Origin of the sequence: Photorhabdus aballayi (assembly GCF_026153155.1) — a bacterium.
Lineage (GTDB): Bacteria > Pseudomonadota > Gammaproteobacteria > Enterobacterales > Enterobacteriaceae > Photorhabdus > Photorhabdus luminescens.
The window spans coordinates 1-57,671 of sequence record NZ_JAPFCD010000026.1; the positions used below are offsets into that span (position 1 = coordinate 1).

A 57,671-nucleotide genomic window follows, 5' to 3' on the forward strand; every position below is an offset into this window, starting at 1 on the left:
CGTTCCATCAGGGCTTGTCCGGTGGTGAGCGTAGTGCGGTGCGCGTTAATAAACCCGCAGCCGTTACAAGTAATACCGGCCGGGTTGGCAATAATCACCTCGGCTTTATGCCCGGCTACTTCAATCCAGCCGTTGAGGTGACTGCGGTCGTGGCTGTTGACTTCATTGAGGATAACGCTGGCGTCCCCTTTGGCTAACCACGGATTGCCCGCCACCATACCGCCGAGTTGCGTCTGCGTGGCCTGATGGCTGTTATTGAGGATAACTCCTTGTTTATCCACATCAAACTGACGGTAGCTGTTGTGGGAAACGCCATCGGCGCCGGGCGTCTGAATATTAACCTGCGGGGTGCCGTTGGCGCTGCGAATGACGGTCGGTTGCTGACGCCCCGGCGCCTGTCCATCGGCCACAATCGCCGCCTGTGCGGTGAGTGAAACTCCGCCAAGCGCTAACAACAGACTGAATCGTAACGCGGTGAACCGGCAACGACACGACCGTAGAGATGGCCGACGAGCGCGGCGTCCCGTTCGTCCGCGCCCGGCACACACTATCTCGGCCACCACCATCCACATCTGGCGGGCCTGATTAAAGATAATACGATACAGCTGCTTATTCATGCTTAACTCCACTCACACGCTACCCACTGGCAGCCGGGTTATTTAAATTAATACTGCCAATACAGGTTGAATCCGGCCGTGACCGGGGAGGTTTGGAAACCGGCAGGTTTGGGTACAGACAGGTGAACCTCCACAAGGGATGGGGCTAATTGAGCCTCCAAGTCTTGCTGGCGTGCCTGTTGATGAATGCGTTGTTGTTCTGAGAGGTTTGCGGCCTGACTGCCTGAAATCACGATATAAAAAACCACAAACACTAAAATACTGCTTTTCATTGACTTTCCATTCCACAATGCCGAAGCGGTATTAACCATGAATTTAGCTTAGCGATCAATATCTAGGATTGATGATCAACTGGGCATCTAAAAATAGGGGATTGGTTAAGATAGCATCAAAAACAAGGGGTTATATTTAAAAGCAAAAAACAGGCCAATGTGATTATTTTGTGACAATATTGTATAAAAAATAGATTAATATTAATCATTTAATAACCAATATTAATAATTTCAAATTAATTTCATTTTTTTCGTTAATTATGTGATGAATATCACATTTGTGATATTTAATTTCAGGATGAAATCACTTGCAAAGTGATGCTTGTCGTAAATTGGTGATGAAATGTTATCTTTCCTGATTAGGTTAGATGATGACTTTTAGCTCAATTAGCAGAACTGGCGCTATGCTATTACAGCCTGAGAATTAGCGTTTTCAAACGGTAAATTCGTTTCTCTTTTAAAAATGGGTATCACTAACAATAGCCAATAGTGATGAGGAGGAAATTTCACATACATGATTAAATTACTATCTGAACTTTAATAACTTCGTCAAAAGGGGAGATGGATAAGAATAAACTCTTTGATTTGTAGTAATAAAATGGCTAACGAAGAAATCATAAAAGTGACCGTTCCGTCGGTCACGAAACTCAGTCATCAACTGGTTTATAGATCCCCCTATTGGAGCCGAGATCAGTTAACATCCAAATTTACCCAATGTAGCCTCCGCAATAGGGATATATTGGTCTGTTAATTTATTGATGCTGTTATTGGTTACAGGATAACAACAATCAAGGAAAAACCAATTTATCGGCGTCTCCAATATTGAAGCGATCTGCACCAGATGGGATAAATTAATTCGGTTTATCCCTCTCTCATAACGTGAGAGTTGTTGCTGACTAATACCTATTTTTTCCGCCAATTTTACGGCGGTCATACCCAACTCTTTCCTTCTTTTTTGAATACGCTTCCCTACTAATAGATGATCTTGTTTCATTTTCATCCCAGCCTTTAAATTAAAAAAACACCTTTTTATGGCATTGCCAAAATTATCGCCCCTGATCCCGAGAAAGGTCCTGCCTCTACTCTGCCATTTTTTTGTAAAATTGATTTCACTGTAATTGGTACACTTCCTCCAGCCGGTACAAACACAGCAACGCCATCTTCACCATTTTTCTCATTTAATAGCAATTTAGCTTTCAAACTACCATCACTTCTTAAAGGTACTAATCCCCTATCAGGTCCCGTCGCTGTCACGATAATCTCTATGTCTACATTGCAAGTCACATTGATATTTTCCGCTCTGGTTGCGCCTTCCAAGTTTGCCTCATCAATACTACCGTAATTAAGTTCAACGGAGCCTTCACTGACTTGACAAAATCCTATCGGCGGTGGTGCAACGCCACATAAAGATCCAGGTAATAATCTTCCATGAAAACCACTTCGATCGGTTTCATAAAATAGCCCGACACATTCCTGATGAGACCGAATAGCAGGACCAAAATGTTTTGCCACTCCAGTGATCGGAAAACTGGTATATTTCAATATCTCCGCTTGCACTTGTTTCATTGTCCTAAACCTTTCCACGCGAGTATTGAATAGCCTATAAGGCTGCCCTGAATAACCATCAGCAAAATGGCGATGGTTAACCGATATCCAACACGCAGAATAACCATAACAAGGATTTGGCGTAAAATCGTTTTCTGGGTCCCAGCGTTCAATTACAAAAGTATAATAGGCATTGGTAGGAATTCCCTCGGATTTAGTGATATATGAAAATATTGATGCAACCGCATTTGATGAAAACAGCGATAAAAGTACCAGGCAAACAGAGAATAACTTTTTCATTGAGTTACCTAATAAAACTGTGCAAGTTAGTCATAATTCAGATTAAATGTCGCAATCGCATGAAATGCGCCTCGCTTAATCGTCTGGTTAGCTAGCGCAGTAGGTTCTGCCTGCACATATGCTTGCAGTACAATCAAGTTTTCCCCCTCTTTTAATGGATATGCTTCCCCCTCTCTATTCAACAGCAACCGTTTGCCTTCAACAGTTTCGATACCAATGGCAATCCCTGCGGCTTGGCTTCCCGCACTTAACGCTAATAAGCCCGGCAACTGCGGATTTTCCATGCCGCTGAATGTCAGTTTAATCGATTTCCCCACACTCATATCGCAACCCGATAATCTGAGCAGAAAAGATTCGCTATTGGTCCTACCATGCAGATACAAATATTTCTCAGAAATTGCTGCAAAATCGAGCTGGATATCTTCATCACCCGACTTAATCGTGCAAGGTTCTTTAACCAATGCACCGTGAAAACGCATATTATCCGCAGCCTGTACCACTTGATGGTCATAAACCGTGGTAGCAATAACCATAAAACCAACACGCAACACGAATAATTTTAAATATTTCATTAGCTTTCCTTTCACTGGTATTCCGCCAGCAATGTCGCCGTCACTTCAAATACCCCTTCCGGCAACGTACTTCCCGGCTTTTTTACCGGCACCGCTTGTATCACCGGCTGTTTCTGTGATGTCACCGGAATACGCTTATTAAGGATGAATGCTTTACCATCCAACGTCAGACGAATGCCTAAATCAGTAATATTGGTTTTCAATGCTGCATCATCAAATGAAGTTGGCGGGCCAATCACTGTCAATCCTAAATTCCAACCTGAGATATTAGGCGCACACACCAACTGGTAATTCACGGGCTTGGTATAATTCACCCCGTCCACCTGATGGATGCCAACATTGTGACCAAAATCAACATCAATCATATTACCGTCATTAATAACGCAAGGGGGCGCTTCAAGCAGCGTGCCATGAAACCACATATTATCTGCCGCCTGTCCCGGCATCACACTGATTAACCCCAAGCACGCACCCCAGAAAACACGATAGATCAAAGGGTTCATTGAATGCCTCCCGTTCACTGGTATTCAACCATCATGGTCGCACCCGCGCCAAAGTCGCCGCCTTTCAATACCGTAGCCATCTCTTTTACCGGCACCGCATGTAACTCAGGAAAATTAGGATAGCTAAATTTCATCCAGTCATTGACGGGCAATTTTCGTCCGTTATGAATAACGGCGATGCCAAGCCCAGAGCGATTGGTTTGTAATACCGTTCGATCAAAACTGGCAGTGTTACCCGATATCATCATTTTCATTGCATTAGCCGGCATTTTTTCACATTTCACGGTGTATTTGACGGGTTGCATATAATTAACTCCATCAATGCGGTTAATCATCACGTCGCCAAAATCTACATCAATAGTATTGCCATTATTAATCACGCAAGGTGGAGGAGCGATAACCACACCGTAAATATTGACCGGCGTTTTACCCGAAAAATTACTGACAGGTCCTGCTGCTAAATTTACCCTTTTTGTCAGTAAATCAGCCTGAGCATTAACACTCAATAAACAGCCAAACAGCAATACGCTCCATTTTTTCTGCCTGCGATACTGTTTTTTTATTCCCGGAAAACACAGCGAGTTAGTCATAATTCACCCTGAAATCCACTACCGCGCGATATTGCCCAATCCCTAGCGCTCTCGGCGTCCGCACCGGCGTCACGTAATATTCCAAGCTGTCCTGCCCCGCTGCCGCAAAACGCGGGCGTCCTCGCTCTCCCAACCGAATATCATTATTCGCGGTATCTGTTATCTGTAACCCCAACCCGGTGATACCAGTCACCCGCACCAGATGTGGATAATCGCGATCCGCCGGCGCCACAAAACTAACCGTCACCACTGGCTGTAACCGATTCCACGTCAGATTGCCGTTCCGCCTGTCACCTATTGCCCCTTTGGTTCTTAAACAGTCACGAAACTTCAATATGAACGGGATCGGCGTCCCTTTATCACCTGGCCGGCGTAAGTCACTGTTTGGCGTGTTCCCCAGATTCACCTCCTGCCATGCAGAAGTCATGTCCAGCCGACAAGCCGCCTCAGTTAGCCCGCCAAACACATGCAGTTCGCCGTGCAAGCCCTCGATATCTGCTGACCGCGTTTCCCTCGCTTGACTCGCCATTGCTGGCATCAGCCAGATCGCCAGTGTCAGTACACAACTTATCCGCTTGATGTTCATCGTCGTTCCTCCCGGCTTCGCCCGTCACGACGAACTTTTAGTCACCTGACAATGGTTGCCTGCGCAACTAAAAGTCAGTTGCGGTCGGCCGCCATAATCATTGACATACGTCAGTACTGGCGCACTTCCCAATGCCCCTACACTACCACTCAGCACCGCGCTACTTTTAGGCGCTATCATAAATGGCTTAAAGTCCGCCGCCGTTTTACCCTTAAGCTGGCTTGATGCATCCACTACGGTGATGTAATAGGGTGTCGGATTGTTCACCTGATATTGGTCCCCCTGACGCGTCAAAGTCATTTTCTCTTGCCACGGATTGTCCAAATCGGTGCGGCTGGCAAAAATGGCTTTCGGGCGATAGAACAGCTTAATTCGAGTTTGTAGCGCAATCTGTAAGGTATTCGGCTTCTTGCTGCGCGGCGGAATTTCACGCAAATTAAAATAGAACAAGCTTTCCCGATCTTGGGGTAGCTGTGCAGTTGTCGGCAGTGACTGTATTTTCACCTGACTCTTAGCGCCGGGCTCCACCCGCTGTACCGGTGGCGTCACCACTAACGGACCATTGATTTTGTTACCCTGTTCATCTTCTATCCATCCCTGCGCCAGATATGGCAACTCTTTGTTCTGGTTGCTGATATCCATGCTGGTGGATTTGTCCTCACCGTTAAACACGATGCGGGTACGATCCAGCGCAATAGCCGCCATTGACTCACTGATCACTGACAGACTTAAGACAGCTATCGCGACTACATTGATTGTATTCTTCAATTTCATCCTCAATTACTCATTCTTAGCATAATCATTACAAGTCACCGCGATAAGTTTCGGTGACAGCAACAAGGTTTTCACACTGCCAGTCAATTAACGTTATGGCCGTTTATTACCGTCAGCCAGTTGGCAGAGCAGTAATAACGAAGCCATCTCTTCTACTTTGGGTAATTTCTGTGGCAGCTCAATCACACATTGCAATTCTCCATCCCAACGCACATCCAGTCTCTCTCCTGGATTTATCCCACTCAGGTAGGTGTTCCCACTATCACTAACGATACCGATCTCCCGTTGATCCTTATTCAGTACCGTTGCCCCAAATGGCGGCGCGCTACCGTCCGGCAAGCGGATAAGGGCCATCGCTTTTTCACCGGATATCACCTGAAATTTACGATAACCAATCGCGCCTTCCGTCAGTGTTGCTTGTTGTACCGACCGTATTGCCTCCACATTGTCCGGCAGTTTGTTCAAATCAATACTCGCACTATTACGGTAATAGTTGTTCACATCAGAGATCACCGCTTTACCGAACATATTGGTACGGGTAATCGCGCCGAAACCTTTCACGGGTACGCCGCCGACACCATCGGTATCTACCATCAAACGGGTAGTACCCGGCATATTAATGCGATGCAACGCTGCGCCTTTTGGCGTCATGGTCATGCCCCCCTGAATAGAAAACGCCGCCGTGGTATAACGCCCATCCTGATAACTCGCACTGGTCGTCAATTGAGCACGATCGCCGTAATGGGTTAAATAACCGTTAGCCGCGGCCTTGCCGTCAATACTGGTGCCAACCGCTAAACGATAATTACTGTTTTCATTAATCCGATCGTAATAACCTACCGTGTGGGAGTTACCTTCCCGGTTGGCCATTGCGTTATAACTGATAGTTCCTGAATTACCCCACGGCAGGGATAATGTCATATACATCCCGTCGTCATTTTTACCTTCATATTTATTACGGTAAGCAGACAGATTCAGGTTAATGTTCTTATAACTTCCAATATCAAAATAGCGTGATATTGATACGTTATAGCGATCGTTATTCGAACGATTCCAGTAAGTCTGATGGCTGTAATTCAAGTAGATACTGGCGCCAATATGCGTGAACTGCTTGTTCAACATAATGGTGTAAAGTTCTTTATTGCTCTCAGCATCGCCATCGTGATAACGACGATCCAGATACTGGCTCATGCTCATAAAGTCACGTTCCGAGAAACGGTAACCGGCAAAAGTCACCTGGCTGTCATACTCCTCAAAACGTTTGGAATAACTGAGACGATAAGATCCTCCCATCAATGTTTGGCCCTCATCCGGTAAATGAGCGCGGGATTCAGTCACATCAAAGGAAAGGGCGCCAAAGGCCATCAGATCACGCCCAACCCCCAATGACAACGCGTTATAATCCCCAGCTCCCAATATCCCGCCATACAACGACCAACCGTTGTTTATTCCCCAGGAAAATTCGCCGATACCAAAACCGGAGCCCTCACTGTGATGCTTCCAGTTAGTCGGCTTACCCGCCGCCAGTTTGTACTGCACCCGGCCCGGACGGGTTAAATAGGGAATATTCGCAGTATCGACCTGAAATTCTTGTAAACCGCCATCCTGCTCCTCTACCCGCACATCCAGTTTGCCGCTCACTGCGTCATTGATGTCCTGAATACGAAATGGACCTGGCGCAACTTGGGTCTCATATAGCACCCGCCCCTGCTGACGAATAGTCACTCTGGCATTGGTTTTCGCTACTCCGGTTACCTCCGGCGCATAGCCTCGCAGGTTCGGAGGTAACATATTGTCATCCGTCACCAGACTGACCCCGGTAAAACGGAAGCTATCAAAGATATTTGAATTAAGGTAATCCTCACCCAACGTTAGCTTAGCCTGCCAACGCGGTATTGCCCGATACAAGTAATAACGGCTCCAATCCCAATTCTTCTCAGTGCTCCCCGACCGCCCCGTGGTGTGGTTGTACTGTGATTGCCAGTCTGCCCGCAGACGCCACGCGCCCAAATTTATCCCGGTCGTACCATTAGCACTAATATTCTGATTTTCATTTCCCTTCGTCGGCTTAGAGACCTGGGCATTGACGTTATAATCAAACATCATGCCGAAAATCCCGTCATCCCAACGTGACGGCGGGTCCCAGTCCGGCGAGCTATATTCGAGATAGGCTTGAGGCACACTCAGGTATAACGTGTCACTGCTCAGATCACCGCGCACCGTCATGCCAGGCAGCGTTTTAGTCTCCAGACACCGATTATTGTTCCACCAAGTAATCTTTGATTCCCATTCCGCCCGTAGCCCCAACTGCTTCACCAGCTCAGGCGGCAGACACGCTACACTCCCCTTCGGATCACCCGGCTGCGCCATAAAGGTAACCGGCATCTCCGGCAGTTCGCTTTTATTCAGCCTTATCGCCATCTGATAATCCCCCGGCATGATATAACCCGCACGGGAAAATTCTTTTAAATTAATCCGAGAACGATCCTGAACATCTAACACATCCGTATTAAATTCAATTTCCTGTTCCGCATACACAGCATGAGTACCTGTTAAAGCAAGCAGTAACGAAACAATAAGAGGTTTCAGGACACACCTAACCGAGACCACCTTGTCATATTCAGTGGTCAAACCTAAAAATAAAGCCATAACATTCCCAGATCGATGATTAGTGATAATCCAGCCTGAACCGAACAGTGGTTCGATACTGCCCTGCTTGCAATAACTGGCGATTACCCACCAATCGCATCGCGTAATTAAGCGTCATCTGCCCTGCCTGTAAGTCCCTCAGCGGCAATGGAGTTCCCGGATACGCCTGATTGCCGTATATGTCTGTAATTTGTAATGCCACCCCTTGAGCCACACCGGATAACCGGAAATTGTTCCCATCAGGCACACCGTCAAACGTCACCTGAAAATGGCGCCAATCGGGTTTACCCAAGGCGGCAGAAGTCAGTACACAGTTAATCAAACGGATGGAAAAAGGACGCGCGGGTCCCTGTCCATCATGTATCATCCGGCTTACCGGGATCGTGGCTAACTCAATCGTCTGGTCACGGCTACCTGCGTCAATCGCACAGGCCGTATCAATGATGGCGCCTTGCATGCTAACGCGGCCATATCCTTGCGTTCCTTGTGGAGCAGCCGTTTCAGCTTCAATAACACAGGAAAACATTAACAGGCAGGGCACTACAACAACGGCAGCATATCGACTCATGGCTTCTCTCCAGCTAAACTTATTCAAAACTTTTAATTAGGAAACGCCCGCTTCCCTGTCAGCGTTTCCGTGCATGAAAAGACTTATTGATAAGTCAACTGGAAGTTGGCAATGCCGGTGAAATTACCCGGAACAACGGCATCAGGTGAAGTATCACCTTGAAGATAGGCAGCAAAATGCAGATCATTATCACCATCATGCAGAGCTACAGCCGGTGAGGGGGTACCTAATTTGATTTTGTTACCGCCCGCATCCGTGATCGCAATACCAGCACCTTTCGCAACGCCTTCGATACCTAGCAAACCATCACCGCCGGCGATGCTGGATTTGGCGCCAATAAACGTCGTGGTGACTGTGCTTATCGTTTCCGTCGTACAGTTATCTAAAGAAATTTTGAATGGCGTGGAAGAAGAACGGCCGCCGTTTTTTAAAGATGCGCTAGAAATAGAGCCCATTGGAACTACCTGATCAACCGTTTCTGGAGTGATAGAACAAGGTGCATCAGTAATAGACCCGGTAAAAGTCACCGTTCCGTGACCTTGGCTAGGATTGGCTGCATTGACAGAACCCGCAGCCAAAGCTACACCTAGCCCCAGGGCCATAACCAATTTATTCAATCTCATGTGAATTAATTCCTTGAATTTAAGGATAAAATACCCAATACCATAAAAAAATAACCGTGCAGGATTCCAGCTCCATGCACCCAATATTCAGCGCAAAAATAGTTTAAAAATCTCGGATTAATATTTTCTAAACCAAACAAAATGCACCAAACTGTTTTTTTTAGTCAAAAACACTAAGAGCACATAATATTTCGGAGTTAACACTCGAAAAAAGACATTAATTTGAACTTATAATCTAATTAATCAATTAATATTTGATTGAATTCAGATGAACCAACTGATTCTTTACAATAAAGAAATGAAAGAATGTGAAAAATAGTAAAAAACAATGAAAAAAAACCATATATTATAAACAGTTAAATATTGGCAATTTCGCATTACACAAAATTTGACTTAATCGGTCGTTTTATAGGAACATATTTACAGTTTGGTGCATTCTGTTTAGTTTCTTTTTATTGTTAAATAATTTCCAGATATATAATTACTAAGCTTACAAGCTGATATTTTCTATTAAAAAATGGCTATTTATAACTATCTAAAAACGATAATTATAGATTTTGGTCAAAATAAATAGAGTTACCAGCTAATAATTTTATAAAAGTTCTATTAATTGATATATTCCGGTAGATTAATATTATTTCTCTACCTATAACAATCCGCCCCAATTTCACAGGAATTATTTTCATGAAGAAACGTAAGTTTTTAACCAGATATGAAATTAATGCGATTTTAGAAAAAGCACGTCAGGGACGTCACGCTGAGCGAGATTATTGCATGCTATTGATGTGCTTCATTCATGGATTTAGAGTGAGTGAGCTATGTAATCTAACATTATCCGATCTTGATCTTAGCTCAGAAATTATTCATGTTAGGCGATTAAAAGGGGGATTATCAACAACACATCCGCTAATACCAGAAGAAATTAAAGCGCTGAATCAATGGCTTAATATTAGAAAGAGTTGGCGAGAATCAGATACAGCATGGGTTTTTTTATCACAAAAATCAGGAGCTATTTCACGCCAGCAAGTTTATGGTTTATTAAAGCGTTATGGCAAGCAAGCATTAGTTAATATTTCACCTCATCCACACATGTTAAGACATGCTTGTGGTTACGCTCTCGCTGATTTAGGAAGAGATACACGCCTTATTCAAGATTATCTCGGTCATCGAAATATATCCCATACCGTTATTTACACTGCAAGCAATGTAAAACGGTTCTTCAAGATATGGGAGGCTCCTGCAAAAGGACTCGATTAATTTCAATATCTCTTTTTTATGTAAGAAATGTAGTATGAGAAACTATTTCTCTTGGAAACAAAAAAACCATCTAATCATCCCATTGTAAAAATCCTCGTCCATATGCTGATGAGGGTTTTTTATACGATATAATAATTATTCACATTATAAGATACTACTTATTATTTCTTATAATTACTTTTAAATTTTTTTTAGAAACTAATGAATAAAGCAATTAAATAAAACCATGTATTTAAGGGGAGTTTTAATAATAAATTCCATTATTAAATGAATGGGTACTTTCGCAAGAATGAAGAAAATAAAATCACTGGAAATTATACTCTGCTTTCCAGTGATAACTCACAACTGTTAACATTTCATTGGTTGATTTATTAAATTTTTAGGTAATGTTAAATTTAATCAACAACTTGAATATTTGGAGAATGAGCAAGATAGCCAACAAGATAACCAACGTTGGCTGGAACATTCCATCTTTTGAAAATGGATATATACCATGAATATTTGGCTATACCTGGAGTACGTAATTTAGATCCTTGATTGAAAATATTACGCGTTTCCAGTACTACAGGATAGTCTTGATTAGTTCCTAATGTTGCTTCTGTGCTTGGGGCCGCAACTTGAGATACCGCTGAAGTTAGGGTTGGCGGCGAAACTATCGAGTTGGCACCGACCCCTGCCATATGATATAGAAATACCTGCTCATCAAATTGAGCTGATAGAGTAGAAGCTCGCCATCTAACGACATCCCCTACCTTACCTTGAATTAAAAGTGTACCTTGAGCATTATTTTTGGGAACATAGATATTATTTTGAGAGGTAATGTAATAAATATATTTATCACCCATAACAGTTGGTTTGCTAGGGTCCTTACTAATGGAATTACCGAGATCTTTTTCAATAGCTGTTACATCAACAATGGCAAGAACATCAATCAATTGTACACCACTAACGGGTTTTATATCATTCAGTTCTGTATATTCAACATTATTCATAATACTATTCCTATTTTTATATATTAGTTTTATAAGTATTTAGTTATCTAGAACTCTAATGAAAGGATCATGACAAACATATCCAATGAGTTGTTTTTTACGGTATATTTTCATATACCAGGTATATTGACCGTATCCCTCTTTCTGAGCTGTTGATTGATGATAATATCTTGTTATTAGTCCTCCATGACTTTCTCCATCTCTTTTATATACCACACTACTTATATTATTATTATCATCTTTAGCCAAATAAGGAATAGAAATATTACCATAATCAAGTTTCGGTAATGTTATCAGCGTAACATCATTACCGCTAATCGCAGTTCCTTTCATGTGGCATAAAAGTACTGTATATTCAAATTGCTGTGTCAAAGACATCGGCCTCCATCTAATGTCATCAGCAACATTGACAGTTATCTCCAACTCACCTTGAGCATTATTTTTAGGAGCATAAAGATTCCCAGTACTTGTTATATAATAAAAGTAATTGTTAGATACTGCCTTCGCAGTTTCTAATGTTTGTGATTTACTTAAATCATAATGACTAACGATAGCTTCTGCATCGACACAAATAAGAATATCTACAACTTGATATCCTACACTCTCTATAATGTCACTCATTATCTATTCTCCTTCACAATAAGGTGTTAGATTTTTTAACAATCATCTTTTATATTAATAATTAAGACAAAAAAAACCACTAATATAAATCATAGTTTTTAAAATCAAATTACTTGTATTTTTATAATAATTTTTCAACATACCAATAAGATTCATATTAATATTAAACCACCAAATTATTATTCTTAGTGTTAAATCACTGATTGTAAAAATGAGTAACTCAACATTCTCTCTTACGTTAAAATTATCCTTCCCTGATATTTAACTATGAAATTATTTTTTTCATAACTAACAATAAAAACACTTAGTGAAAAATAAAATATCTAATAACTAATCCAGCTATAAATTTTTAGTTTAATAATGAAATGAGAATAAGTTTAATATATTTAGCGAGTAATATATCAGTGAAATTTTTAATTTTTATATTAAATATAATTCTGCCTATTCTTGGCGTAATGCGTATATTATTTATTTGAATAATTAGATTATCATTAATCATTGAAAATAAAATCACTGGAAATTATACTCTGCTTTCCAGTGATAGCTTACCAACTATTAATATTTCATGGTTGATTTATTAAATTTTTAGGTAACATTAAATCTAATCAACGACTTGAATATTTGGAGAATGAGCAAGATAGCCAACAAGAGAACCAACGTTGGCTGGAACATTCCATCTTTCGAAAATGGATATATACCATGAATATTTGGCTATACCTGGAGTACGTAATTTAGATCCTTGATTGAAAATATTACGCGTTTCCAGTACTACAGGATAGTCTTGATTAGTCCCTAATGTTGCATCTGTGCTTGGGGCCGCGACTTGAGATATCGCTGAAGTTAGCGTTGGCGGCGAAACTATTGAGTTGGCGCCTACTCCGGCCATATGATATAGAAATACCTGCTCATCAAATTGAGCTGATAGAGTAGAAGCTCGCCATCTAACGACATCCCCTACCTTACCTTGAATTAAAAGTGTACCTTGAGCATTATTTTTGGGAACATAGATATTATTTTGAGAAGTAATGTAATAAATGTATTTATCATCCATTGCAGTTGGTTTGCTAGGGTCCTGACTAATGGAATTACCGAGGTCTTTTTTGATAGCTGTTACATCGACAACGGCAAGAACATCAATCAATTGTACACTATTAATGGGTCTTATATCATTCGGCTCTGTATATTCAACATTATTCATAATACTATTCCTATTTTTATATATTAGTTTTATAAGTATTTAATCATCTAGAACTGTAATGAAAGGATCATGACCAATATATCCAATGAGTTGTTTTTTGCGATATATTTTCATATACCAGACATACGAACCGCGTCCCGCCCTCTGAGCTGTTGATTGATGATAATATCTTGTTATTAGTCCGCCATGACTTTCTCCATCTCTTTTATATACCACACTACTTATATTATTATTATCATCTTTAGCCAAATAAGGAATAGAAATATTACCATAATCAAGTTGCGGTAATGTTATAAGCGAAACATCACCACCGTCATCAGCTTGTAATCTCATATGACATAAAAGTATTGTATATTCAAATTGCTGAGTCAAAGACATTGGCCTCCATCTAATGTCATCAGCAACGTTAATCGTTACCTCTAACTCTCCCTTAGCATTATTTTTAGGAGTATAAAGATTTCCATTGCTTGTTATATAATAAAAATATTTATTATGTACTGATTTTGCCGTCCCGAGTGTTTTTGATTTACTTAAATCATAATTACTAAGAATAGCTTCTACATCCACACAAATAAGAATATCTACAGTTTGGTGTTTCGAAATCGCTATAGCGTCGCTCATATCTATTCTCCTTCACAATAAAGTGTTAGATTATTTAACAATCATCCATTATATTAATAATTCAGTTACAAAAAAACCACTGATATAAATCATAGTTTTTAAAAATAAATTATCTATATATTTACAGCAATTATTTAATATATAAATAAATTTCACATTATGTCGAAACGAAAAATTATTATCAGTATTTAGTCACCATTTGCAAACATGAGTAATTAAACATTCTCTCTTGCGTTAAAATTATATTCTTATGATATTTAACTATAAAATCAAACTTTCATTATTAATGATAAAAACACTTAGCAAATAAATTATCAAATGATTAATTCAACTATAAGTTTCTAGTTTCATAATAAAATTAAAATGAATTTAATATATTTAGTAAGTAATATGGCAGTGAAACTTTTAATTTTTATATTAAATGTAATTCTGCCTATCCTTGGCGTAACACGTATATTAATTCAGCAAACTAAAATACTAAGTTACATTAGTTATGTTTAATAATTAGATTATAATTAATCATCAGAAATAACAATGCTAGTTAATGGAGTATGATAGCAATAACCAACAAGTTTATTTAAGTGATCATAAATAGCTAGATACCATGCATATTGAGCTACACCTGGCTTACGCAGCGTAGATTTTTGATAGTAAATATGTCTTTTTTCATAAGCAAAATCGGACAAAGGAGCTTGTGGCAATTCAATAACATTCTCTTCCGGAGGAGTCATATCTTTTTTAAGCTTGGGGACAACAACATTAGTTAATGTATATACAGTCGTTGGTTGAGAAATATAATCATTAGCATCTCTTTTTTCCAGGCGATATAAAAACACCTTATAGTTAAATTGAGCAGATATGCTAGAAGATTGCCATCTAACTGAATCACCTACCTTACCTGTAACTTTAAGTGAATTTGTAGCGTTTTTCTCGGGAGCATAGGCTTGATTCTCAGTGGTAATATAATATAACAAGTTATCATCAATTTTAGTCGGTTTTTTATAATCCTGGCTCAGGCGGTCAAACTTATTTAAGATAGATTGCACATCAATACAAATTAAAATATCTATACTCTTAGAGAATTCAGCAATATCATCAGTATTCATAATGTTGGCCCTATTATCTTATATTGATTTTGTAATTTACAAAACGTGAACAAAAGAGCTATGAGAAATATACCCAATTAACTCAAGGTTATCATGTATGCTTATTATAAAAGTCAATTTTTCTTTACCTGATTTCTTACCTTCTGACTCTATATAAGATTGTGTTGCAGATTCTACTCCATATTTAAATGGTGTACCGGGTAACTGCTTATCATCTTGTTCTGGGTAATTGACCTTTGTGACTTCCTGAATATATTTTATCGGTGTTATCGCTTTATAGGTATTTTCTTTAGTTTTTTTGTATAAGTTTACTGAATGTATTAATTGTTGAGTTAAAGATATTACTCTCCACCTGACAGTATCGCCGACACCCACTTTTACTATCAATTCACCCGTAGCATTATCTTCAGGTATATAAGCATTTTCATTATTAGTAATGTAATGAAAATATTTATTATCTACCATTGTAGGGTTGTCTGGATTTGTTCCCAATTTATTGTAATTACTAATAATACTATCAACATCCACACAAATAAGAACATCTATAGTTTCATTCATTTTTGTACCCCTTCATTGGATTAAGTTGCACTAAGAGTCCTCTATCATTCTAATAATTAACTACTAAACCTGAAATAACTACTGGTATAAATCACAGTTTAGATAAGAAAATTACTTATATATTTATCAGAAATCTTTTTAGATACAGCCAAATCCTACCGATAATTTATTGTTTTAAAAAAACAATTTATATTAAATTAATATCACAACGATATTAATTTATAAACAAATTAGTATTCTTTTAAGATATAATTGCTTGTGTCGTTTAATTTCAAAGATATTAATTTTATCGATTTGAAAGTTTGACACTATAATATATACCCAATGGATTTCAAGATGCATCACGACGGCAAGGGAGCGAATCCCCGGGAACATAGCGAACTATGTGACCGGGGTGAGTGAGTGTAACCAACAAAGAGGCAACTTGAAAGATAACGGGTACACTCCTGGATTCATTATCAATATTCTCACACAAGACAAAACAGTACATGTCTCAGGACTTAGCTAAAGTGTGAGGGATTGTAAAAGGGATTTCCTCAAAGAGGAAATCCCTTACTTTCATTCAATTTTACTCAATGATTAAATTATCAATTGATATTCTTCGACAAGAATTGTGTATCGGGGAAATCTTCATTTAATTCATCATAATCTTTAACTTCATTTTCAAAGGTAACAATCTTATTTTGCCCACTGCATTGGCTATTAGATATCATATTACAATCATCGGGAATATTCCTTTCTCTTATTCCAAGCCATTCAGAAAATAGAGTCAGAAAATGCAATCCACTTCTTTGTGCCGTTATCTCTTCACGATCAGAATAATCACTTCCGGTAATAAAAAACGGCACCTGAAAACTCTGTTTATTTTCATCATCATGTGTCAGGTTTTCTTGATCGGTTCCTTTATTAACATAAGAAAGCCCATGATCTGAAAAATAAAGCATCGTCCATCTTACATGATGCTTATTAGCCTCAGATGCAATTTCAGAAAGCAGCTCATCTGTATTCGATATACTTTTTACATAACAAGAAATTTCTTCCGATTGTAAGAACAGATCATATTTCCCATTCGTTCTAACGCACGCCTGTGGGTGAGATCCCATCAGGTGAATAACAATCAGCTTTTTCTTCTTTTCTGGTATTAATGCCTGTTTAATGTAAGGCACCAATTTATCATCAGGCAAATAACGCCGGTCATCAGAATTTCCACTTTTCAGGAAGTGGACACTATCTGCCTGTTGTCCAATCAACGCAACCGGAGAATCAAAAGCACTCTTCATCCCCTGATTAGATATCCAATAAGTATAAAATCCGGCTTTTTTCGCCAACGTTATGACACTATCATTCAAATTGATCGCATTCTCACCTTTCAGAGCCAGTGAGTTAGTCAAAGATAACTGGGTAGATGCCGCTGATGAGATATAATTTGTAAATATCTTGCCATTAGCCTTGTCCAACCACGGCGTATTGTTATAAGGAAAACCATACGCATTCATAAAGTCCTTTCTAACACTTTCACCAATGACCATGATATAAGTTTCATATTTATCCTCTTTTACCACAGGCTGCCAAGAATCTTTCTGCTTTATTATTTCAGCGAACCTGATTCTTTCTGAATTAACTTCTTTATAGCTTTCAACGACATCACTAAAAAACCTAATTTCAGGTAATCCTGATGCCAATAAATTAAAATCAGGATTGAAATCGGAATTTATATACCCTTTTACCGGTGACCAGAAAGCTGACAATACAGAAAATAGTGATAAAAATATTATACTCTTTCTCTTCAGCGTTACTCTTACCTTAAAAGATAAAATCATTAATATAATAGTAGCCAACACCACTAAATAGGTAAAAATAGGTAACCCGCTGATATATTCTAACGCTTCATTTTTATTAGTATAAATTAAAGACCCTACTGAATTGACATCGGGAAAACCATAATTCAATCCTACAGGAGAATAGATCACGCCAATGAATCCAATCATGAATACCAAGATATAATATATATATTTGTTAAGATTGGACAATAATATCAGAATTGAAAAAGCACTAAATACATATATAAACTTTAGCTGATATCCAAGGCTTAAATGGGCCAATGAAATAAAACCAAATAAGCATATCAAAGTGAAATTTTCTTGGATTTTTTTACTCAACAACATACTTACTCATTTCCTTTAAATAAATCGATAACAATAAAACACCAAAAAATTCATAACCTTTTCTTATTAATAGAAGTGGTTTTACAATAAGAAAATCTGCGGCTAGTCAGCTACCATCATGATGCAACTTCAAGCTGTATCATTCAGATTGCTACACCGAGCCATTAAACTAACGCATAAAAAAACACCTTACTCATTCATCTGTAACTTAGTTAAGGATTTCCTCAGCCTGAACAGTTATTAGTCTTCAATTTTTGATTAACAGCATGTAAATAATATGCGTTTTTTTTGTTAATAGCAAAAACTCTGAATATATCGATCCTGATCGTGATTTTAAACTATACTTAATGAGTAGCTTATGCACGAAGACATATATCTGAGAACAACGATAACTAACTGAAAGATAGTTAAAATATCTACCTTGAGCACTGTGTATCTCAAAGAAACATTATTCTCTTAATCAATATTCAGTAAAGAGAAAGCTAGTCAGGTCAAGTTATTGGTTGTTAAAAGCTATTATGAACATTAACCACTAAAATTGATGACCTAGCCCAAGCTTTTCATACGGCAGCGACTATGTCGATATTCCAGTAAATCCAGCCAGGAAAATTCAATAAGATATTGACAATAGATGGCACACATGGAAAGAATCATCTCAAAACCATTAGGAGATTAGTGATGAATGAAAAATTCTATCAATTAAAAATAACGCTTATAGATTCAAAACCGGCTATTTGGCGGCAATTTGTCGTTCCAGCCTCTATTTCCTTTGACCGGCTGCATGACGTGATACAGATCGTGATGGGATGGCAGGATAGTCATCTACATGAATTCCGTATTGGCAAACTGCGACTAACAGAAATGCCAGAAAGCCCATCTGATGGCAAGGAAGAAGATTTATACCGTCTAACTGACCTGATTAAACAAAAAGGGCGATCTTTTACTTATATCTATGATTTTGGCGATGGATGGGAACACGAAATTACGTTAGAAAACAGCGATTATCCGGCAAATAACCTTCCACTTCCTTTTTATTGTCTTGATGGCGCTCGCACCTGTCCCCTGGAAGATACCGGTGGGATTGACGGTTATGAAAATTTAATCGCAATACTGAATGATCCTGACCATGAAGAATATGCAGAAACACGACAATGGGTAAGCGAATTACTTGATTTAGATGAAGATGAAGGTGAGGATTTCGACTTCGAACAATTTCCCATTAACAATATTAATGCCTTTTTGGCGCTCTATTATCGCTGGTCACGGGATCGTTACCATCTCTTGTGGGATTGGGAATGAATTTAATAATGGGATAAATCTATCATCATTGGGAAAAGTTTCAGATGAGTCACTATGACAAACATTGGTGCTTGATTTGAGTTAATCTTTCTCATGGAATTGGATGATACTTAATTCGGTATCGAGTGCAGTTTCTACGGTGCTTTCAGATCAGCCCTATCAAGCTGCACTGGTATTTATATAGCGATAAAATACCATTATCATCATCCATTTGATATTAAATATAGTAACTATCACCATAGGTATTATTATTGCAGACTACTCCTAAACAAAGCATGCATATAAGATTCTCTTCTCTCATCACTCCTTTCCGGCTGTATTAACCAAGGCTTAATTATTAAAACAACGATTAAATAGATAATGCCATTAATCATCATAATAGATTGTAATAAAAGTATTTTTTAATTAAAGATTAATATAGTGAATTCGAGATAGCTTGATATAGCATTGATTCCATATTGAGTTTGTAACACTTTCTTACAAATTCATATTTTTGTAAATTTGAAAAAAATTCTTGCTATCTGATGAATGTTTAATTATTAATTAAGTTCCATCATATGGACTATATTTAAAAAAATTTTACCCCCCTGTTCCCCTTATTCTTGGGGATTAACTGATTGGGATTGATCTCGGTTCTTCCTATCACTCAACTCGCCATTAATTCACTCTATAAGCGCTGCTTTTATCTGTGATGGTGGGATTTTTACTACGTTATTTCTTTGGCAAAAGAACTAATTATTTCAACGTCTGGACAAAATATGACGCTAAAAAATGTAATACGACAAGGGGACAGAACCTCTCACGGCGGCTCTGTCTTAGCCAGTGACGGCAGTTTTAAGGTTTTGGGTAAAGACGTGGCGCGGATTAACGATCCGGTGTCGTGTCCAAAGTGTGGCGGGCATCAAACCATTGCTGAGGGAACCTCAACCGTGATCGGAACCAATCAACAAGGGCTCGCTCTAGAGGGCATGAAAACCTCCTGTGGCGCCGCCTTGATCGCCTCACAAACATCTTTTCAGATAAAAACCTTATAGGACCGTGCGTTATGAATAAAAAAGAGTCTCTATTCCTACAAGAATTGCATTATATGCAGCAATTGGCGCAGGAAGCCGCAAAAGAACATCCGCACCTGGCAGATTTTTTATCTGATCCGGATGTCGGGCGAGTGATGCAGGGCTTTGCGCTGTTAATTGCCCGTCTTCGCTACAAGATCGAGGATGATTTTCCTGAACTTTACTTAGGGATACTGGCACACGTCTGGCCATACGCCATGTGCCCAATCCCTCCCACGAGTATCGTTCAATTTTCACCCACTGGGAAACATCACCTGGGCGCGATGACGCTACCAGAAGGGATGCCGGTTTTTGCCGGCGAAGGAGAAGAGGAAGTCAGTTTTGAAACCTGCTGTCCTCTGGATATCGAGCCACTGACAGTGATTGATCGACAACTGAATGCAACCCCAGAGTACAGTGAGATAACGCTGACACTGCAATGTTCGGAGAATATCTTAGAATGGCGAAGCCGACCGCTACATTTCTTTCTGGGCAGCGATCGTCTGCAAGCCGCTGAATTAGCCTTATGGCTTGACTTTAATCTGTGTGATGTCTTGTTACGGACGCAGGACAAAACCATCACGCTCGATCGCTGTTACCCAGTCCCGGCATTGTGGGGAACCGAGCGGCAGGTTGCCATCCTTCCCACGATAAAAACCACGCCATACTCTATCTTGCAACTGATGACAGAGTACTATTATCTGCCCCATGTGCATGATTTTGTGACGATTGATATCAAGAATGATTGTCCATTGGTGACGTTGAACGCAGACCGGACATTCGAACTGATTTTTCGGTTTGATGGTCATCTGATGCTAAACGATATTTCCCAAACCTTTCTGTTGGACTGCGTGCCGGTAAGACATCTGGAGCCGATGAGTGCGAATATCTCGGTAAACAGTGAAGCCAACCATTATCAAATCCCATTGGATTCGACAAAGCAACTGTTCAAGCTGAACCACGTTTACACATCCACTGAACCGAAGCTAGAACGGGGGCAGCCCTACCGCTATCTGCCGATTGAGAAATTCTCCCTAACCGCTCATTTTCTGCCGGATGCTGAGTTTCTTTACTATTATCAGCTTAAGACGGAATGCGATATGTCGCAGAATAACCTGCAACATCTTCACTTCTTTGACTGTCATGGCGAACCAGCGAATAACCTGCCGCCACAATCCATTTTTTGTCAATTTACCGGTTATCAGACCCGGGCCTCTAACCTGGGTATCGGCGAGATTAATCTACCGGGAGAATATGCCTCGGGGCTGAAAGTGAGCAACATCACCCCAGTTTCTGCTGCCTGTCACTCAACAATGACGGAGGATCAGACAGGTAGATCGGCCTGGTCACTCATCTCTTTCCTTTCCGTATCACCCTGGATGGCTTTTCAAACCCACTCGTTAAAAGACCTGATCAAGCTATTCGATTTCTCTTCCGATCGGTCATTAAGCAAACGTATTCAGGAACATATCGACGGGATCATTCGGCTGGATAACATCCCAATAGATCGCCTCGACAAAGGGGTTCCAGTGCGGGGCCATCAACTCGTCCTGACATTGAACCCGGATTGTTATGCCAATCAGGGGGAGATGCATCAGTTCAGTCTGGTGGTGACACGCCTGATGACGCTTTTCATCAGCATGGGCGCTTTTGTGATGATGAAAGTTATTGATGGTCAGACGGGAGAAATCCTGTGGGATTTTCACCACATGATGTTCGGATTGCGTCCTTATATCTAACGTTAATCGCAAGGAGATAGTATCAATGAGCAAATTAAGCCCACTCTATTGTCTTGATTGTAAAAACATGCTGAAAAACTGGTTAGAATTTCAGTTGGTGGATGAACAGGGGAAACCCTTAATCAATATGCCTTATCGTTTGAAAATCCGAGGGAATCCTCGGCTAGGACGTAAAGGCGTTACCGATGGCAATGGTTTATTAAGGGAAGAAGATATGCCTCCCCATCCGGTAACCTTGTATATCGGCGCCCAACCACTGGCCGACGAAATGGAACAGCGTCCGTTGCGGGAAATACGCGGTGAAGAGGCTTCGGTGGTGAAGCCAAAAGCGGAAGCCGAAGGCTATCAATATCGCTATGTGACTATCGGGCAGATTAGTGATGGGTTGCCAACGCTAGATGATTGGAATGATCCTAAAAAAATTCCGCCTCCCTATCATTTCCCGGACCCGGAACCACAAGGCTATGAGGTCTATCCGATGAATCGACGGTATGTTCTGGAAGTATGCCCGTTTCGGGCCTGGGTTCTGCTGCTGCATCATCAAAAAGAGTATTCCATTGTGAATGCTTATAACCAGTGCTTGATGAGCGTGCTGGCCTATGCTGACGGGGATGTTGATATTGAAGGTTCTGTGAAACACTTTTTTAACCGGCAAATGGTGGATGTTTCAAAATTGCCCTATAAAGTGGAAACATTATCGGCAACGCCTGTAGTTTACGATGTGCCGTTTAGTGAACGTTACACTCAAGTAGAGTTTATTGATTCAAAAGCAGGAGATAATAAACAGGGTGATACTCAATTATTTTATGCGGTCAGTAAAAATGATGTGATTGTCGGTTGGCGGGGTACAGCCAGCAAGCGAGATATCCTGACGGATGCCACATACCAACCTTTGGAATTAGGTTGCGATGAAAAAGCGCTATGCAGCGGATTTATTCACAGCGGCAAAGTACATAAAGGTTTTTGGGAAGCATTTAGCCTGGTTAGCAAGTTAAAAGTTCCTAATAATACGGATAAAAAAGTATTTCCCGATATTACCAAGTTCGCTACAAACAAAAAATTATTCGTCTGTGGCCACAGTCTGGGTGGTGCACTTGCATTACTACATTGCGCACAACTGAAAGAATATGATCCGTGTCTTTACAGCTATGGAATGCCTCGGGTGTTAACTGCTAGTGCAGTACAGGAACTGGCAGATATCACCCATTACCGCCATGTGAATGAAGATGACCCGATCCCTTCCTTACCACCGGAAAAAAATCTGGATAACTGGCTATATGATTGTTGGGGACCACTCGGCTATCTATTCAGCCCTGTTGAATTGTTGGATGTTACCAAAAGCGGTGAAATTTTCTTGCATCACGGAAAAATAGTGCACTTTTGTAAAATCAATCTGGTTATTGAATGGCAGGAAGAACGTAATCCAAGCAACCATATACGACTCAGAACTACCTTACCCACCAAAACAAAATTATATTTAATTCCGTCTCTAAACCGTGAAACGGAACATAATCTAAAGGACGCAGGAGAGATTCAGAAAGGATTTTTTAAGCGGATAAGAGATATGGATAAGGCAAAATGGTTTCCATTGAACGATAATCCAACCGAAAAGGATGCCTTGGGGTTCCCTGATCATCGTTCAAGGAAATATGCCTGTTACATTGGCGCACGACTGGCGGAGTTGATTGCACCAGATAAATACCATTTTTTTCGAGATCAGGAACAATTATTTGAAAAAACACTGAACGATAGGGCCGATATCGTTGCTGATATTCGGCAACGCGATGCATTATTTTTACAAATAGACCATCAACTAAAGCAAGCTCTGATTTGCACTCAACAAGATCAACAGGGACCGTTAGCTTTAACACGCTATATAGATAATGCTGTAGGAATTGAGGAAAACTTACCATGACAAATATCAAACAATACTTATCGGTCTTGTCAGTGATTTTAATATCTGGCTGTGCTGATCCTAATGAGTCGCTTTCTCCGCCCAAAGAAAATCAGTGGATCACCGTAGAAGGAGTAGCACCGAAATATACCGCACCTCATGTGTCCGCAGAGTATATCTCAAAAGATTGCCTTGAGTATCGTCTGGATTCCAATATGTCGCCTTTTAAGGTGCCAACCTATAACGGATTACGTTTGGAGGATGTAAAAGCTGATCCACAAACCGGTTACTTTCAGGCAAAACTACCTTTTAATGGCGGCGGCCAGTGTAAATGGAAAATCAACCGAGCGTTTGTGTCAATCAGTTATACCGATGTCCACCATCTGATAAAAGATGCAGTGCCCTATGGAGGAACAGGTTTAATCGCATTTATCAATGATGCTGCCCGGACAAATATTAGCGAAATCCCCGCATCGAATACGATTAATTTTAGCCCGATTATTTATCCTGTTTTAGAAATGGTTGAAGGATTTCCGAAAAGCGTATCCTTACAGGGTGAAGTTAGTATGTATCCCTTTAGGTTGAAGTTAACACCGGGCGTTAAATGGAAAATCACCTATAAACCTAAGCTAGATGAAACCAAAATGCCAAAAATAACGGTAACTAAAGGGAGAGGCGAATGGGTTGAATATCCCAATGGAAGAATCGACCTCCATCGCCAAACGATAGATTACTGGAAGATAAAATAGTATCTACCTCTGTAGGCATTAAGGAAAATTTACCATGATAAATATTAAACAATACTTATCGGTCTTATCAGTGATTTTAATATCAGGCTGTGCTGATCCTAATGAGCCGCTTTCTCCGCCCAAAGAGAATCAGTGGATCACAGTAGAAGGGGTAGTACCAAAATATACCGAACCATATGTGTCCGCTGTGTATATATCAAAAGATTGCCTAAGATATCAATTACATGCTGACATGTCCCCTTATAAAGTACCGACCTATAATGGATTGAGTCTGGATGTAAAGGCCAATCCACAAACCGGTTACTTTCAAACGAAGTTACCTTTTAATGGAGGAGGCCGGTGTAAATGGAAGATTGACCGAGCCTTTGTGACTGTGGGTTATACCGATGTCCGTCATTTAGTGAAAGATGCTACTCAAGAAGCAGGAACTGAGGGTACTGGTTTAACTGCATTTATCAACGACGCAACCCAGACAAATCTGAGCGAAACGGCGGCATTGAATACTATAGACTATAGTCCGGTTATTTACCCTGTATTGGAAATGGTTAATAGATTCCCCAAAAGAATATTCCTACAGGGTGAAGTAGGAATGCGTCCCTTTAGATTAAGGTTAACTCCAGGTGCTGAATGGAATATTACCTATAAACCTAAGTTAGATGAAACCAAAATGCCTAAAATTATTATCCCACCAGGTAAAGAACCTTCAAGAGTTGAATATCCTGATGGCAGAGTTGACTTAAACAGAGACTCTATTGATTACTGGAAGATAAAATAATATCTACCCCTGTAGGCATTGAGGAAAACTTACCATGATAAATAGTAAACAATACTTATCGGTCTTATTAGTGATTTTAATATCGGGTTGCGCTGACTCTAATGAACCGCTTTCTCCGCCCAAAGAGAATCAGTGGATCACCGTAGAAGGCATAGCACCGAAGTATACAAAACCATATGTGTCCGCTGTGTATAAATCAAAAAATTGTCTTAAATATCAGTTACACGCTGATATGTCGCCTTATAAAGTGCCGACCTATCACGAATTGCGTCTGAATGTGAAAGCCAATTCACAAACCGGTTACTTTCAGGCAAAACTACCTTTTAATGGTGGGGGCCGATGTAAATGGAAAATTGACCGGGCTTTTGTAACAGTGGGTTATACCGATGTTCTTCATTTGGTGAAAGATGCTGTTCAGGAGGAAGGAGCTGAGGGAACAGGGTTAACTGCATTTATCAACGATGCAGTCCAGACAAATATTAGCGAAATCGCAGCATTAAATACTATTGATTTCAGTCCGGTTATTTATCCTGTTTTGAAAATGGTTGAAGGGCGTCCTAATAGAATATTCTTACAAGGTGAAGTATTAAAAATGCGCCCTTTTCGACTCACGTTAACTCCAGGAGCTAAATGGAAAATTATTTTTAAGCCTAAGCTGGATGAAACCAAAATGGCGAAGGTTACTGTGACTCATGGGAAAGGCGAATGGGTTGAATATCCGGGTGGCAAGATTGATAACGGTACTCAAGAAGTCGATTTTCGATTCATATATGGGAATATGAAATAACGCTATCAGCGTAGCTTATTTATTTCTAAATAAGATGAATAGGAAGATCTGGAATTGGACACACTATGCAAGTAATGCTGTAGGCATTGAGGAACAGTTACCATGAAAAATATCAATAAATACTTATCGGTCTTATCCGTGATTTTAATATCAGGCTGTGCTGACCCAAATGAGCCGCTCTCTCCTCCCAAAGAGAATCAGTGGATCACCGTAGAAGGAGTGGCACCGAAATACACACAGCCGCATGTATCCGCAGAGTATATTTCAAAAGATTGCCTTGAATATCAGCTACATGCTGACATGTCACCTTATAAGGTGCCAACCTATAATGGACTTCGCCTGAAAGTGAAAGCTGATCCGCAAACCGGTTATTTTCAAACAAAGCTACCTTTTAACGGTGGTGGCCGGTGCAAATGGAAAATTAACCGAGCCTTTGTGTCAATAAGTTATACCGATGTCCGCCATCTGGTGAAAGATGCCATTCCATATTCGGCCACCGGTTTAATCGCATTTATCAATGATGCTGCCCGGACAGATATTAGCGAAATTCCCGCATCGAATACGATTGATTTTAGCCCGGTTATTTACCCTGTTTTAGAAATAGTTGAAGGATTTCCGAAAAGCGTATCCTTACAGGGTGAAGTATTAAAAATGCGTCCTTTTCGACTTAAATTAACTCCAGGAGCTAAATGGAAAATTATTTTTAAACCTAAACTGGATGAAACCAAAATGGCGAAAGTTACTGTGACTCATGGGAAAGGCGAGTGGGTTGAATATCCGGGCGGCAAGATTGATAACGGCACTCAAGAAGTCGATTTTCGATTCATGTATGGGAACATGAAATAATGCTATCAGCGTAGCTTATTTATTTTATTTCTAATCAGATTAACAAGGCTATATCTACTAATTTCTTAAACACCAACACCATAAATAAGGAGTCCATATGAACGATGGATTACACTTTCTTTGTCATATTATCGATTTACCGGAGAAAACTTTTGCGGTCGCTGAATTTTCTCTACAGGAGGAATTATCCGAATTATTTACCCTATCCTTAACGCTGGTCAGTAAACGGGCCGATATTGATCTGGAATCACTGCTATTAAAATCGGTGAAATTCCGGGTGGTTTTCAACGACGTTGAGCAACGTCAAGTGAGCGGGGTTATCACACAAGCTGTATTAGGTGATACGCATGTTCACCGCACCATTTATTACCTGACCGTCCGGCCTGCTCTCTGGCGGATGAATCTGAATCAGGACAGCCGGATTTATCACCGGCAAAGCGTGCCGGAAATTCTCAACAGTTTGCTGAAAAAACATTGCATCCTGTTCGATTGCCAATTAGATGAATTTCATTACACGCGCGAGTATGTGACGCAGAAACGGGAATCCGATTATGACTTTTTTGTCCGGTTAGTGGCCGAAGAAGGGCTGAATTTCTGGTTTGAAGACGACAAGCTGTTTTTCAGCGACAGCCATTTAGGGATGACGGCCAACTTACCGCTGGTCTACAACCCGCAGATAGAGACGGCCACAGAAATGAACGTGATGAATCAGGTACGTCTGGGCGTCTCCACAACCCCGATGCGGATCATTTATAAGGACTACAATCCCCAGAATCCCGCTTACCGCCTGACACACCGGGCCAATATCGATGCCCGTGTCGAAGGGCAGGAAACCCTGTTTGCGCTCTTTGAAAGCTACGGCCGCTTTCAGAAAGACGCGGAGGCAAAACCCTTCGTCCAGCGTCAGCAGCAGGCCGTCCAGAATCAACGTCAGGCCGGTAGCGGGCAAAGCAACTGCTTTAAACTGATGCCCGGTAAAATCTTTGACCTCAGCGAACACCCGGTTGATACCCTGAATACCCGCTGGCAAATCGTGGCTATTCGTCATCACGGCAAGTGCCCGCAGGCATGGCAAGAAAATAGCGGAGAGTCAGGCACTTATCTGCATAACGAATTCAGTTTTATTTCGGGCTATAGAGATTGGCGAGCGCTATATCGTTACAAACCGCTGGCGGATGGCGATGAAGTGGCGACTGTGGTCGGCCCGGAAGGAGAAGAGATTTATGTCAATGAAGAAGGCTGTATTCGCATTCATTTTCACTGGGATCGTTATGATAAAGCCAACGAAAATGCCGCCTGTTGGGTACGGTTCACTCAGGGTTGGAATGGCAGTGGTTACGGTTTTATGGCTATCCCCCGTATCGGTCAGGAGGTGATTGTCTCCTACCTGAACGGCGATATTGATCGCCCGATTGTGACGGGTTGCACCTATAACAGATTAAACCGGCCGCCGCTAAATTTACCCGCCGAAAAGACCCGAACCACCTTTAAGACCCAGACTCACAAAGGGGAAGGTTTTAACGAGTTGCGCTTTGAAGATGCAAACGACCGGCAGGAGATTTACCTGCACGGGCAAAAAGATCTGACCGCCCATATTCAGCATGATGCTTACTGGCATATTAAACACGACCATAAGCAGCGAATCGATAATAACCGCTATAGTGAAATTTCAGTGGATGATCATCAGCATATCAGAGGATCGGGGAAGTACAGCACTGATGGAGATGTTTCACACCGTATCTCAGGTAGTCAACATTTACAGACCGGGGATGCATTAGTCGCTGAAAGCGGTCAGGAAACACATCTAAAAAGCGGCGGTAAAATGGTGTTGGAAGCGGCGTCAGAAATTACCTTAAAAGTCGGCGGTCATTTTATCCGGATAACCCCCGGCGGTATTCTGACTTCGCCAAATTTATTAGTCGGGCAAGGTTCTGCCGGCACTGGCCGTGGATTGTCTCTGCAACTGCCGGAAGGGGTTGCGCCTCTGCCCGATGTTAAATCTCCTGCCAAACCGTTTTGTGCTGTGCTGGCTCAACAAGAAGAAGATTGGGTTATTAATAATCCGGAGGACAAATGAATACATCAATAAATTGGCTACAGTGGCTGAGTATCCCTAATAAACCATCGGTTTTCTTTATGCTCAATTCGCTCGCGGAACCTGATCCGGTGGCGCTCTTTTATCGCAAAGACTGGGTAGAGCAGGCTTTTCCGCTATACAGCAATACCCCGATGGATCACATGCTGGCGCAAAGTCCCTGGCTGGTTCAGCCCAAGTCAGGCTGTCTGTCAACGATCGCTCATCTGCTTGATAGCCATGCCCTAAGCGATAACAGTTGGGGTTGGGCTTACCGCAGTGATGAATCATGGATACAACAGCTTAATCATTGGCGTTCACGCCAGCAGGTGATATTACAAGAGAAACTGGTGATTTTTCGCAGTATGGACCCACGTATCCTCAGTCAATTATTACCGGCAATGATAGTCAGCGATTGGTCAGCATTTTTGACACCGGTGAGTGAGTTGATGATCGATATGCCCGAACCGCAGATTTATTATCGGCCGGAAAATTGTGGTCAAGGCGGCAGTGAATTGCCCTTTATCCTGGGCAGCCATTTATTAGATGCCTGGCATCATTCTGATAGCGCCCTGCAAGGGATGGCATCTGCCATCAATTATAATTGCTGGGAAAACCACGGAGAATTAGCTTATAAACTGGATAATCCAGAGGGACAGTTAATGGAAGGAATTATCAATTGGTTAAAATACCGTTTAGCAAATGGGGATAATATTAGCAAGCTTACCTGTGTAGATTATTTACAAACACTGACTGATGACTCCCCTTCCCAAGGGTTTATTGAAAGCTGAGAGTTGATATCCTCTCCTGTATGAATGCATCTCAGTTTACAAGGCTTTTGTTGTTCTGACATCGACGAGTAGTTGCAGCTCTGTATTCGGACATGGGCTCCCACGTATGGGCAAAAGAAATGTCTCCGGTTGAGATCATGACTGCGCCCGTACATTCGTCTTCTTTTTTGCAGATTTTCCCTGCATAATCATGATGGATATTGGCGCACCTGCTCCTTATCGGCCTTCAAACCTTTATTTATGGTCGTCGGATATATGGTCGCAAACCGTATCAATTTAGTGCTTGCATAATCGGGGCGTCCATATATGGTTTTACGGTTTCAAATTACACTTGGTTGTCAATCATCAGGGGGAAATTTTGGCGCTTAAAGTCACTGCCGGTAATGTAGATGATCGGGAACCTGTTCGCGAATTAACAACAGAATTAACGGGTTCTCTGTACGGCGATAAAGGTTATCTCAGTCAGGAATTGGCTGACGACTTAGCTAAAGCGGGGTTCACTTTCCCCCCCAAAAACGCCGAAATATGAAAGCTCCCCTGCAAGCTGAGTGGGATAATATAATGTTATCAAAGCGTTTTATCATTGAAATGATTAATGGGCAATTAAAAACTATTTCTCAAATAGCGCATTCCCGCCACCGAAGTATAAAAGGCTTTCTGTTGTGCGTTTTAGGTGGATTGATTGCTTACAGCCTTAAATTGAAGAAGCCATCACTGAAAGTTTTCTACTTAGAAGAAGATTTTTCAATGACGGCTTAAGCAGAATTCAGGTTAATTATGTTGATGCCTTTTTGGAATCGTTTTCATCACAACAAAATCCAAGAAGACAATACGTTGGAGGGTATTTTCGAGAGTCTTAATGCTTAAGGTTCAGTGTATGATTGATTTATAAAGTAAATTACATAAACCATAATTCAAAGTTAATAGTAAGAAACATAAAAAATAGTGGTAAAAATAAGATTATGAAAAACAAATAATTAATTTTTATTTAATTAAAAATGTGAGTAATGTCAAAAAATAAATATTTATTACAATAAAATTGTTAGCAATTTAAATTTATTTAACTACTCTTAATTTTGGCGTTAAAAATATAAAAAACCGTTATCACAAGGCGGGGGGGGGGGGAATTAGCACCTAAATTATAGTGAAATATAATTAAAATAAAGTAGTGAAAATATAATAATCATCTATTTTTTGAAATGAAATTTTATTCTGAGATATTTTTAAACTAAGTTTTTTATAAAAATGTGAACCTAATTTTTGGATAATAAACAAGCATTCATGCTCTCACCTTAACAATTATAGAGAATGAAAAATGAAAAAACTATCTAAAGTCACATTAGTAAAACGAGATCATATTCCATCGATTCGCACTATTGAAGTGAATGGTGTGGAACATTGGCTAGGACACGTAAAAGATTTCATGAAAAATAACCAATTGATCGATTTTTTACCAGATGATAACCGTATATCTATGGCATGGGTTCGTCTTGAAGCAGGTGAAGAATTAGAACCACATATTCATCCAGTAGAATCAATGATTTTGCTCTGTGAAGGTTCTGCTGAATCAACAGGAGATATACAAACAGCTATGGAAGCAGGTGATGCGCTTTTAGTTCCGCCTGGTCATCTCCACGGTTTCAAAGGTGGTTATCCAGATGGTTTCTGGGGGTTATCCATTCAATTCGATTCTCGTGGCCTTTACGAGGATTTTACTGACCCTTGGGCAACTTTCCTTCCTGAGCAAGTTAATAAAAATTTGGGTACTACAATTGCGGAACAATTATTTTTTCGTAATGAGACTTATATGGAACGTTTCGATAAACATAAACTTTTTGCCTTAGTAAATCGTGGACTATTAAAAAAAACACAAGCAAAGAAAAGATTTCTCGATTGTTTCCAAGTTTGGTCTGACCATTTTCAGAAAATGGTGTTAACTCGTGCCGCAACATTACACAACGATGCTTTCGAAGAACTTACAATGTCCCATCTAGAAGAAGAACTCGGACATAATCGTGATATCAAAAATAACCGTATAGATTTTGAACCTGTATTTGATCCCGTTCTTGAAGCAGCAAGCTCATGGTTCGCTTATAAAATGATAACAGCAACTGAATTAGAAAAAGTTGTTTTAGTTCATTTGGTGGTTGAAGCCTCAGCTACTTTCTTCTACAAACATATTAAACCTGTAATGGATGATACTACTCCTAAAGCCCACTTTGACGTCCATAGTATCCTAGATGATGAACATGTACGTATGGGCTATGAATTCATATCTAACTACAATATTGAAGATGGAAAGCCTTTATTTGAGATCCAAAATAAAGGCTGGGCTATGTTAATGACAGTCATGTCACGTATCGCTGATTTAACAGTATACGAAAGTAGTGCAACAGGAGACGAATCCCAGGAGTTGGTTAATGAATCTTCAATGGGCTAAAGAAGGCACCCGAAGGGTGCCCTCCAAAATTTATACATGCAACCAGATATATGAACAAGAAATTAAAAATATTTTTCTGGGAAACTCATGGAATTATGTTGGGCTTTCTTCAGAAGTTGAAAATCTTGGCGACTATATACAAACATTTGTGGGAAATGTTCCTGTCATTTTAATCCGTGATAGAAAAGGAATATTACGTGTATTTGTAAACCGCTGTCCCCACAGAGGAGCAAAGATTTGCCATAACCCTCAGGGTAATACTAAGCTACTTGTATGTCCTTATCATGAATGGGCATTTAGTTTAGAGGGTAATTTAGTTGGGATGCCTTTTAGAAAAGGTATTAATGGAAAAGGTGGAATGTCTGAATTTTTCCATCCTGAAGAACATGGTTTGCAAGCTCTTAATGTGACTGAAAGACATGGTGCTGTATTTGCTAGTTTTTCATATGATATTGAACCATTTGAAACATATTTAGATCCTGTCATGCTTTCATACTTTGATCGTGTTTGTGATGGCAGAAAACTAAAAGTTGTTGGGAGAATGCAGCATAGAGTTAACTGTAATTGGAAACTTCAAATTGAAAATGTAAAAGATCCATTTCATGCAGCACTTCTGCATTCATTTTTTAAAAATTTCGGGATTTGGCGTTCAGATCAAAAAACTAGTGTAAAAGTTTGTTCTTCTGGTAAAAGCAGTGTATTAGTGTCAACAGCAACTTTCACCAAAGCTGAAATTAAAAAAAATGCAGAGACAAAAGCAGAGCTATCACTTTTAGATCCGAGAATCATCGAACATCAGCGTGAATATGACCACGGTACAGGCGCAATTATGACTGTTTTTCCAAATCTCATCCTGCTGCAACAACTTAATTGCTTAGCTATGCGTCATGTTATCCCTGATGGTACAGATCGTTGTATTAAAATTTGGACTTTTTTTGGCTATGAAAATGAATCTGAGGAGTTGACGAAACGGAGATTATTTCAGGCAAACCTACTTGGTCCTTCAGGATTGGTTACCATAGATGATAACGAGATTTTGGCTGTAACCCAAGAAGGCGCTAAAAGCATGCCAGACTCCGAAATCATTTTAGAAGCTAGTGTTGGTGAGTCAAGTGAAGACCACATGATGACAGAAGCGGCTATCCGTGGATTTTATAAATATTACCGAGGAGTGATGAATCTTGGATAATTATAAAATTTGGCTTACTATCAATAACTTGTATAGCTTATACAACAAAAATTTAGACTCAAAAATATTAGATAACTGGCCATCATATTTTACAGATGATTGTATATATCGAATTACTTCAAAACAGAATATAGATAATGGATGGGATCTATGCTTTGTTTTTTGTGAAGGAAAGAAAATGCTCATAGATCGCGCATCCGCTTTATCTGGGTCAATTTACTTTAGAGACAGAGTACAACAAAGGATAACATCTAATATATTATTGACAAATCTCGAACACTGCGGAGAGAAAACATTAGTCAATACAACAACAATATTTACAATTCATGAAAGCATATGTGGTCAAGAAAATAGGTTACTAATAAGTGGTATAACTAAGGATATTATCGAATACAAAAGTGGCGCTGCTTTATTTAAAGAACGTCTCTGTATTTGCACAGCAGATATTATTACAGATTCAATTGTGTATCCGATCTAAGTTGCACTTTATGTAATTGAATGAGAATGAATTTTTTTACCCTACATTTCGCGTCAATTTTGGGAATTCATTTCTCCGAGAGATGTAGACATGAACACGACCATTTTTGGTTTTTAGGCTTCTTTGAGAAATTATGATCCTGAAAAGGGAAATATCAGATTAACAGTTGGTATTTACTATAAAGCACATTAAAATTATTAAATTTAATTATATTAATTGAGATTTAAATCACAATAATGAGGTGCGGAATGACGGCTTTACCATTATCAGGAATAGTTGTTGTTGATTTAACGCGGCATAGAGCTGGCCCAGTCACATCACGACTACTGGGTGACTGGGGAGCCGAAATTATCAAGATTGAGGAACCTACCGATAAAGGTGACAGTATGGGGGGTACTCGTGAAGGTTTTGATTACCAAAACCTTCATAGAAATAAAAAAAGTTTATCAGTTAATTTGAAAACAAAGCAAGGACAAGGGATTCTCCAGCGTTTGGTTCGTAAGGCTGATATAGTGCTTGAAAATTTTAGACCTGAAGTTAAGTTTCGTTTAGGTGTCGATTATGAATCTTTGAAAAAAATTAATCCTCGTATTATATGCGGCAGCATTAGCGGCTTTGGGCAAAATGGCCCTTATAGTTCTCGACCAGCAGTTGATCAAATAGTACAAGGCATGTCAGGACTTATGTCTGTGACAGGTACTCAAGAAAGCGGCGCGCTCAGGACTGGTGTTGCTATTGCTGATATTAGCTCAGGCATGAATCTAGCTCAGGCAGTTTTACTGGCACTATATCATCGAGAAAAAACAGGTGAAGGACAGTGGGTATATACTTCACTTCTTGAATCAACTTTAGCTATCATGGACTTCCAAGTCGCTCGATGGCTTGCCGATGGCAAAACACCGGAGCTTATGGGTAATGACCATCCGACATTAATGCCCACTGGTGTCGTAAGAACTAAGGATAGCGAAATAAATATCGCTGCCGCAGAAGATGAAAAATTCCAAAAGTTATGTCATCTACTTGATATAGAGGAAGTTTATTTGAATCCTCAATATTCAGATATCTATAATCGTTCAAAAAACAGAAAGCAGCTTATGGATGAAATTCAAGCTGTAACACGGAAATTCGAGAGTCAACAGCTAATACAAATTCTAAACGATAATGGGATACCAAGTGGTTACATCTATGATGTAGCACAAGCTATGTCCGATCCGCAAATTCAGTATTTGAAGATAAAATGTTCTATTAAACACCCATTATTAGGTGATTTGACTCTGGTAGGTCAACCTATGCATCTAAGCGCCTTTTCTGACTTTGATACAGTACGCAATCCTGCCCCAGAACATGGGCAACATACAGAAAATTTATTAAAAAATTTCCTTGGTTTTGATAATGATGAAATTGCATCGTTTCGCAAAATAGAAGTTATCTAGAAACAATAAGATAGTAAATATATACCCTATGGATTTCAAGATACATCGCGACGGCAAGGGAACGAATCCCTGGGAGCATAGATAACTATGTGACTGGGGTGAGAGAGCGCAGCCAACAAAGAGGCAACTTGAAAGATGACAGGTATATTTAATTAATAGAGATGAGACAATGAATGCAACATACAGTGAAATATATAGTTTTTGGTCAATAAAATCTTTTATAAAGCTATTTTTATTATGGCTAGCTGGTGCAGGAACGCGTTTGACAATATTGGCGACTCCACCAATCATTTCTGACATCCATCACGATCTAAATTTAACTGAAACTCAAGTTGGGATTATTTCTGGATTGCCAGCCGTCTTATTTGCAGGTACCGCAATTCTCGGCTCTCTATTAATTGCAAGAACGAGCGCAATAAAGACTCTTATCATTGGTTTGCTGATTACCAGTTTAGGTTCTGCATTCCGTGGAGCAGCAAATGATATAATTATCATGTATACGGCGACAATGATAACAGGGTTGGGGGTTGCTTTTATGCAACCTGCATTACCTTCCATTGTGAAGGATTGGTTTCCAAAACATATTGTGATTGCAACGGCTATTTATGTTAATGGCCTTCTTCTTGGAGGAGAAGTTATTCCTGTTGCAGTGACAAAATCTATTTTATTACCCATGTTAGGATCTTGGCGACTTACATATGTTTTTTGGGCTGCGATAACATTAATAATTGCAATTTTCATATACCAATTAGCACCTAAAAATAAACATGAAACAATATCGATAAATAAAAATATAAAGTGGGCTCCAGAATGGAATAACATTATATTATGGAAGTTAGGATTAATGATGGGATGTGTAAATGCAACATATTTTGCAACCAATTTTTTTATTCCACGTTACTTACATGAAGCTAATTTTGAGGATTTAACATCTATTTCTTTGGTTGCTTTAAATTTAGGACAAATCCCGGCCTCTATTATTCTTATGATAACAAGTTCCACCGTAGCAAAACTACGATATCCATATTTGATATCAGGAATAGGATTAATTGCATCTTTTAGCAGCATTATGTACTTTGGTACTGAATATATGATTATCAGTTCAGCATTCATCGGCTTTTTTTCTGCTATCGTTTTAATACTCATGTTAGGACTACCTAGTATGATTAGCGAGCCACATGAGGTACATAGATCTACTTCACTAATGTTAACAATTGGTTATACTTGTGCGGTTATAACACCAGTCATTAGTGGTTTATCATGGGATATTTCAGGAAATCCAAGTTATGTATTTCTTCCTATGATGATATGTTCAATCATCTTGTTTATTTCAGCAATAAAAAGACCAATAATAAACAAAGTTATAAAAAATAAAATTTAAAACCTGTAAGTGATAATTTTGGAGATAAAATAAAATGAGTGATAGAATTAAATATACCATACGTAAATTAACTCCATACTTTTGTGCAGAAATACGTGATATCAAACTAAATGAGCCATTAAATAAAGATATAATAAAAACCATTGAATCAGATCTTGAAGAACATGAAGTATTGGTATTTCCGGATCAAGATCTCACATCAGAAGATTTAATGCGTATAGGGAGATATTTTGGCCAGTTAACTGTACACCCTTTTGCAGAGAACAGTGAAAAAAATCCAGAATTAATAGTATTTGATTATAAGGATGGTAATCCGCCTGTATTAACAGATCGCTGGCATTCAGATGAAACATATAAACTTTGCCCCCCTATGGCTACAATGCTCTATTCAAGAATTGTTCCTGAAATAGGCGGCGATACTTGTTTTAGCAGTATGACAACTGCTTATGATTTTCTTTCAATAAAAACTCAAGATTTCATCCGAGGGTTGGAAGCTATACATGATTTTTCATCGTATAAATATCTTTTTCCAGACACAGAAGAAGGTAAAAAACTATTGCAAAAGAAAGAGTTGGAATATCCTCCAATCGCCCATCCAGTTGTTCGAATTCATCCAAAAACGAAAAAGAAAACCCTATTTGTTAACCAAAATTACACTCGTTATATCAGAAATATGGATCAACGAGATAGTGATGCGCTACTGACACAATTATTTAATACAACATCAGTACTTGAATATCAATATAGGCACCATTGGAAACCAAACATGTTAGTCATGTGGGATAATCGCTCTGTACAGCATGCTGCTGTTCATGATTACTATCCAAATCGCCGATATATGGAGCGGGTGACTATCGCAGGCGATCAACCAATTAGTGAGTCGGAACCTGCAAGTGCTGAACAATTGCGTAAATTTAAAGTGCCAGCATATAACCATAACGATTCACGCCGTGCTAAACGTCAATTCGAGATTGAAAGTTAGTCCTAACTTAACAAAGGGATGCTTAAAGTCCCTTTTTACTTTTCACCTGATGTATTGGTTAATAAAATGAATTCTACAATAAAGTTGAGTGTCCAAGATACAATTAGATGTGCAAAGATATCATCTTTGCACATAAAAATATTACTTTTGTGTTTAAGCATTCTCATTTTAGATGGTTTCGATACTGCGCTGATCGGTTATATTTCTCCTGCTATTGTTGATAGTTGGGGGACTTCAAAAACAGACCTTGGAATTGCGATGAGTTCAGCATTGGTTGGTTTATCTGTGGGAGCCATAACATCAGGTCCTATATCAGACAAACTAGGGCGTAAACCTGTTATTGTAATTTCTGTTTTCATGCTTGGAATTTGTAGTATTGCAACGATATTTTCTACAACTGTCTACCAATTATCATTCTGGCGTTTATTAACCGGAATAGGTATTGGAGCTGCTATGTCTAATGCCTTGACATTGATTTCTGAATACGCACCAGAAAATAGAAAGTCACTTATGGTTAACTCTGTATTTTGTGGGTTTCCCTTTGGAGCAGCTATGGGAGGTATTATTGGTTCCTTCATGATTCCCAATTTTGGTTGGGAGAGTATGCTAGTTATTGGCGGAATTATCCCTATACTTTTAGTTGTCCCACTTATTTTCATTCTTCCAGAATCAGTTTTATTTTTGATTAATAAAAACAAATCAGAAGAAAAAATAAATAAAATTTGCAAAAAAATAGTTGGTGAAAATTATAATAAAATAGATTTCTCAAAATTAAATCTTGTCGAAAAACAAAAAATAAAACCTATTAATGAAATTTTATCCCATGAATATTTATCATCAACCTTGCTTCTTTGGAACGCATATTTTATGGGATTATTAATATTCTATGTTGTCACAAATTGGATGCCTACACTTATCAAAGACTCCGGTTTTGAATTAAGTTATGCAACTATTTTAACTGCTTTATTTCCTTTAGGTGGTGGAATTGGGACGATAATATCAGGAATTATCATGGATAAGTTATCTCCTCATAAGACAGTATCATTTAACTATCTTATGACTGGTATTTTGCTCTTCTCTATAGGGTATGTGGATAATATAATCAGTTTAGGAATATTAATCCTCTTAGCCGGAACGACAATGAATAGTGCGCAAGCATCTATGGGAACAATAGCTACACTTCATTACCCTACAACCTCCAGAGCGACAGGTGTATCATGGATGCTTGGAATTGGTCGTGCAGGAGGGATATTAGGTGCGATGTTTGGAGCATGGCTAATGCAACTAGGATTAGGCTATCGAGGGATACTTATGACTTTATTCATTCCATCTGCTATTGCATCTATTGCATTACTTAGTTTACTTATAGTATTAAACAATAAAAATACTAAAACATTTTCATCATAAATTATATTGTATTTATACCCAATGGATTTCAAGATGTCCTTATTGCCAATTTCTTCGTAGATTGAAATTATATCACTTTATACATAGGTAAAAATTTTTCCTACCAAATGTGCTTTTCTGGGACCAATTTCTTTGACATAACTCCCCTTCCCAAAGGTTTATCGAACGTTGAAAGAGAAACCACAATACAATATTGCAGTTATCCCTCAACAACACCATCATCATGCCCCCGTAATAACGGGGAGCATTTCTACTCCAGCTATCATCTAAAACCTGAATCTGGTTTATCCCCATATCACACATTTCATCATAACTACTCTCGATTGCTGGAATTGAGAAGGATAATTTAGGAATCAGAAATTTCGGCGGTTTCGGCTTAGAATCCCTTGATGATGCTCACTATCTGTCATAGACTTATGTGCATATTTTATACGCATAGATGAGATGTCTGATGAAAATACAATACATCTCAACCGTAAAACGAAAACGATCTGGTAAACGTGGTACAAATGTTTATTTAACCGCTGAATTGGTAGATCAAGCCCGTGATTTAGGGATCAACTTATCAGCGACACTAGACAAAATGTTGTCCGATGTTGTTCGTGAGAAAAGAAGACAGCAATGGAAAGCTGAAAACAAAGCCGATATCCACGCTTTCAATGAATTTGAGCGTGATGCAGGGCTATTTACCGATGATGATGAATACAGGGTTATTTAATGGTCCTTTTGTTATATTAATTTTAATCTATTTTTTTAACATTAACCCGAATAAAGGGTTATCAATAACAGGGAGAACGGCAATATCGAATTTGTCTGGCTCCGGCAAAAAATCAATATCCATTAATGCAGCAAATCGTGATATTGCTAAACAGGCGTCTTCAATATCGTCGGCGTAAGCCACCCTCCCAAATTCGTGTTCATCCAGTATCACAAATCGGCGATTACGCGTGTTAAACAGCACATAACCGACCACATCTGGATCTTTTTCAATTAGCTCCAACGTCTCAAGTTCTTTCTGAAATTTTCTTAGTTGCTTCTTTTTCATTACAAATTTCCGTTAGTTATCCGAAGCCATTCTATTACGTATCAAAGCTCGATAAACCGTTGGCCTCGATACCGAAAAAAGCGCTGCCAAATCACTGTTCGAATACTATCCGGTATCGACATGCCCAAACCTCAGATTTATTAATCTGCCTGAAAATTGTGGTCAAGGCGGCAGTGAATTGCCCTTTCCCCGTAATAACAGGGAGCATTTCCACTTCAACTATCATCTAAAACCTGAATCTGGTTTATCCCAATCAATTCAGGGAACTTTAAGCCTTTATGTCAATGACCTTTCCGGATGACGGTTGATCCCCGTAGATTACGGGGAACAAGTTGTAACAAATGACGATAGCTCTGTATTTAGCGGTTTACCCCCGTAGAAACAGGGAACAAGTCTATCTTCTGCCAGCTAAAACGCTAGCTGTTCGGTTTATCCCCGTCAATAACAGGGAACACGCTTCCAACCTCTAAAACACAACAGTATCAGTTTGGTTCACCCCCGTGGAACACAAGGAACACCGCTTACTACCGATTTTATCACTGTTACTGTCCGGTTTATCCCCATAGAGGCAGGGAGCATCAGGAAAGCCGATTATCAGCGTCATTTTCACACGGTTTATCCCCGTTAATACAGGGAATACATCTTTAACTTTACAACTATTTGGAGCACTGCTAGGTCCATCCCCGTCAGTACAGGGAACATTTAGTCAACATGGTAAAACATCACTCATGCCGCGGTTTATCCCCGCAAATGCAGGGAACACTTAAATCCTCTCGTTGACGAGATACATCGAGTTTGGGTCACCCCGATAACGGAGGTCAGGAACATCCACTAACACGACATACCCGTTATCTTTCAAGTTGCCTCTTTGTTGGCTGCGCTCACTCACCGCAGTCACATAGTTCGCTATGCTCTTGGGGATTCGCTCCCTTGCCGTCGCGATGCATCTTGAAATCCATAGGGTACATCCTATCATTAATTATAGCGGTTTATCCCATTAAACACAGGGAACATATTCTGTCTGGTTCAAATGTGTACCAAAATTCAGGTTCATCCCCACAGACGTGAGGAACACGGTAATTATTTTATCCATATTTCCGTAAGTAGCGACTACTCCCTCTACTCTACAGAATGATATTAATTAGCAATATCACTTTTTACCATGCTTTTGAAATGTAACACAAACACTTAACAACCTCGAATGTGCCACCTTTACCTTTAACATCCATATCCCAATACAACAAAGAATATTGCATTACGAGCTCCGACAAAAATAAATTTCCATTACACTGATCTGATTAGCATCAATCCGCATCCCATCGCTTTAGCACGACCAAAGCCTTTTGCATACTGTTCCAAATATAGCTCACCATTGGTCACCGTCAAAAGTCCTTGGAAATCAACACTGGAAAATTGTATTTTCTGCCCCTGCTTTTTTACGCTTCGATGCTGGGTATAACCTTCAACATCCAGTAAATCGTCAAACTGAATGCCCCACTGCTGCATACGACGACTATTCAACAACCAATTACGGGCAGCATTATCCATCATGGCTTTTATTTTCCCCTGCTCCGTTTCACCTTGCTGCCTTGCCAGAAACTTAGCATGCATCAAGACATCATGACGCTGACGTTTTCCAGAAGGATCGGTAATACAGATTGTTGGATTAACGCGTAATTTGAAAGCTAAACGTTGCCCCTCCTTCAATTGAGGATAAAATGCTTTCGTTTCCACCTCAAACAATGGCGACTCAGTTTGAGGTGATGTTTTAGATAAAACATAGAATACGGGTAATCCCATTATTCCAAGCTCTTCCCGAAATAGAAATTGACGTTTTTCGTCTGACGAAAACAATTTCCATAACAATTGATGAGAAGTATAAACGCCATTCGCACCCAGTTTTGCTAATATATTTGCTGTTTGACTCGATTGCCGAAGCACAACTTTAGACAAATACATCAACACCCTCCTCGACAGAAAGTTGATACATAGTACGTTGCCGGAATTGCCAACGCGCCCGGTTAATCGGCTCATCCCAAGGATGGCTGATTAAGACATTTGAAGAGCTCATTTCATCTTTATTCCCCTCCCAAAAATAAGTCACAATACCATTTGCGCCTAGCCATAATTTATCCTCTCTATCAGAATGAATCAGCGGTGGAAAAGGGATATCCAACGCTGTTTTCAATGCCGATGACGTAATGAGTTTAGGGCAGAGAGGTAAAGCAAGCGGGCAAGATTTACGTCCAAGATGCAAGATAAATACGGGTTTAAGCAAAGCATCCCGTAATTGTTCAAGCGTAAAACCAGTGTGTTCAGTTAATGTAATAGCAACGATCCAAATACCATCGCAACGATAATCACGATTAGACAGGATGGTATTCAGTTTATCTGACCTTAATTCACTTTTACGGTTCTGATGAACCACATTATTATTGTGCGTCGGCACTTGCGTCGTATGATAATCACGCATTAAAGAGCCAGGAACTGTCTGTTTAATTGCAATTAACACACTTTTTTGTAATTTTGCTAATTCAGACTCATTATCTCGTCGAATACCTAACGCGGCGCCTAATAATCCCAAAATCGCCGAGCGACCCGGATACAATTCCGTCGGCCTCTCTCCTCCAACCGCAGGTTGGCCCCAACTTGCCATCGGGCCATATAATCGGAAGACTAAATATGCTTTCATTTCACCCCCATTACCGTACAACAAATTCAAGTAGCTCGGTCAAAGTTCCTTCCCCGGTGAATGTGTTGAATTTATAGCGAGCATCGGCACAAGTACCGTAAACCAGATCAATATTGTGCATTTGGCTTTCTAATGCATTAATTGCCGATGGCCCTTGGTCGCTGTCATTAATAGGTTTTAAAAATGCAACGGATAAAGAACGAGGTTGTTGTTCGCCTTTTTCAGCGAGAGCAAAACTGGCATAAGCACGAGAAGCGAAACTATTTTGTTTACCCGCAGGCGATACTTTCACAGCGGCTTCTGTTAATGCTTTAATCGCTTTATTAGCAAGAGTTTCATCGCCATCCAAATTTTTTATTAATTGCGTTTTATTAATGCAGATATAACTGTAAAACAGCGCAGCGGCAAAACCCAATTCCCCGATATGGGCCGACCCGGTATCTTCCTTACCATCATTTAAATCATCCACCGCGGTAAAATAATCATCTTCAATAACCACACTATGCACACTAATAGCATGAGCGACCTGACAGGCGGCCTCGACGTTAAACGCAGGACTTGAAGCTAACATCCGACCAAACAAAGCAATATCCACCGCCGTTTGTTTAGTTTTTAATAAATTAAGCTCTTCGGCTGTTGGTCCCCGGTTTTCTTCCGCCAGCATCTCAATTAACGACATGACAGATCGTTGTTCTGCCGGGCTGATATGCGCCAATTGTTCAATTTCTAAAGCATCTTTTTTTGTTTTTCCAAAAACACCGGCAATCGTTGTAGCCAATGCTTTCGCGGATTTTTCTTTCATTCCAGCACTGACCAAAGCATCAAATACCTTAATACCAAATCGCTTGGTGCGAATACCAATATTCTCTGATAACACCTGTTCAAATAATTCAGAGGTACGCCAGTGGCGTTTTAAACTTTGAGAACTCACACGTAAACGTTCAAAACCGCCCATTCTCGCTGTTTTAGGCCGGCCTAAATCATCTCGATTCAGATTAGATGGCGCATAGGAAGTTAATAAGTGTAATTGAATAAACTGACTCATAATAATCATCCTAAACTCAATTAATGAAAATCCGATAAATCAACCGATTTACCACTCGCTGCACGGTAATAATCCATAACCCACTTCACCTTGATACGCTTATCCGCCTTACATGGCCGTAATTGTCCATATTCAGCGAACCATTCCTCAATGTCCCGCGCTAGAGCCAAAACAGAAATATTGCCTTTAACTTTCTGTAAAACTTGACGTAATCGACGTAGTAATTCGTTCGGTGTTTTAGCATTTTGTAATTGTGAAAATCTTAATTCACTGACAACCGGTTTATTTCCTCCTCCTTTCTTACCCGCCGCTACTGCCAATGTAATATCACTGTTGTTTTTAACATAAACTAATGTTGCCGCCATCGTGGCCCAATATTCTAATTTCACTGGATTATCCGATAAGCTAATTTCATCCGGCAAACTAAACCATAAATCCCGAAAACCTTCAGTTAACATAGCCATCTCAACGTTTTCACAGCGCTTTAACTGGGCTTTATAAGTAAAAGGAGCAGGAATAATACCTTTCTCTTTTAACTGCTTCGGTGACATAAACATACTTTGCCACCAACGCAACAATATGACTTCGATCTTACTGTCCATTACATTTCCTCTTGACCAGAGCGAATATGGTGATTGGTAATAAATGTGTTGATCTCTTTTAAAGCTTTTTGTCCATATAGCCCGCTGATTAGCTGTTGACGCGCTTTCATACGTTTTACCATTGAACGCTCATTACCCAATTCAGATAAAGCAACATATTCATCAAATAAATCTCTACAGAAACGACGCAAGGTATTAAGCCAATGTTTAGCCTGCTCTGGTGTCAGAAAAGGCGCCTCCAAACGTCTATTACTAATAAGTTGATGCACCACTGAAAAAAACAGGGATTCACTTTGTTGCCAAAAAGCCAAGTCAATAAAAGAAATGTCGCCTTTCACATCCGCAGGCTTTTCAAACCAAGCCGCTTTTATTTGATTCCGGCATAGCCAAATCATATTGGTTGCCAATTTTTGCAGCTCTTTGACTTGATATAGAATCTTTTCCTGCTGTTCTGGTAAGACAAAAAACAACGGCACAGTGACAGAATACCAACAACGTGCTTTCATATTATCCATATCGTAGCCAAACACCCACAGACGAGGCATTGCCCTTCGCAGTTCAGCAAAATGACAACATAAAGCATAAAAATGGCTTACGACCGGCGCACAACGTTGCCCTCTCTCATGGCTGGTAAATACCAAAGCATCCCAAATTTTATACGTCACCCCTCCAGGTTGGCCTTTAATAGATAAATGTTGTGTCGATTTTTTCAGATCCCATTTATAGGGCGTTAACGGATGAGTCCAATTACCGGAATAATTGCCGCCGTAGTTTTGTGTCCGATATTCAAAGACAGTGAATGCAGAATATTTACCTGAAATTTTGCAAACATCTTCGCCCTTTTCCACCACAAGACGTATACGTCTCGGCATTGCCCAATACATATGTAAGGGATGCACATCCTCAGCATAAATTTCTGTCCCTTCATTAACACTCACTTTTGTTGGCGCTAACCAGGGAAAAACCTGAGCACTGGTTAAATCAGGTTCTGAATAATGCCATTCACTTCGGCTAATAACGTTTAACCACAGTTTTTGCCATAATGTGGTATCCGTTTGTTGCGGCACTATTAACGTGGTTAATGGCCCTCCGCCTCGTAATCCTACCCGATGGCCCACTCCTCCTGACGGCGCATTAATTTGTAAGGTAAACAGCGCCAGAGCCGCCATTTCAAGAGACATCACGTCTCCGATGCCACGTTTAACAAAATGATCCGTATTAAGTCTTAAACCATTCGCTCCCGGCGCTTCAATTAATAATCCAGCGACAGTAGTTGATTTTACTGTTTGCAGCGGATCAAAATCCTGCATAAAAAGGGGCCCTGTACCGGTAACATTGAAGGCATGCGTCACTTTATTAAAAGCTTGTTGTAATACCTTTTTATCAGGCGATACTTCATATAGAGCATGCCATTGATATTTATCTTCTGGCGCAAAAACGGTTTGTAATAAACCAATGGCAAATTGACAAGCTGCTCCCTGAAAATCAGCTCGCGGTAAAGCAAAGTCCATAACATCATGATCACATATCGCATTAATAGGCAGTACTTTTTCACTACCATCACGTAATCGAAAGGGCAACCACGGGTCCTGAACTAAGTTCATAACACCTCCTGCTTTTATCTTTCACAAAAGCCTATTGTTGAAGAATAAGTAAAATTCGGATCTTGCTCTGGCAACCAAGGTTGCAAATATCTAATTTGGTAATATCTCTGTTGCAAGGCATTGAGAGCGGGTATTAACTCTGTCGGAATTGGAGCTAATTTATTTGCATACTTATTTCTGGATAATTTAATCGTACTCAGCGACACTGAAAATTCGCCTGAATTTACCCAAGGCACCAGTTGCCTTACACCACTTTTTTTCAGTAATAACACCTCAACAGTTTCAATATCACTGTAGCGAGCATTAATATCGGCATCATCTTCATACCAATGATCAGCACTGCGATCACAATAACCATATAATTGCCACTGTAACCAAAAAGATTTAGCTTTGGTTGTCTGGCTTCGCTCCTCGTTAATGAATTCATTATCTTGGTGTTTTAATACTTCAGGCGCTTGCTCATAAGCATGACCATAAACCGCTTCAATTAATTGGCGAGTTTCCGCAGGCATACGTATAGCCCCCAATTTTCTCAACACGCGCATGCTTAACCACAGACGTGCAGGCGAGCGATAAACACATTGCGTGTTACGGAAATTATAGCTTAGCCAATCTGAACCAGGTTGCTCCCGCCATTCAGGCGCGTGAACAAACAATATTGGCGCAGGGCGTGAATCTTTAATACCCCATCGATAAATACCATCACTATCGCGAGTATGACGATGCAAACGCCCGGCTCGCTGAATAAGATCATCAATAGGACAAATATCTGAAATCATGACATCGGCATCAGTATCTAAACTTTCCTGAAATATTTGTGTGGCGATTAATGCTTTGCCCCGCCGCATTTCACCCTGACTATTTTTACCAAAAATAGTCAGGACATGATTTTCAATCTCTTTTCGATGCTGAAAAATAAACTGGCTATGAAATAATAAACAGCGCTCAGGTTCAGTCAGCAAACTTTGCAATGTCTGATAAGCGTCAATAACATCATCAACGGTATTTCTTATCCAAACGACACATTGCCCTTGTACAATGGCGGCTAATACCTTTTCAACACAACTGCCAAAGCTATTTAAGAAATCAACTTTAACTTCCCGGCTAACATCTTTTCGGCTTGATAACGGTTGTTCAATAACAGGCGATATGGCATTTAAACTTATTTTTGTCGCTAAAGGAAAATCCGTTTTTTGCAATAATTGAGAACTTAGCCCACCCGCATTCAGCCAAATATCCGTTAAACGCTGCCGCTGTTTAAAGGTCAATGTTGCTGTCAACAAAATGGCTGAACCACCCTGATAAAGGTGCAGCGCTAATAAATTTTCCAATAAATTAAACATAAATTCATCAGCGGCATGGACTTCATCAACGATAAGCACTTTACGATTAAGCCCAAATAATCTCAGTGATTGATAACGCCTTGGTAATATCGCCAATAAAGCCTGATCAATCGCTCCTATGCCAATAGGCGCTAACAGAGCCTGTTTACGTGGATCAGCTAACCATTGATTGCACTGCGCTGAAGAAGGAATATCTGTTTTACCATAATTTCTATCTGGATGACCTAACGCTAAAACAGGTTCACGAAATTGATTATTCACCTCCCGCATACCATGAGCTAAAACGATATTGGGTTTACTGTCATCCGCTATCGATAGCATTTGCTGATAATGTTTAGCAATTCGGCTAAATATCGCATTAGAAGACGCCATTGTAGGCAAACCAAAATAAAAACCATCAGCGGCTTTTGCCTGCATCAAACGATGTGTCAGCGCAAGCGCCGCTTCTGTTTTACCTGCCCCAGTCACATCTTCCAAAATAAATAGTTGAGGAGAACTATCTACAGATATTGATTCGGCCCACTGTTGCAACGGTGTTGCGGCAAAACCGTAATATTCCTGGATAGAAATAAACGGCTTAACGACCGGCGCCTTACCTAAATTGGTCGCCATAACCGCTTTTTTTGCCATTGCTTGCGCATGTCGCCAATAATCTGTTAATGGCATAGGTTCGGATTGATAGGTAAAATAATGATTATCAGAACCAATCCAATCCGCCAATATTGCAATACCGGCAAACTGCCAACTCACTTGTTCCAATCGCCGTCGCCACTCTTTAGATTGTAATTTTTCAATGGGAAATTCAGGTTGAAATAATTCAACCAAATGATGAGCAAAGAGTGTGGCAGCAGTAAGATTATGAGGTTCAATAAAATGTTTAATCGCTTTATAGTGTGTTTTATCAATGGGCTGGCCGTGATGCCCTAATACACAATCCATGAATACCATTAAGGTATCAAACATTTCTCGCTGTTCTCTTCGCTCGACACCTTCAATATTAACCAGCCTATTAAGTAACTCCGGTTTGATATTTTCCCAGAAATATAACCCTATACGATCATGACAAAAATAACGGCCGCCAGACTCTTTAGAGCAATCTGGTCGATGCAGACCGACCGCCAGACCGGGAAGTAATTTTTGAAAAGCAGATGCAAATTTACCAATATCGTGCAAAGCCAATATAAAAGAGACCATGCTTTGTAGCTGCTGGGTAGATAACGCTAGAAAATTAGCAAGATCTCTAGTTAACGATCTTTCTAAAGAGAGTAACTGCATTCCTACCGCAGCAACATCCAAACAATGGTAAGGAAGCAGATGATAATCTGCACTATCAACCTCTAAAACTCGCTTCGCCTTACCCCAGTATTGAAAATAAATTGGCATTTCCATCTGAAATCCTTACTTAAACATCTGTTTTACCTATTTTTAGAACATAATGCGAAAATTTAGATCAGAAAAATACTAGTTTCTGTTTTTTTAGGATAATTCTGTATAAAAACTCATTACCTAAACAGATGAATCTTTGGCCGACCTCTGAACATAAGCCAGAATTAAAGTGACATCATAGCGCAAGGAACAGTTTGAGCGGGTAGCCAATCTATATTCATCCATTTGATAAATAAAGATAATTACATGTAATGTCGGTACTCGTTTTACCAAAGTTCATTTACACTGATAACCCTGCGTATATGATGTCAGGCCAAGGTGGGATGAAAATACTGGCGGGTGTTTAACGATGTCAATTACAATTATTTCGTAAATCGATTTTAATCCTCATCTTTACAAATTTAAGCCCTGATGCGACGACATAACGAAAGAACTAATTAATAGCTTTTCTAAGATAACGGCGTAATTAACCCGGAAATTTTTTATGGTCATTCGACCATTCAATAGCGAGAATACAAAGACTATCGGTGTTTTCCCTGCCATTTTTCAAATTGCGCAGGTCGGAGGCCATACCTTGCTAAAACACCTTCATGCAATCGCCGTAATTCCTCAATAACCAATGCTTTTAATGTGTCATGCTAAGAAGAATTGCTTAAATAAATCTGAGATAGCTCGGGAAATTATCCGATCTATCCGCTACCGGATCTGATATTTCCTCCGTAGCGATAACATAGCGGCGGCTTCGACCTTCACCCAACATCCGTACTTTGTTATCTTCAACAAGTTTCCCCAACCAACGTTGAACAGTCCTTCCAAGAACGGAGAGATGCTCCGCCAATAAATCCGAAACAGACATCGGTTGTGATGCAACACATAAGGTCTCATAAATATCAGTTATTAAACTCATAGCGAACAATAGATTCTAGTAAAAATATGGCGCGATTATGGCGCAATTCAGATTAATCGCGCCACTTTTGTGCCGCCAAATATGGCGCGATTTAAAATCATCTTACTATTTCAAATAGATAGAGTGATTTTTTGTACCCGCATTATTAATCTCTCTTAGACTAATATATACTTGTTCGATATATTTAAGGATATTTACCTAAGCATAAATGCGAACACTCAAGCCATATTTATAGAAATAGAACAACAATATTGCTCTGTAATTATTAAGAAATATTAAAACAACTCCCAATTTTTATACTAGTGTTCCTATAAATATTAATCACAAAGTTAACAACTACTCCTAACTCCAGCTTTATTAGTTTGGACATAATCTCTTTTTCCAAACCCTAAATTTAAAAAAGTTGCCTTTTTATTCGAATTGACTTATATTTAACCCATGCTAGCGACTAGGAGTATCTCCAGTCAGCAATGTTAGCCTCTACGAGCCTTTATGTAATGTTACTCTTGTACTGCCCTTCTTCATAAACCTGAAAAGGGTATGTACAGGTAGTAAATTTCAAAGAGAACGAGCCTTTTGTGAATACTCCTGATAATCCCATTACTCCTAAGAGTAAAAAAATACTTAAACTGGAAACAATTTTCAGCATCGCATTTCATGAAAAGACTAAATTAGATGATTTTTTATCCTTTAATATTAAAAGTGAATATAAAAAATTAGAATACAACGGACGTATAATTTATCATCCTTCAACTAAGCTTAAAAGCTACCACAAATTTATTAATGATTTTATTCTTTTCCATTTAAACATTAATAAAGAGGTAGTTTATTCATATAGAAAAGGAAGTAGTACTTATGAAGCAGTAAAAAAGCATTCTGATAAAAAATGGTTTTTCAACACAGACATTAATAATTTTTTCTCAAGCATCACTAAAAATTTCGCAAGAGAAGTGTTAGAAAATAACACCTCAGCGATCCCTATTATTGACATACAAGAATATTATGACAGAATATTGGAATTCATAATTGTCGATGATATATTACCAATTGGTTTTTCAACCTCGCCAGCATTCAGCAATGCGTGTCTATACAAATTTGATAACAACATCCAAGATTATTGTTCAGAAAACAACTTAATTTACACCAGATATTCTGATGACATAATAATATCATCAGATAATAAAGAAATAATTCATAGTATTTACACAACAGTATCCAATTTCCTCAGCAAAGAGAATAATGGTAATTTTTCTTTAAATAAATATAAAACAAAGATCGTTAATAAAGGAAATAAAGTAAAACTTCTTGGTATGGTTGTGCTACCTTCCGGAAAAGTTACTGTTGATATAAAAATAAAGAAAAAAATTGAATATTTAATTTACTTTTATATCACTGATAAAGATAAATTCAAAGATGCTATTGGTAAAGATATAGATAAAGGGATTGAGATGATTTCAGGAAACCTTAATCATATAAATACTATTGATAAAAGTTATTTAAACAAGCTCAGAAAAAAATACGGCAATGTTATAATCGATATGTTTTTCCATAAGAATGTATTCTAAGATATGAACATTACAATTAATATTTCAAAAGTGCAACACATTAATGAAATGAGTTTTTCATTAGATTTAACAAAAAATAAAATTACATGCATTGTAGGAAAAAATGGTATTGGAAAAACCACATTTATAAAATCAATTAAAAATTTACAATCAGCCGATATATTCATAAAAACATCATCACGTTATATCTTTAATCAAGAAAGCAGAATAGAATATTTGATAAATAATGATGTCATAACTTATATTTATAATAGTAACCTAAAAGTTATTGATACAAAATCAATTGTTCCTGAAGAAGTAAAATCTAACATATTTGTTGAACTACCGATTCCCTATGGGGATAGATTCAATAGTTTTCCAACATTAAGTAAAATCGACTCAGATTTAAGAAAGTGCATAGCTTTTCAAACCTATGAGGTTCCCAGTGAGCTTATTAAAATGTTAAATTCAGTTTATAAAACTGATGTCTATAAAAACTTAAAATCTTTTAAAGTTAAACAAAATAATTACTACTTTCGACTTAACGAAAATGGATATTATATACGGGAAGATTATTTTAGTTCAGGCGAATTTTTCATCATCAACCTTTATAGGATGATTGAATCTAAAAGAAAATACATCATTATTGATGAAATTGATATTTCTTTAGATTCCTCAGCACAAGTAGAATTAGTAAATTTACTTAGAGAATTTTGCGATAAATATAATTTAAATATCATTTTTACAACCCATTCCTTGGCATTAATGAAAACACTTAATGATGATGAGCTTTATTATATGTATAGAGAAGGCAATAAGACCATGATATCAAAGAGATCTTATAACTTCATTAAAAGCTCTCTTTTTGCCTTTAAAGGCTGGGATAAATATATTCTAACTGAAGATGAAACTTTGCAAGATTACTTAGAATATATCATAGACAGAAATAATAATTCTTATTTTTATAAATATAAAATAATATATATTGGAGGAGCCACCAACGTTGTTAATCTTATGAAAAGGAATGAAAAAGAAGAATTTCTAACAAAACCTGAAAATGTAATTTGTGTTTTAGATGGCGATCAAGCCCATTTAAAGCACGTTTATAAGAATTCTAATGTGTATTGTATTCCATTTCAAAGCATTGAAAAAGATATCTATTCTGCTTATCAAACTGATCTAACAATTCCAAGAGTAACAGTTACCGCTACTAAAGAATTAGAAAAAAAAGTATATAAAGCTCTTGTAAAAACCTATAATAACGGCTGGTCAAAGGCTACCATATTTAATTATCTAGATAAAAAAATGCCACTTGAGAGTGAGATTTTTAAAAAAATAATCATAGATTTTTTAAAAGCTAAATAATACAAATCATTTATAAAAACATCAATATCATAAATGGACATTAAAATAGATACCCATCGATTTTCTATTTATACGTATAGGTATCTGTAATCCCTAACCAGATATATAAAGTCGCTATATTATCATTAAAAAATCTGGAGTAAAAAGTGTGAATCTAACTAAATCTATATTCATAAATTTAATTTTTTATGATGAGATCTACCTTTTTGCTCCAGGCTATAACCTTTTAACATAAAAGAAGAATATTCATAACATCACCATATTATATTGAACCGTTCGCATATTATTTATAAACGAATACGAAACTGAACAAATACTGCAAATTTTGCGACAGAAAAAAGTTTATGCTATCTATAATGATTAAATACCTTCGTATAATATACAACTAATCTTTAAAAGCTAACTTTCATCATCAATAATATTGTTATAAAAGCGATATTCAGGGACTTTAGCTTCATTAATCGTGCCAATTCTTACCGGTAAATGACCATACGAATGACATAATAATTTTATATAATTCCAATACTCCCTCTCTGTTTCTATATGCTCTATCAGTGGATCAAAAGCACCATCATAAACTTCAACATTTAATTCTCTATCATCATTAATTCCATTAATATTTACACTGTTATTCTCTTGTTGATTAATATACTCTTTATTATCCCTTTCGTGATTCATATTTCCGCGATCTATAATTTCCAGCATCTCTTTTATCATTTCTAAGCTGTGGCAAGCTGTTTGCGGTGAATTGTAAAATAAGCCATCATTAAAAATAGCTTCCATCAATTCATAAAACGCGAACGAGGTTGTTCCCTGTATATATTTGATATTTCTATTATCATATATACCAAAACATTTATCATTCAAAATATCTGTATTATTATCATCATAGCCAATTAATATTTGCCTGTCACTGGCAATGACGGGGATGTTTTTAATTTCGTGGATATATTCACTGATACTGTAATGCTCTTTATCTCCTTTTCTATAACCCGATGCCATACAAACTGATTCAATATTAAAATATTTTGTTGGCGTATGTTCACGATTAAAATATTCAGACAACTTTTCATTATCTTTCATATCTTTTCGCTGATATACCCGATGAACCGATGTGATTCTCTGAATACTGATCCAATCAAATATCGGTTCTTCTTGCGAAGGTTTTCTAATCTCTGCAATATAAGCGGCAATATCAATTTCTAACCAAGTGCTTAGCATAGCCTGCCACGGCTCTATCGCGAGAAATATATTTGATATTGTCACCCCTTTTTCTATTATGACTTTATTTCTGAAATATTTCAGGAAAAAGAATGGATCATTTTTCCCTAGCTGTTCCTGAACTGATAACATCGGTACAGCGATTGTCATATCGTAATCTGAACGAAATCTCAGAATCGAATCAACACAAATAATTAAAGTACCTTCCATCTTATCCCTCGTTCATTTAAGATTTTAATATATTAACCACCGTAATTCTTGTATATATAATCCTTTATTATAGTCATATATCTGGATTTTGCTATTTTTGAACGTCAGATTTGTCATTCTAGCTTCCTACATTACATCAATATTAAAAGATAGTTACATGATATATTAGGCACACATCAATAAACACGACACCATATTACTTTATCCTAAACCTAAAATTATTAAAAATTTTTCCTTGTGAAAATATTTTTAATATTAAATTCAATCCGAAATTATTTAAATCCTCGATCCCTGTTTAAGGTTCTTATAATTTATCCCTGTCAATCACGATCAAAACTACAAATTAATTCATTAATTTGCTATAAAGCAAATAAAAATGCATTTGACCAGCCGCTTCGCATTCATTATTTATTGGTAACGGAAAGCAATTACCTGTAACATACCAAAATGATAATGATTTGCATTTACATTGATAGCATGGCGTGAAAATGACCGTTAATGTTTCAGACACTCAACAGATCCAGTGCATGTACATCCACAATCATGATTGGCTATTTCGTTGGCTTAAGCACCGTCTTAACTGCGATGAAACTGCCGCAGACCTGGCTCAAGATACTTTTGTTAAATTACTTCGTTCACCTTTACCACAGCAACTCAATGAACCCCGTGCCTACATCGTCACCATTGCCAAGGGGTTGATGGTTAACTGGTACCGTCGCCGCTCACTTGAGCAGTCTTATCTGGATTTACTCGTCAGTCTGCCTGAACCGCTTATTCCCGCACCAGAGCAAAAACTTATCATCCTCGAAACACTTCAAGAAATTGATATCATGCTCAGTCAACTCCCCACGCCAGTGCAAACTGTCTTTTTACTTTCCCAGATAGAAGGAATGAAGTATGAAGATATTGCAAATCAGATGAATATTTCACTGTCCACAGTAAAACGTTATATGAAACAAGGCTTTTATCAATGCCTGATAGCGATGGCATAAGAGGGATTGGAATGGCCTCCACTGATACATCTTCTTCATCAAGTACACCTTCTGAAACAATACTTGCCGAAGCCGCAGAATGGCTGACCATTTTACATGATAGCCATGCCAGCGAAGCTGATCGGAATGCCTGCGCCGCCTGGTGTGCTCAAAGTCCAGAACATGTTCAAGCCTGGGAACGGGCGCAATGTCTGTTAGCACGCCTCCATCATTTACCACCGCATATCGCCTCACCTCTGTTAAACAACAAACAAGCCCTTTCCCGCCGAGAAGCCATCAGAAAACTCACACTCATGTTGTTAATACCGGCTGGCGCATCATCACTCTTCTGGCAATCTGATCAATTTCAGCTTCTCACTGGCGATTATCACACCAAAACAGGGCAGATTCAGCGCTGGTCATTGCCAGACAACAGTCAACTGACGTTAAATACCCAAAGCTCAACAGATATTCATTATGACGATACCCAACGGCTTATTCGTCTAAAGCTAGGGGAAATCTATATTGAAACCCATCAAGATAGCCGTCATCCGGCTCGCCCATTCAAAATACAAACCAAACAAGGCGCTATTGTGGCATTGGGCACAAAATTCAGCGTCCGCCAACAAGCTTCACACACTCAGGTGGAAATCGTAGAAGGAGCAGTTCGCATTACGCCAGATAACGGTTTGCCACACATACTCTATGCTGGAGAAGCAACCCATTTCACTCAATTTGCCGTTGCTCCACAACATCCTCGGTCAGTAACTTCATTGAGCTGGCTACAGGGCATGATAGTCGCTGATAACTTGCCGCTGGCAACAGTGGTTAACGAACTGAACCGCTATCGCTCCGGTGTCATTCGTTGTGACGATACGGTAGCTAATTTACGAGTCTCTGGCGCTTTTCCCATACGAGATACGGATCTGGCGCTGCATATGCTATTACAAACCCATCCGCTCTCAATACGCAGCCTGACCCGCTATTGGATTACCCTCTATTCGCCCGGTTAATAAAAATAATCATTTTTACTGACACTTTTTTCAATCTCATACGGCATAGAAATAAAAGAAGCTTAAAAAGTTATGGGGAACTTACTATGCCATATCATGTTGACTGCCAAGATTCACAACCACGTTGGCAGAAAAAGTATTTAGTCGCACTGTTATTGCCTTTAATACTGCTACCGGCACGTCCCCTTTATGCCGCCACACCAGCAGATACACTTTATTCCGTTCATATTCCACCAAGTTCATTAGGCAATTCTTTGTCCCACTTTGCAGCTCAAACCGGTACAGCGCTCTCCTTCGATCCAAATTTAACCCACGGGCTAACAGCACCTTCATTAAACGGCAGTTTTACTGCTCATCAAGGTTTAGCACAACTGCTTACAGGTAGTCGTTTACAACTGTCCCAACGTGCCGATGGCAGTTATACCTTGGTAAAAATGACAAAGAATATGACCAACAAAGGGGTAATCGTCCTAAATCCCCTTACGGTATCAGGCAATCGCGGATACGCAGGTAATGAACCATTGCGGTTCGGCAGTACCACCATCAAAGGTAAAGATATTGAAAAATTCGGCGTGATCCATCCCGTTGATATTTTCAAAACAACACCGGGGGTATTATCCGGCGAAGCACGTAGTTCAGGCAGTCTCGATGTGAATATCCGGGGCCTGCAAGGACAAGGCCGAGTCTTAACCACCGTTGATGGCGCATCTAACCAAACCGCGCTCTACCGCGGTTATCAAGGTGTCTCCAACCGTTCCTTTATTGATCCCGATTTCATTGGCCGGGTAGATATCAGTAAAGGCCCGACAGGAAAAGGTGGTATGGGAGCCATTGGCGGCACTGTGGAGATAAAAACCATTGAAGCCAGTGATATCCTACTTGATGGACAAAAGGCAGGACTGCGCCTGAAAGGAAGTCTGTTGAGCAACCATTCCAATCCTGACGATTATGAGCGCAACGACTGGCCTTCCCCATCAAGAACCTCTCTTTTCGACGCTAAGAATCGCACCGGGAGTATTGTTTTCGCGATAGCCGAACCTTCCTATGAATTGCTGTTTGGCGCTTCTCAGCGCAAGCGAGGCAATTACCATTCGGGTAAACACGGACCGGGCGCGAAGGAACGTGGAATGCCAGGCTATTTATGTGAAAGTGATCCACAAGATTGCTACATTCCACAATTCAGTGAACAAATGGCAGGTTATTCGTTGTATGCAATGGGAGATGCCGTCCCAAATACTTCTGAAAATAGCCAGTCATTACTGGGTAAAGGAAAAGTTCGTTTTGGCGATG

General features: G+C 39.2%; 52 protein-coding genes and 1 pseudogene (1 of these 53 running past the window's edge). 25 read left to right on the top strand and 28 right to left on the bottom strand.

The annotated features are described in order from the left end of the window. The 12 genes from OO184_RS13725 to OO184_RS13780 form a co-directional block, all read right to left on the bottom strand. The coding region (locus OO184_RS13725) for a two-partner secretion domain-containing protein (RefSeq protein ID WP_265379669.1) at positions 1 to 617 on the bottom strand (617 nt) is incomplete at its 3' end. 47 nt (positions 618 to 664) lie between these two features. Next, positions 665 to 928 (bottom strand): hemolysin secretion/activation protein, encoded by a 264-nt coding sequence (locus OO184_RS13730; protein WP_265379670.1) that lies wholly within the window; start codon positions 926 to 928, stop codon positions 665 to 667. Between the two features lie 655 nt (positions 929 to 1,583). Then, positions 1,584 to 1,889, bottom strand: coding sequence for a helix-turn-helix domain-containing protein (locus OO184_RS13735; protein ID WP_265379671.1), 306 nt, complete (start codon positions 1,887 to 1,889; stop codon positions 1,584 to 1,586). Positions 1,890 to 1,918: 29 nt separating this feature from the next. Continuing rightward, positions 1,919 to 2,734, bottom strand: coding sequence for an MrpH family fimbial adhesin (locus tag OO184_RS13740; protein WP_265379672.1), 816 nt, complete (start codon positions 2,732 to 2,734; stop codon positions 1,919 to 1,921). A 26-nt stretch (positions 2,735 to 2,760) separates the two neighbouring features. Continuing rightward, on the bottom strand, positions 2,761 to 3,306 hold the full coding sequence (locus OO184_RS13745; RefSeq protein WP_265379673.1) for a fimbrial protein: 546 nt from the start codon (positions 3,304 to 3,306) through the stop codon (positions 2,761 to 2,763). An 11-nt stretch (positions 3,307 to 3,317) separates the two neighbouring features. After that, on the bottom strand, positions 3,318 to 3,809 hold the full coding sequence (locus OO184_RS13750) for a fimbrial protein (protein WP_265379674.1): 492 nt from the start codon (positions 3,807 to 3,809) through the stop codon (positions 3,318 to 3,320). A 14-nt stretch (positions 3,810 to 3,823) separates the two neighbouring features. Next, positions 3,824 to 4,399: a fimbrial protein gene (locus OO184_RS13755; protein ID WP_265379675.1), complete on the bottom strand. Its 576-nt coding sequence runs from the start codon at positions 4,397 to 4,399 to the stop codon at positions 3,824 to 3,826. Then, the gene (locus tag OO184_RS13760) at positions 4,392 to 4,985 is read right to left on the bottom strand and encodes a fimbrial protein (RefSeq protein WP_265379676.1); all 594 of its coding nucleotides are present in this window, start codon (positions 4,983 to 4,985) and stop codon (positions 4,392 to 4,394) included. Before OO184_RS13760 ends, OO184_RS13755 begins: the two co-directional genes overlap by 8 nt. A 24-nt stretch (positions 4,986 to 5,009) precedes the next feature. Next, complete coding sequence (locus tag OO184_RS13765; RefSeq protein ID WP_283256304.1) at positions 5,010 to 5,759, bottom strand: fimbria/pilus periplasmic chaperone; 750 nt, start codon at positions 5,757 to 5,759, stop codon at positions 5,010 to 5,012. Positions 5,760 to 5,852: 93 nt separating this feature from the next. Continuing rightward, positions 5,853 to 8,408 (bottom strand): outer membrane usher protein, encoded by a 2,556-nt coding sequence (locus OO184_RS13770; protein WP_265379677.1) that lies wholly within the window; start codon positions 8,406 to 8,408, stop codon positions 5,853 to 5,855. 19 nt (positions 8,409 to 8,427) lie between these two features. Beyond that, positions 8,428 to 8,976, bottom strand: a complete 549-nt coding sequence (locus OO184_RS13775; protein WP_265379678.1) for a fimbrial protein — start codon at positions 8,974 to 8,976, stop codon at positions 8,428 to 8,430. An 83-nt stretch (positions 8,977 to 9,059) separates the two neighbouring features. Then, a complete protein-coding gene (locus OO184_RS13780) occupies positions 9,060 to 9,599 on the bottom strand; it encodes a fimbrial protein (protein WP_265379679.1) in 540 nt (179 codons plus the stop codon). A gap of 684 nt (positions 9,600 to 10,283) precedes the next feature. Between OO184_RS13780 and OO184_RS13785 the strand changes: the two genes are divergently transcribed. After that, a complete protein-coding gene (locus OO184_RS13785) occupies positions 10,284 to 10,856 on the top strand; it encodes a tyrosine-type DNA invertase (RefSeq protein WP_265379680.1) in 573 nt (190 codons plus the stop codon). A 395-nt stretch (positions 10,857 to 11,251) separates the two neighbouring features. Here OO184_RS13785 and OO184_RS13790 read toward each other — a convergent pair whose 3' ends face one another. From OO184_RS13790 to OO184_RS13820, 7 genes are all read right to left on the bottom strand, one after another. Next, on the bottom strand, positions 11,252 to 11,848 hold the full coding sequence (locus OO184_RS13790) for an AidA/PixA family protein (protein WP_265379681.1): 597 nt from the start codon (positions 11,846 to 11,848) through the stop codon (positions 11,252 to 11,254). A 39-nt stretch (positions 11,849 to 11,887) separates the two neighbouring features. After that, the gene (locus tag OO184_RS13795; protein WP_265379682.1) at positions 11,888 to 12,469 is read right to left on the bottom strand and encodes an AidA/PixA family protein; all 582 of its coding nucleotides are present in this window, start codon (positions 12,467 to 12,469) and stop codon (positions 11,888 to 11,890) included. A 601-nt stretch (positions 12,470 to 13,070) separates the two neighbouring features. Next, on the bottom strand, positions 13,071 to 13,667 hold the full coding sequence (locus OO184_RS13800; protein ID WP_265379683.1) for an AidA/PixA family protein: 597 nt from the start codon (positions 13,665 to 13,667) through the stop codon (positions 13,071 to 13,073). Positions 13,668 to 13,706: 39 nt separating this feature from the next. After that, on the bottom strand, positions 13,707 to 14,288 hold the full coding sequence (locus OO184_RS13805) for an AidA/PixA family protein (protein WP_265379684.1): 582 nt from the start codon (positions 14,286 to 14,288) through the stop codon (positions 13,707 to 13,709). 515 nt (positions 14,289 to 14,803) lie between these two features. Continuing rightward, positions 14,804 to 15,394, bottom strand: coding sequence for an AidA/PixA family protein (locus OO184_RS13810; protein ID WP_265379685.1), 591 nt, complete (start codon positions 15,392 to 15,394; stop codon positions 14,804 to 14,806). A gap of 36 nt (positions 15,395 to 15,430) precedes the next feature. After that, positions 15,431 to 15,952, bottom strand: coding sequence for an AidA/PixA family protein (locus tag OO184_RS13815; protein WP_265379686.1), 522 nt, complete (start codon positions 15,950 to 15,952; stop codon positions 15,431 to 15,433). Positions 15,953 to 16,539: 587 nt separating this feature from the next. Further along, positions 16,540 to 18,117 carry a phosphoethanolamine transferase gene (locus tag OO184_RS13820; protein ID WP_265379687.1) on the bottom strand — a complete coding sequence of 526 codons (1,578 nt, stop codon included), beginning with the start codon at positions 18,115 to 18,117 and terminating at the stop codon, positions 16,540 to 16,542. 678 nt (positions 18,118 to 18,795) lie between these two features. On the opposite strand from OO184_RS13820, the gene OO184_RS13825 reads away from it, so the two are divergent. The 19 genes and pseudogenes from OO184_RS13825 to OO184_RS13915 all read left to right on the top strand — a co-directional run bounded on the left by OO184_RS13825 (position 18,796) and on the right by OO184_RS13915 (position 40,151). Then, positions 18,796 to 19,416: a plasmid pRiA4b ORF-3 family protein gene (locus tag OO184_RS13825; protein WP_265379688.1), complete on the top strand. Its 621-nt coding sequence runs from the start codon at positions 18,796 to 18,798 to the stop codon at positions 19,414 to 19,416. Between the two features lie 758 nt (positions 19,417 to 20,174). Continuing rightward, positions 20,175 to 20,450, top strand: a complete 276-nt coding sequence (locus OO184_RS13830) for a PAAR domain-containing protein (protein ID WP_265379689.1) — start codon at positions 20,175 to 20,177, stop codon at positions 20,448 to 20,450. Between the two features lie 11 nt (positions 20,451 to 20,461). Next, positions 20,462 to 22,207 (top strand): type VI secretion system baseplate subunit TssF, encoded by a 1,746-nt coding sequence (locus OO184_RS13835; RefSeq protein ID WP_265379690.1) that lies wholly within the window; start codon positions 20,462 to 20,464, stop codon positions 22,205 to 22,207. Between the two features lie 25 nt (positions 22,208 to 22,232). Then, positions 22,233 to 24,122: a Tle2 family T6SS lipase effector gene (locus tag OO184_RS13840; RefSeq protein ID WP_265379691.1), complete on the top strand. Its 1,890-nt coding sequence runs from the start codon at positions 22,233 to 22,235 to the stop codon at positions 24,120 to 24,122. Then, positions 24,119 to 24,850, top strand: a complete 732-nt coding sequence (locus tag OO184_RS13845) for a hypothetical protein (protein WP_265379692.1) — start codon at positions 24,119 to 24,121, stop codon at positions 24,848 to 24,850. Before OO184_RS13840 ends, OO184_RS13845 begins: the two co-directional genes overlap by 4 nt. Before the next feature lie 34 nt (positions 24,851 to 24,884). Next, positions 24,885 to 25,625: a hypothetical protein gene (locus OO184_RS13850; protein WP_265379693.1), complete on the top strand. Its 741-nt coding sequence runs from the start codon at positions 24,885 to 24,887 to the stop codon at positions 25,623 to 25,625. Positions 25,626 to 25,659: 34 nt separating this feature from the next. Next, positions 25,660 to 26,412, top strand: a complete 753-nt coding sequence (locus OO184_RS13855; RefSeq protein ID WP_265379694.1) for a hypothetical protein — start codon at positions 25,660 to 25,662, stop codon at positions 26,410 to 26,412. A 102-nt stretch (positions 26,413 to 26,514) separates the two neighbouring features. Then, on the top strand, positions 26,515 to 27,258 hold the full coding sequence (locus OO184_RS13860; protein WP_265379695.1) for a hypothetical protein: 744 nt from the start codon (positions 26,515 to 26,517) through the stop codon (positions 27,256 to 27,258). A gap of 97 nt (positions 27,259 to 27,355) precedes the next feature. After that, positions 27,356 to 29,335: a type VI secretion system Vgr family protein gene (locus OO184_RS13865; RefSeq protein ID WP_265379696.1), complete on the top strand. Its 1,980-nt coding sequence runs from the start codon at positions 27,356 to 27,358 to the stop codon at positions 29,333 to 29,335. Next, the gene (locus OO184_RS13870; protein ID WP_265379697.1) at positions 29,332 to 30,123 is read left to right on the top strand and encodes a DUF4123 domain-containing protein; all 792 of its coding nucleotides are present in this window, start codon (positions 29,332 to 29,334) and stop codon (positions 30,121 to 30,123) included. The genes OO184_RS13865 and OO184_RS13870 overlap by 4 nt, the downstream gene beginning before the upstream one ends. Before the next feature lie 307 nt (positions 30,124 to 30,430). After that, positions 30,431 to 30,882 (top strand): annotated as a pseudogene (locus tag OO184_RS13875) (IS982 family transposase); the annotation flags it as partial. Between the two features lie 556 nt (positions 30,883 to 31,438). Then, positions 31,439 to 32,563: a cupin domain-containing protein gene (locus OO184_RS13880; RefSeq protein WP_265379698.1), complete on the top strand. Its 1,125-nt coding sequence runs from the start codon at positions 31,439 to 31,441 to the stop codon at positions 32,561 to 32,563. Then, entirely contained in the window at positions 32,544 to 33,752 is a 1,209-nt protein-coding gene (locus OO184_RS13885; RefSeq protein WP_265379699.1) for an aromatic ring-hydroxylating oxygenase subunit alpha, read from the top strand. The genes OO184_RS13880 and OO184_RS13885 overlap by 20 nt, the downstream gene beginning before the upstream one ends. Beyond that, entirely contained in the window at positions 33,745 to 34,230 is a 486-nt protein-coding gene (locus OO184_RS13890; protein WP_265379700.1) for a nuclear transport factor 2 family protein, read from the top strand. Before OO184_RS13885 ends, OO184_RS13890 begins: the two co-directional genes overlap by 8 nt. Before the next feature lie 248 nt (positions 34,231 to 34,478). Beyond that, entirely contained in the window at positions 34,479 to 35,663 is a 1,185-nt protein-coding gene (locus tag OO184_RS13895; protein WP_265379701.1) for a CaiB/BaiF CoA transferase family protein, read from the top strand. Between the two features lie 169 nt (positions 35,664 to 35,832). After that, complete coding sequence (locus tag OO184_RS13900; RefSeq protein WP_265379702.1) at positions 35,833 to 37,044, top strand: MFS transporter; 1,212 nt, start codon at positions 35,833 to 35,835, stop codon at positions 37,042 to 37,044. Between the two features lie 34 nt (positions 37,045 to 37,078). After that, positions 37,079 to 38,026, top strand: coding sequence for a TauD/TfdA dioxygenase family protein (locus OO184_RS13905; protein WP_049585800.1), 948 nt, complete (start codon positions 37,079 to 37,081; stop codon positions 38,024 to 38,026). 66 nt (positions 38,027 to 38,092) lie between these two features. Further along, on the top strand, positions 38,093 to 39,433 hold the full coding sequence (locus OO184_RS13910; RefSeq protein WP_265379703.1) for an MFS transporter: 1,341 nt from the start codon (positions 38,093 to 38,095) through the stop codon (positions 39,431 to 39,433). A 451-nt stretch (positions 39,434 to 39,884) separates the two neighbouring features. Continuing rightward, complete coding sequence (locus OO184_RS13915) at positions 39,885 to 40,151, top strand: type II toxin-antitoxin system CcdA family antitoxin (protein ID WP_265379704.1); 267 nt, start codon at positions 39,885 to 39,887, stop codon at positions 40,149 to 40,151. A gap of 27 nt (positions 40,152 to 40,178) precedes the next feature. Here OO184_RS13915 and OO184_RS13920 read toward each other — a convergent pair whose 3' ends face one another. The 8 genes from OO184_RS13920 to OO184_RS13955 form a co-directional block, all read right to left on the bottom strand. Beyond that, positions 40,179 to 40,478 carry a hypothetical protein gene (locus OO184_RS13920; RefSeq protein ID WP_265379705.1) on the bottom strand — a complete coding sequence of 100 codons (300 nt, stop codon included), beginning with the start codon at positions 40,476 to 40,478 and terminating at the stop codon, positions 40,179 to 40,181. Between the two features lie 1,284 nt (positions 40,479 to 41,762). Next, positions 41,763 to 42,437 carry a type I-E CRISPR-associated protein Cas6/Cse3/CasE gene (cas6e, locus tag OO184_RS13925; protein ID WP_265379706.1) on the bottom strand — a complete coding sequence of 225 codons (675 nt, stop codon included), beginning with the start codon at positions 42,435 to 42,437 and terminating at the stop codon, positions 41,763 to 41,765. Beyond that, entirely contained in the window at positions 42,424 to 43,170 is a 747-nt protein-coding gene (gene cas5e, locus OO184_RS13930; protein WP_265379707.1) for a type I-E CRISPR-associated protein Cas5/CasD, read from the bottom strand. Before cas5e ends, cas6e begins: the two co-directional genes overlap by 14 nt. 10 nt (positions 43,171 to 43,180) lie before the next feature. Beyond that, positions 43,181 to 44,215, bottom strand: coding sequence for a type I-E CRISPR-associated protein Cas7/Cse4/CasC (gene cas7e, locus OO184_RS13935; RefSeq protein WP_265379708.1), 1,035 nt, complete (start codon positions 44,213 to 44,215; stop codon positions 43,181 to 43,183). A gap of 20 nt (positions 44,216 to 44,235) precedes the next feature. Beyond that, positions 44,236 to 44,817, bottom strand: a complete 582-nt coding sequence (casB, locus tag OO184_RS13940; RefSeq protein WP_265379709.1) for a type I-E CRISPR-associated protein Cse2/CasB — start codon at positions 44,815 to 44,817, stop codon at positions 44,236 to 44,238. Continuing rightward, positions 44,817 to 46,421, bottom strand: coding sequence for a type I-E CRISPR-associated protein Cse1/CasA (gene casA, locus OO184_RS13945; RefSeq protein WP_265379710.1), 1,605 nt, complete (start codon positions 46,419 to 46,421; stop codon positions 44,817 to 44,819). The genes casB and casA overlap by 1 nt, the downstream gene beginning before the upstream one ends. A gap of 14 nt (positions 46,422 to 46,435) precedes the next feature. Continuing rightward, positions 46,436 to 49,153, bottom strand: coding sequence for a CRISPR-associated helicase Cas3' (gene cas3 / locus OO184_RS13950; RefSeq protein ID WP_265379711.1), 2,718 nt, complete (start codon positions 49,151 to 49,153; stop codon positions 46,436 to 46,438). A 649-nt stretch (positions 49,154 to 49,802) separates the two neighbouring features. Continuing rightward, positions 49,803 to 50,057: a hypothetical protein gene (locus OO184_RS13955; RefSeq protein WP_265379712.1), complete on the bottom strand. Its 255-nt coding sequence runs from the start codon at positions 50,055 to 50,057 to the stop codon at positions 49,803 to 49,805. Positions 50,058 to 50,635: 578 nt separating this feature from the next. On the opposite strand from OO184_RS13955, the gene OO184_RS13960 reads away from it, so the two are divergent. Together OO184_RS13960 and OO184_RS13965 are read left to right on the top strand one after the other, a co-directional pair. Then, positions 50,636 to 51,622, top strand: a complete 987-nt coding sequence (locus OO184_RS13960) for a reverse transcriptase domain-containing protein (RefSeq protein ID WP_265379713.1) — start codon at positions 50,636 to 50,638, stop codon at positions 51,620 to 51,622. A 3-nt stretch (positions 51,623 to 51,625) separates the two neighbouring features. Beyond that, positions 51,626 to 52,966, top strand: coding sequence for an ATP-dependent nuclease (locus OO184_RS13965; RefSeq protein ID WP_132347799.1), 1,341 nt, complete (start codon positions 51,626 to 51,628; stop codon positions 52,964 to 52,966). Between the two features lie 399 nt (positions 52,967 to 53,365). On the opposite strand, the gene OO184_RS13970 is transcribed toward OO184_RS13965, so the two are convergent. Next, positions 53,366 to 54,397, bottom strand: a complete 1,032-nt coding sequence (locus OO184_RS13970; RefSeq protein ID WP_265379714.1) for a hypothetical protein — start codon at positions 54,395 to 54,397, stop codon at positions 53,366 to 53,368. A 488-nt stretch (positions 54,398 to 54,885) separates the two neighbouring features. Here OO184_RS13970 and OO184_RS13975 point away from each other — a divergent pair, with 488 nt between their 5' ends. From OO184_RS13975 to OO184_RS13985, 3 genes are all read left to right on the top strand, one after another. Next, positions 54,886 to 55,389: a sigma-70 family RNA polymerase sigma factor gene (locus OO184_RS13975; RefSeq protein ID WP_192900889.1), complete on the top strand. Its 504-nt coding sequence runs from the start codon at positions 54,886 to 54,888 to the stop codon at positions 55,387 to 55,389. Between the two features lie 11 nt (positions 55,390 to 55,400). After that, entirely contained in the window at positions 55,401 to 56,381 is a 981-nt protein-coding gene (locus OO184_RS13980; RefSeq protein WP_265379715.1) for a FecR domain-containing protein, read from the top strand. Positions 56,382 to 56,467: 86 nt separating this feature from the next. Then, on the top strand, positions 56,468 to 57,671 hold the beginning of the coding sequence (locus OO184_RS13985) for a TonB-dependent receptor (protein WP_265379716.1). It continues 1,379 nt past the right edge of the window; 1,204 of the gene's 2,583 nt are visible here — the first part of the coding sequence; the start codon lies at positions 56,468 to 56,470; its stop codon lies beyond the right edge, outside the window.

Bases quoted from the DNA above. Each gene is read 5' to 3' on its own strand.
- OO184_RS13730 (WP_265379670.1), bottom strand. From the start codon at position 928: ATGGTTAATACCGCTTCGGCATTGTGGAATGGAAAGTCAATGAAAAGC.
- OO184_RS13735 (WP_265379671.1), bottom strand. From the start codon at position 1,889: ATGAAAATGAAACAAGATCATCTATTAGTAGGGAAGCGTATTCAAAAA.
- OO184_RS13740 (WP_265379672.1), bottom strand. From the start codon at position 2,734: ATGAAAAAGTTATTCTCTGTTTGCCTGGTACTTTTATCGCTGTTTTCA.
- OO184_RS13745 (WP_265379673.1), bottom strand. From the start codon at position 3,306: ATGAAATATTTAAAATTATTCGTGTTGCGTGTTGGTTTTATGGTTATT.
- OO184_RS13750 (WP_265379674.1), bottom strand. From the start codon at position 3,809: ATGAACCCTTTGATCTATCGTGTTTTCTGGGGTGCGTGCTTGGGGTTA.
- OO184_RS13755 (WP_265379675.1), bottom strand. From the start codon at position 4,399: ATGACTAACTCGCTGTGTTTTCCGGGAATAAAAAAACAGTATCGCAGG.
- OO184_RS13760 (WP_265379676.1), bottom strand. From the start codon at position 4,985: ATGAACATCAAGCGGATAAGTTGTGTACTGACACTGGCGATCTGGCTG.
- OO184_RS13765 (WP_283256304.1), bottom strand. From the start codon at position 5,759: ATGAAATTGAAGAATACAATCAATGTAGTCGCGATAGCTGTCTTAAGT.
- OO184_RS13770 (WP_265379677.1), bottom strand. From the start codon at position 8,408: ATGGCTTTATTTTTAGGTTTGACCACTGAATATGACAAGGTGGTCTCG.
- OO184_RS13775 (WP_265379678.1), bottom strand. From the start codon at position 8,976: ATGAGTCGATATGCTGCCGTTGTTGTAGTGCCCTGCCTGTTAATGTTT.
- OO184_RS13780 (WP_265379679.1), bottom strand. From the start codon at position 9,599: ATGAGATTGAATAAATTGGTTATGGCCCTGGGGCTAGGTGTAGCTTTG.
- OO184_RS13785 (WP_265379680.1), top strand. From the start codon at position 10,284: ATGAAGAAACGTAAGTTTTTAACCAGATATGAAATTAATGCGATTTTA.
- OO184_RS13790 (WP_265379681.1), bottom strand. From the start codon at position 11,848: ATGAATAATGTTGAATATACAGAACTGAATGATATAAAACCCGTTAGT.
- OO184_RS13795 (WP_265379682.1), bottom strand. From the start codon at position 12,469: ATGAGTGACATTATAGAGAGTGTAGGATATCAAGTTGTAGATATTCTT.
- OO184_RS13800 (WP_265379683.1), bottom strand. From the start codon at position 13,667: ATGAATAATGTTGAATATACAGAGCCGAATGATATAAGACCCATTAAT.
- OO184_RS13805 (WP_265379684.1), bottom strand. From the start codon at position 14,288: ATGAGCGACGCTATAGCGATTTCGAAACACCAAACTGTAGATATTCTT.
- OO184_RS13810 (WP_265379685.1), bottom strand. From the start codon at position 15,394: ATGAATACTGATGATATTGCTGAATTCTCTAAGAGTATAGATATTTTA.
- OO184_RS13815 (WP_265379686.1), bottom strand. From the start codon at position 15,952: ATGAATGAAACTATAGATGTTCTTATTTGTGTGGATGTTGATAGTATT.
- OO184_RS13820 (WP_265379687.1), bottom strand. From the start codon at position 18,117: ATGTTGTTGAGTAAAAAAATCCAAGAAAATTTCACTTTGATATGCTTA.
- OO184_RS13825 (WP_265379688.1), top strand. From the start codon at position 18,796: ATGAATGAAAAATTCTATCAATTAAAAATAACGCTTATAGATTCAAAA.
- OO184_RS13830 (WP_265379689.1), top strand. From the start codon at position 20,175: ATGACGCTAAAAAATGTAATACGACAAGGGGACAGAACCTCTCACGGC.
- OO184_RS13835 (WP_265379690.1), top strand. From the start codon at position 20,462: ATGAATAAAAAAGAGTCTCTATTCCTACAAGAATTGCATTATATGCAG.
- OO184_RS13840 (WP_265379691.1), top strand. From the start codon at position 22,233: ATGAGCAAATTAAGCCCACTCTATTGTCTTGATTGTAAAAACATGCTG.
- OO184_RS13845 (WP_265379692.1), top strand. From the start codon at position 24,119: ATGACAAATATCAAACAATACTTATCGGTCTTGTCAGTGATTTTAATA.
- OO184_RS13850 (WP_265379693.1), top strand. From the start codon at position 24,885: ATGATAAATATTAAACAATACTTATCGGTCTTATCAGTGATTTTAATA.
- OO184_RS13855 (WP_265379694.1), top strand. From the start codon at position 25,660: ATGATAAATAGTAAACAATACTTATCGGTCTTATTAGTGATTTTAATA.
- OO184_RS13860 (WP_265379695.1), top strand. From the start codon at position 26,515: ATGAAAAATATCAATAAATACTTATCGGTCTTATCCGTGATTTTAATA.
- OO184_RS13865 (WP_265379696.1), top strand. From the start codon at position 27,356: ATGAACGATGGATTACACTTTCTTTGTCATATTATCGATTTACCGGAG.
- OO184_RS13870 (WP_265379697.1), top strand. From the start codon at position 29,332: ATGAATACATCAATAAATTGGCTACAGTGGCTGAGTATCCCTAATAAA.
- OO184_RS13880 (WP_265379698.1), top strand. From the start codon at position 31,439: ATGAAAAAACTATCTAAAGTCACATTAGTAAAACGAGATCATATTCCA.
- OO184_RS13885 (WP_265379699.1), top strand. From the start codon at position 32,544: ATGAATCTTCAATGGGCTAAAGAAGGCACCCGAAGGGTGCCCTCCAAA.
- OO184_RS13895 (WP_265379701.1), top strand. From the start codon at position 34,479: ATGACGGCTTTACCATTATCAGGAATAGTTGTTGTTGATTTAACGCGG.
- OO184_RS13900 (WP_265379702.1), top strand. From the start codon at position 35,833: ATGAATGCAACATACAGTGAAATATATAGTTTTTGGTCAATAAAATCT.
- OO184_RS13905 (WP_049585800.1), top strand. From the start codon at position 37,079: ATGAGTGATAGAATTAAATATACCATACGTAAATTAACTCCATACTTT.
- OO184_RS13910 (WP_265379703.1), top strand. From the start codon at position 38,093: ATGAATTCTACAATAAAGTTGAGTGTCCAAGATACAATTAGATGTGCA.
- OO184_RS13915 (WP_265379704.1), top strand. From the start codon at position 39,885: ATGAAAATACAATACATCTCAACCGTAAAACGAAAACGATCTGGTAAA.
- OO184_RS13920 (WP_265379705.1), bottom strand. From the start codon at position 40,478: ATGAAAAAGAAGCAACTAAGAAAATTTCAGAAAGAACTTGAGACGTTG.
- cas6e (WP_265379706.1), bottom strand. From the start codon at position 42,437: ATGTATTTGTCTAAAGTTGTGCTTCGGCAATCGAGTCAAACAGCAAAT.
- cas5e (WP_265379707.1), bottom strand. From the start codon at position 43,170: ATGAAAGCATATTTAGTCTTCCGATTATATGGCCCGATGGCAAGTTGG.
- cas7e (WP_265379708.1), bottom strand. From the start codon at position 44,215: ATGAGTCAGTTTATTCAATTACACTTATTAACTTCCTATGCGCCATCT.
- casB (WP_265379709.1), bottom strand. From the start codon at position 44,817: ATGGACAGTAAGATCGAAGTCATATTGTTGCGTTGGTGGCAAAGTATG.
- casA (WP_265379710.1), bottom strand. From the start codon at position 46,421: ATGAACTTAGTTCAGGACCCGTGGTTGCCCTTTCGATTACGTGATGGT.
- cas3 (WP_265379711.1), bottom strand. From the start codon at position 49,153: ATGGAAATGCCAATTTATTTTCAATACTGGGGTAAGGCGAAGCGAGTT.
- OO184_RS13955 (WP_265379712.1), bottom strand. From the start codon at position 50,057: ATGAGTTTAATAACTGATATTTATGAGACCTTATGTGTTGCATCACAA.
- OO184_RS13965 (WP_132347799.1), top strand. From the start codon at position 51,626: ATGAACATTACAATTAATATTTCAAAAGTGCAACACATTAATGAAATG.
- OO184_RS13970 (WP_265379714.1), bottom strand. From the start codon at position 54,397: ATGGAAGGTACTTTAATTATTTGTGTTGATTCGATTCTGAGATTTCGT.
- OO184_RS13975 (WP_192900889.1), top strand. From the start codon at position 54,886: ATGACCGTTAATGTTTCAGACACTCAACAGATCCAGTGCATGTACATC.
- OO184_RS13980 (WP_265379715.1), top strand. From the start codon at position 55,401: ATGGCCTCCACTGATACATCTTCTTCATCAAGTACACCTTCTGAAACA.